At 74.1% G+C, this 57224-nt stretch carries 53 protein-coding genes and 1 pseudogene (1 of these 54 only partly in view); 27 read left to right on the top strand and 27 right to left on the bottom strand.

Features of this window, described 5'->3' with window-relative positions:
* Positions 1-267: 267 nt before the first annotated feature.
* From BMY04_RS12135 to BMY04_RS12145, 3 genes are all read left to right on the top strand, one after another.
* Positions 268-2475, top strand: coding sequence for a Stk1 family PASTA domain-containing Ser/Thr kinase (locus BMY04_RS12135; RefSeq protein ID WP_139209835.1), 2208 nt, complete (start codon positions 268-270; stop codon positions 2473-2475).
* A 69-nt stretch (positions 2476-2544) separates the two neighbouring features.
* Positions 2545-3534 carry a DMT family transporter gene (locus BMY04_RS12140; RefSeq protein ID WP_232506323.1) on the top strand — a complete coding sequence of 330 codons (990 nt, stop codon included), beginning with the start codon at positions 2545-2547 and terminating at the stop codon, positions 3532-3534.
* 61 nt (positions 3535-3595) lie between these two features.
* On the top strand, positions 3596-4309 hold the full coding sequence (locus BMY04_RS12145; protein ID WP_139209836.1) for a VOC family protein: 714 nt from the start codon (positions 3596-3598) through the stop codon (positions 4307-4309).
* 72 nt (positions 4310-4381) lie between these two features.
* On the opposite strand, the gene BMY04_RS12150 is transcribed toward BMY04_RS12145, so the two are convergent.
* Complete coding sequence (locus BMY04_RS12150) at positions 4382-6418, bottom strand: VWA domain-containing protein (protein ID WP_091180431.1); 2037 nt, start codon at positions 6416-6418, stop codon at positions 4382-4384.
* 133 nt (positions 6419-6551) lie between these two features.
* The gene (locus BMY04_RS12155) at positions 6552-7208 is read right to left on the bottom strand and encodes an MBL fold metallo-hydrolase (RefSeq protein WP_091180434.1); all 657 of its coding nucleotides are present in this window, start codon (positions 7206-7208) and stop codon (positions 6552-6554) included.
* 89 nt (positions 7209-7297) lie between these two features.
* Between BMY04_RS12155 and BMY04_RS12160 the strand changes: the two genes are divergently transcribed.
* Entirely contained in the window at positions 7298-7966 is a 669-nt protein-coding gene (locus tag BMY04_RS12160) for a GntR family transcriptional regulator (protein WP_091180436.1), read from the top strand.
* A 77-nt stretch (positions 7967-8043) separates the two neighbouring features.
* Here the strand turns inward: BMY04_RS12160 and BMY04_RS23540 are convergent, their stop codons facing one another.
* The 6 genes from BMY04_RS23540 to BMY04_RS12190 all read right to left on the bottom strand — a co-directional run bounded on the left by BMY04_RS23540 (position 8044) and on the right by BMY04_RS12190 (position 14608).
* Positions 8044-9606: a (2Fe-2S)-binding protein gene (locus BMY04_RS23540; protein ID WP_198410109.1), complete on the bottom strand. Its 1563-nt coding sequence runs from the start codon at positions 9604-9606 to the stop codon at positions 8044-8046.
* Positions 9603-9893 (bottom strand): (2Fe-2S)-binding protein, encoded by a 291-nt coding sequence (locus BMY04_RS12170; RefSeq protein WP_091180439.1) that lies wholly within the window; start codon positions 9891-9893, stop codon positions 9603-9605. Before BMY04_RS12170 ends, BMY04_RS23540 begins: the two co-directional genes overlap by 4 nt.
* Positions 9883-11085 carry an NAD(P)/FAD-dependent oxidoreductase gene (locus tag BMY04_RS12175; protein WP_232506326.1) on the bottom strand — a complete coding sequence of 401 codons (1203 nt, stop codon included), beginning with the start codon at positions 11083-11085 and terminating at the stop codon, positions 9883-9885. Before BMY04_RS12175 ends, BMY04_RS12170 begins: the two co-directional genes overlap by 11 nt.
* 73 nt (positions 11086-11158) lie before the next feature.
* Positions 11159-12160 carry a proline racemase family protein gene (locus BMY04_RS12180; protein ID WP_091180443.1) on the bottom strand — a complete coding sequence of 334 codons (1002 nt, stop codon included), beginning with the start codon at positions 12158-12160 and terminating at the stop codon, positions 11159-11161.
* A complete protein-coding gene (locus BMY04_RS12185) occupies positions 12157-13680 on the bottom strand; it encodes an aldehyde dehydrogenase family protein (protein WP_091180445.1) in 1524 nt (507 codons plus the stop codon). Before BMY04_RS12185 ends, BMY04_RS12180 begins: the two co-directional genes overlap by 4 nt.
* Positions 13681-13684: 4 nt before the next feature.
* On the bottom strand, positions 13685-14608 hold the full coding sequence (locus BMY04_RS12190) for a dihydrodipicolinate synthase family protein (RefSeq protein WP_091180448.1): 924 nt from the start codon (positions 14606-14608) through the stop codon (positions 13685-13687).
* A gap of 97 nt (positions 14609-14705) precedes the next feature.
* Here BMY04_RS12190 and BMY04_RS12195 point away from each other — a divergent pair, with 97 nt between their 5' ends.
* From BMY04_RS12195 to BMY04_RS12210, 4 genes are all read left to right on the top strand, one after another.
* A complete protein-coding gene (locus BMY04_RS12195; RefSeq protein WP_091180453.1) occupies positions 14706-16199 on the top strand; it encodes a glycosyltransferase family 39 protein in 1494 nt (497 codons plus the stop codon).
* Between the two features lie 86 nt (positions 16200-16285).
* Positions 16286-17563 (top strand): sensor histidine kinase, encoded by a 1278-nt coding sequence (locus BMY04_RS12200; RefSeq protein ID WP_170854100.1) that lies wholly within the window; start codon positions 16286-16288, stop codon positions 17561-17563.
* Between the two features lie 4 nt (positions 17564-17567).
* Positions 17568-18212, top strand: coding sequence for a response regulator transcription factor (locus tag BMY04_RS12205; protein WP_091180459.1), 645 nt, complete (start codon positions 17568-17570; stop codon positions 18210-18212).
* 83 nt (positions 18213-18295) lie between these two features.
* A complete protein-coding gene (locus tag BMY04_RS12210; protein ID WP_091074827.1) occupies positions 18296-18520 on the top strand; it encodes a DUF4332 domain-containing protein in 225 nt (74 codons plus the stop codon).
* A gap of 63 nt (positions 18521-18583) precedes the next feature.
* Here the strand turns inward: BMY04_RS12210 and BMY04_RS12215 are convergent, their stop codons facing one another.
* A complete protein-coding gene (locus BMY04_RS12215; RefSeq protein ID WP_091180462.1) occupies positions 18584-19624 on the bottom strand; it encodes a threonine aldolase family protein in 1041 nt (346 codons plus the stop codon).
* 148 nt (positions 19625-19772) lie between these two features.
* Positions 19773-21188 carry a class II 3-deoxy-7-phosphoheptulonate synthase gene (locus BMY04_RS12220; RefSeq protein ID WP_232506328.1) on the bottom strand — a complete coding sequence of 472 codons (1416 nt, stop codon included), beginning with the start codon at positions 21186-21188 and terminating at the stop codon, positions 19773-19775.
* Positions 21189-21373: 185 nt separating this feature from the next.
* On the opposite strand from BMY04_RS12220, the gene BMY04_RS12225 reads away from it, so the two are divergent.
* Entirely contained in the window at positions 21374-22051 is a 678-nt protein-coding gene (locus BMY04_RS12225) for an alpha/beta fold hydrolase (protein WP_091180465.1), read from the top strand.
* Between the two features lie 144 nt (positions 22052-22195).
* Here BMY04_RS12225 and BMY04_RS12230 read toward each other — a convergent pair whose 3' ends face one another.
* Both BMY04_RS12230 and BMY04_RS12235 read right to left on the bottom strand, forming a co-directional pair.
* Positions 22196-22906 carry a lysophospholipid acyltransferase family protein gene (locus BMY04_RS12230; RefSeq protein WP_198410120.1) on the bottom strand — a complete coding sequence of 237 codons (711 nt, stop codon included), beginning with the start codon at positions 22904-22906 and terminating at the stop codon, positions 22196-22198.
* A gap of 131 nt (positions 22907-23037) precedes the next feature.
* Positions 23038-23772 carry a lysophospholipid acyltransferase family protein gene (locus BMY04_RS12235; protein WP_091180473.1) on the bottom strand — a complete coding sequence of 245 codons (735 nt, stop codon included), beginning with the start codon at positions 23770-23772 and terminating at the stop codon, positions 23038-23040.
* Between the two features lie 91 nt (positions 23773-23863).
* Between BMY04_RS12235 and BMY04_RS12240 the strand changes: the two genes are divergently transcribed.
* A complete protein-coding gene (locus tag BMY04_RS12240) occupies positions 23864-24673 on the top strand; it encodes an alpha/beta hydrolase (protein ID WP_232506330.1) in 810 nt (269 codons plus the stop codon).
* A 27-nt stretch (positions 24674-24700) separates the two neighbouring features.
* Complete coding sequence (locus tag BMY04_RS12245) at positions 24701-25207, top strand: hypothetical protein (RefSeq protein ID WP_091180475.1); 507 nt, start codon at positions 24701-24703, stop codon at positions 25205-25207.
* Positions 25208-25456: 249 nt separating this feature from the next.
* On the opposite strand, the gene BMY04_RS12250 is transcribed toward BMY04_RS12245, so the two are convergent.
* The 6 genes from BMY04_RS12250 to BMY04_RS23075 form a co-directional block, all read right to left on the bottom strand.
* The gene (locus BMY04_RS12250; protein WP_232506351.1) at positions 25457-26494 is read right to left on the bottom strand and encodes an ROK family glucokinase; all 1038 of its coding nucleotides are present in this window, start codon (positions 26492-26494) and stop codon (positions 25457-25459) included.
* A gap of 92 nt (positions 26495-26586) precedes the next feature.
* Positions 26587-27012 (bottom strand): SRPBCC family protein, encoded by a 426-nt coding sequence (locus BMY04_RS12255; RefSeq protein ID WP_091180479.1) that lies wholly within the window; start codon positions 27010-27012, stop codon positions 26587-26589.
* 5 nt (positions 27013-27017) lie between these two features.
* Entirely contained in the window at positions 27018-28148 is a 1131-nt protein-coding gene (locus tag BMY04_RS12260; RefSeq protein ID WP_232506331.1) for a glycosyltransferase family 4 protein, read from the bottom strand.
* A 2-nt stretch (positions 28149-28150) separates the two neighbouring features.
* Positions 28151-29380: a basic secretory family protein gene (locus BMY04_RS23345; protein WP_232506332.1), complete on the bottom strand. Its 1230-nt coding sequence runs from the start codon at positions 29378-29380 to the stop codon at positions 28151-28153.
* Between the two features lie 88 nt (positions 29381-29468).
* Positions 29469-30533, bottom strand: a complete 1065-nt coding sequence (locus BMY04_RS12265; RefSeq protein ID WP_091180484.1) for a C40 family peptidase — start codon at positions 30531-30533, stop codon at positions 29469-29471.
* A gap of 268 nt (positions 30534-30801) precedes the next feature.
* Entirely contained in the window at positions 30802-31119 is a 318-nt protein-coding gene (locus BMY04_RS23075) for a hypothetical protein (RefSeq protein ID WP_198410126.1), read from the bottom strand.
* A 257-nt stretch (positions 31120-31376) separates the two neighbouring features.
* Between BMY04_RS23075 and BMY04_RS12275 the strand changes: the two genes are divergently transcribed.
* From BMY04_RS12275 to BMY04_RS12290, 4 genes are all read left to right on the top strand, one after another.
* Positions 31377-32195: a class I SAM-dependent methyltransferase gene (locus tag BMY04_RS12275; protein WP_091180487.1), complete on the top strand. Its 819-nt coding sequence runs from the start codon at positions 31377-31379 to the stop codon at positions 32193-32195.
* 189 nt (positions 32196-32384) lie between these two features.
* Positions 32385-34187 carry a DEDD exonuclease domain-containing protein gene (locus tag BMY04_RS12280; protein WP_091180490.1) on the top strand — a complete coding sequence of 601 codons (1803 nt, stop codon included), beginning with the start codon at positions 32385-32387 and terminating at the stop codon, positions 34185-34187.
* Between the two features lie 93 nt (positions 34188-34280).
* A complete protein-coding gene (locus BMY04_RS12285; RefSeq protein ID WP_091180493.1) occupies positions 34281-34559 on the top strand; it encodes an Lrp/AsnC family transcriptional regulator in 279 nt (92 codons plus the stop codon).
* On the top strand, positions 34546-34794 hold the full coding sequence (locus BMY04_RS12290) for a hypothetical protein (RefSeq protein ID WP_091180497.1): 249 nt from the start codon (positions 34546-34548) through the stop codon (positions 34792-34794). Before BMY04_RS12285 ends, BMY04_RS12290 begins: the two co-directional genes overlap by 14 nt.
* Positions 34795-34881: 87 nt before the next feature.
* Here BMY04_RS12290 and BMY04_RS12295 read toward each other — a convergent pair whose 3' ends face one another.
* Both BMY04_RS12295 and BMY04_RS12300 read right to left on the bottom strand, forming a co-directional pair.
* Positions 34882-35733: a rhomboid family intramembrane serine protease gene (locus BMY04_RS12295; protein WP_091180500.1), complete on the bottom strand. Its 852-nt coding sequence runs from the start codon at positions 35731-35733 to the stop codon at positions 34882-34884.
* A gap of 19 nt (positions 35734-35752) precedes the next feature.
* Positions 35753-36283, bottom strand: coding sequence for a peptidylprolyl isomerase (locus BMY04_RS12300; protein ID WP_232506333.1), 531 nt, complete (start codon positions 36281-36283; stop codon positions 35753-35755).
* A 1564-nt stretch (positions 36284-37847) separates the two neighbouring features.
* On the opposite strand from BMY04_RS12300, the pseudogene BMY04_RS23745 reads away from it, so the two are divergent.
* The 3 genes and pseudogenes from BMY04_RS23745 to BMY04_RS12315 all read left to right on the top strand — a co-directional run.
* Positions 37848-38006 (top strand): annotated as a pseudogene (locus BMY04_RS23745) (sunset domain-containing protein); the annotation flags it as partial.
* Between the two features lie 213 nt (positions 38007-38219).
* Positions 38220-38801 carry a hypothetical protein gene (locus tag BMY04_RS12310; protein WP_091180510.1) on the top strand — a complete coding sequence of 194 codons (582 nt, stop codon included), beginning with the start codon at positions 38220-38222 and terminating at the stop codon, positions 38799-38801.
* 27 nt (positions 38802-38828) lie between these two features.
* A complete protein-coding gene (locus tag BMY04_RS12315; RefSeq protein WP_091180513.1) occupies positions 38829-39572 on the top strand; it encodes a prepilin peptidase in 744 nt (247 codons plus the stop codon).
* On the opposite strand, the gene BMY04_RS12320 is transcribed toward BMY04_RS12315, so the two are convergent.
* From BMY04_RS12320 to BMY04_RS23080, 3 genes are all read right to left on the bottom strand, one after another.
* Positions 39562-39999, bottom strand: a complete 438-nt coding sequence (locus BMY04_RS12320) for a hypothetical protein (RefSeq protein ID WP_091180517.1) — start codon at positions 39997-39999, stop codon at positions 39562-39564. The genes BMY04_RS12315 and BMY04_RS12320 overlap by 11 nt on opposite strands.
* A gap of 122 nt (positions 40000-40121) precedes the next feature.
* Positions 40122-41183, bottom strand: coding sequence for an anthranilate phosphoribosyltransferase (gene trpD / locus BMY04_RS12325; protein WP_232506335.1), 1062 nt, complete (start codon positions 41181-41183; stop codon positions 40122-40124).
* 10 nt (positions 41184-41193) lie between these two features.
* On the bottom strand, positions 41194-41625 hold the full coding sequence (locus BMY04_RS23080) for a response regulator transcription factor (RefSeq protein WP_091180521.1): 432 nt from the start codon (positions 41623-41625) through the stop codon (positions 41194-41196).
* 300 nt (positions 41626-41925) lie between these two features.
* Between BMY04_RS23080 and ctaE the strand changes: the two genes are divergently transcribed.
* The 7 genes from ctaE (at position 41926) to BMY04_RS22770 (ending at position 49549) form a co-directional block, all read left to right on the top strand.
* Complete coding sequence (gene ctaE / locus BMY04_RS12335; protein ID WP_456299048.1) at positions 41926-42630, top strand: aa3-type cytochrome oxidase subunit III; 705 nt, start codon at positions 41926-41928, stop codon at positions 42628-42630.
* Between the two features lie 102 nt (positions 42631-42732).
* On the top strand, positions 42733-43551 hold the full coding sequence (gene qcrC, locus BMY04_RS12340) for a cytochrome bc1 complex diheme cytochrome c subunit (protein ID WP_091180523.1): 819 nt from the start codon (positions 42733-42735) through the stop codon (positions 43549-43551).
* A 62-nt stretch (positions 43552-43613) separates the two neighbouring features.
* Positions 43614-44654 carry a cytochrome bc1 complex Rieske iron-sulfur subunit gene (gene qcrA / locus BMY04_RS12345; protein ID WP_091180811.1) on the top strand — a complete coding sequence of 347 codons (1041 nt, stop codon included), beginning with the start codon at positions 43614-43616 and terminating at the stop codon, positions 44652-44654.
* Complete coding sequence (qcrB, locus tag BMY04_RS12350; RefSeq protein WP_091180527.1) at positions 44654-46444, top strand: cytochrome bc1 complex cytochrome b subunit; 1791 nt, start codon at positions 44654-44656, stop codon at positions 46442-46444. Before qcrA ends, qcrB begins: the two co-directional genes overlap by 1 nt.
* A gap of 439 nt (positions 46445-46883) precedes the next feature.
* Positions 46884-47768 (top strand): hypothetical protein, encoded by an 885-nt coding sequence (locus BMY04_RS12355; RefSeq protein WP_139209839.1) that lies wholly within the window; start codon positions 46884-46886, stop codon positions 47766-47768.
* A gap of 84 nt (positions 47769-47852) precedes the next feature.
* Positions 47853-48857, top strand: a complete 1005-nt coding sequence (locus BMY04_RS12360; RefSeq protein ID WP_091180534.1) for a LacI family DNA-binding transcriptional regulator — start codon at positions 47853-47855, stop codon at positions 48855-48857.
* Positions 48854-49549 (top strand): hypothetical protein, encoded by a 696-nt coding sequence (locus BMY04_RS22770; RefSeq protein ID WP_170854102.1) that lies wholly within the window; start codon positions 48854-48856, stop codon positions 49547-49549. Before BMY04_RS12360 ends, BMY04_RS22770 begins: the two co-directional genes overlap by 4 nt.
* Before the next feature lie 117 nt (positions 49550-49666).
* Here the strand turns inward: BMY04_RS22770 and BMY04_RS12370 are convergent, their stop codons facing one another.
* The 3 genes from BMY04_RS12370 to BMY04_RS12380 all read right to left on the bottom strand — a co-directional run bounded on the left by BMY04_RS12370 (position 49667) and on the right by BMY04_RS12380 (position 53083).
* Positions 49667-51070 carry an ABC transporter substrate-binding protein gene (locus BMY04_RS12370; RefSeq protein WP_198410110.1) on the bottom strand — a complete coding sequence of 468 codons (1404 nt, stop codon included), beginning with the start codon at positions 51068-51070 and terminating at the stop codon, positions 49667-49669.
* A gap of 100 nt (positions 51071-51170) precedes the next feature.
* Complete coding sequence (locus BMY04_RS12375) at positions 51171-52124, bottom strand: carbohydrate ABC transporter permease (protein WP_091180543.1); 954 nt, start codon at positions 52122-52124, stop codon at positions 51171-51173.
* Positions 52125-52135: 11 nt separating this feature from the next.
* Positions 52136-53083 (bottom strand): carbohydrate ABC transporter permease, encoded by a 948-nt coding sequence (locus BMY04_RS12380; RefSeq protein WP_091180548.1) that lies wholly within the window; start codon positions 53081-53083, stop codon positions 52136-52138.
* A gap of 399 nt (positions 53084-53482) precedes the next feature.
* Here BMY04_RS12380 and BMY04_RS12385 point away from each other — a divergent pair, with 399 nt between their 5' ends.
* Complete coding sequence (locus BMY04_RS12385; protein ID WP_091180551.1) at positions 53483-54502, top strand: LacI family DNA-binding transcriptional regulator; 1020 nt, start codon at positions 53483-53485, stop codon at positions 54500-54502.
* Positions 54503-54535: 33 nt separating this feature from the next.
* A complete protein-coding gene (locus tag BMY04_RS12390; protein WP_091180553.1) occupies positions 54536-56788 on the top strand; it encodes an alpha-galactosidase in 2253 nt (750 codons plus the stop codon).
* Here the strand turns inward: BMY04_RS12390 and BMY04_RS12395 are convergent.
* Positions 56764-57224, bottom strand: the 3' portion of a protein-coding gene (locus BMY04_RS12395; RefSeq protein WP_091180558.1) for a MarR family winged helix-turn-helix transcriptional regulator. 79 nt of this gene lie beyond the right edge of the window; the window shows 461 of its 540 coding nt (coding positions 80-540); the start codon falls outside the window, past its right edge; the stop codon is at positions 56764-56766. The two genes, BMY04_RS12390 and BMY04_RS12395, sit on opposite strands and share 25 nt — an antisense overlap.

Consider the following 57224-nt stretch of genomic DNA (forward strand, 5'->3'; position numbering starts at 1 on the left):
CGAAGGGCCCGGAACGGGTCGGCGTACCTCACCCAAGCAGCACGCGACCTCTTCGAGGCCCGTCGGCGAGCTCAGGGAGCGTTCCACGCCCCGCCGCGCCTGCGCGCACAGGTTCGCGGGCACCGGCGCGTCAGCAGGGGCCTCGCCCCCGGGCGCTCCTAGACTCGCGACTCAGCGCGACGGCGGCGGAGGCCGCGACGGAGCCGTGTCGGAGCAGCCCCGAGGCGACCTCCCGGCGTCCCGACCCTGGTGGGAGCAGGCGTGACGATGACCAGCACCTTCGGCTCGCGGGGCGCCCGCGGCCCGACGGGTGACCCGCTGGTCGGCCGCGTGCTCGACGGGCGCTACGAGATCACCCAGCGCCTCGCCCGCGGCGGCATGGCCACGGTCTACCGCGGCATCGACACCCGCCTGACGCGGACCGTCGCGGTCAAGATCATGCACGTCGGCCTGGGCGACGACGTCGAGTTCGCCCGCAAGTTCGACCGGGAGGCGCGCGCGGCGGCCCGGCTGTCGCACCCCAACGTCGTCTCCGTCTTCGACCAGGGCGCCGACGCCGTCGACGGAACGGTCGTGCGGCCGTACATCGTCATGGAGTACGTCGAGGGCGAGACCCTGCGCGACGTCATCAACGCGCACGCCCCGCTCGACCCGCTCGCGGCTCTCGACCTGCTCGAGCCGGTCGTCTCCGCGCTCGCCGCCGCCCACGACGCCGGGCTGGTGCACCGCGACGTCAAGCCCGAGAACGTCCTGCTCGGCACGCGGGGGCGGGTCAAGGTCGCCGACTTCGGCCTGGCCAAGGCCATCAGCTCGCAGACCCAGACCGCCACCCAGGGCCTGCTCATCGGGACCGTCTCCTACCTGCCGCCCGAGCTGGTGACGACGGGGCTGGCCGACGCGCGCAGCGACGTCTACAGCGCCGGCGTCGTGCTCTTCGAGCTGCTGACCGGGCGCAAGCCGCACAGCGGCGAGACCCCGATCCAGGTCGCGTACGCCCACGTCCACCGCGACGTCCCGTCGCCCTCGGCGTTCGCGCCGCCGGGGACCGTGCCGCCCTACCTCGACGCGCTGGTCGCCCGCGCCACCGCGCGCGAACCCGCGCTGCGTCCGCCCGACGGCCGCGTGCTGCTGACCCAGGTCCGCCGGGTCCGCGCGGCCCTGCGCGAGGGGCTGCGCGACGACCCCGAGCTGACGCAGGACCTGACGCCGACTGCGCCGCTCGTCGAGGACACGGTCGGCGAGGACCTCGCGTCGGCCCCCACCGAGGTGGTCGGCGACCGCGCCGACTTCGAGGCGACCCGGCACATCGCCACCGGCCCCCAGGGCGGTCGTCCGTCGTTCGACCCGCCGACCGAGGAGCTGGGAGGCACCCCGCGGCACGGGTCGACGGCGTACGGCTCGAGCGCGCACGGCTCGACCGCGTACGGCTCGACCGCGCACGGCTCGACCGCGCACGGCTCGACCGCGTACGGGGGCCACCCCACGTTCCGCGACGCGCCGCCGCCGGTCGTCCGGGGGCACGACCCGCGCGTGCGGCCGGCGCGCAGCGAGCACTCCGAGCGGATCGCGGCCCGCCGGGAGCACGAGGCCCGGCGCCGGCGGCGCGGCTGGCTCGCGCTGATCCTGGTGCTGCTGCTGACGACCGTCGCGGCGGTGACCGGCTGGTACCTGACCGAGGGCCGCTTCACCAGCGCCCCGGCGCTCACGACCCTGACCCGCGCGGACGCCGCGTCCGTGGCCGAGCGGGCCGACGTGGCCGTCGACTTCACGGACGGGTACAGCGAGACGGTCCCCGCCGGCGAGGTCGTCTCGACCGAACCGCCCGCCGGCGCCCGGGTGCGCAAGGGCAGCCACCTCGAGGCCGTCGTGTCGCGCGGGCCGGAGCGCTTCGCGATGCCGACCGTGGTCGGGATGAGCCAGGACGCCGCGACCACCGCCCTCGCCGCGGCGCACCTCAAGGTCGGCAAGGTCAGCAGCCGGTGGAGCGACACCGCCGCCAAGGGCGTCGTCCTCGCCGCCGCGCAGGACCCGGGCGCCTCGCTCAAGCGCGACACCGCGGTCGCCCTGACCGTCAGCGGAGGCCCGCAGCCGATCACGCTGGCCGACTGGACCGGCAAGGACGCCGACAAGGCCGCCGCCGCGCTGAAGAAGGCGGGCCTGCAGGTCAGCGTCACCCAGGAGAACTCCGACGACGTGGACGCCGGCGACGTCATCAGCCAGGACCCGCCGAAGGGCACGCTGCAGAAGGGCGACGCGGTCGCCCTCGTCGCCTCCAAGGGCCCGGTGCTCGTGACCGTGCCGAACGTGCGCGCCATGGGCATCCGCAAGGCCGAGGAGGCCATGCAGGCCGCCGGCTTCAAGACCAGGAACAAGAAGGCGACGAACTACCTCGGCCTCGGCTACGTCGTCACCTCCTCCCCCGGCGGCGGCGACCAGGCGCCCAAGGGCTCGACGATCACGCTCTTCCTGGTCTGACCGTCACCGGGGCGCCCGCGCCTCTGGGCACGGGAGGGCGTACGGGCTGGGCGTCCCTAGGCTGACGCGGTGTCCGGGACCCGCGCGGAGCGCCTCGCCTTCGTCGCGCTGCTGACGATGGCGGCGGTGTGGGGCTCGACGTTCTTCCTCATGAAGGACCTGCTCACCCGCCTGGGCGTCCTCGACATGCTCGCGCTGCGCTTCGCGATCGCCTCCCTCGCTCTCGCCGTCCTCGCCGCGCCCCGGCTGCGCATCGACGCGACCGTGCTGCGCCGGGGCCTGCTCCTCGGGCTGGTGTACGGCGCGGCGCAGATCGTGCAGACCGTCGGGCTCTCGCTGACCTCGGCGAGCACGTCGGGCTTCGTCACCGGCCTCTACGTGGTTCTCACGCCGCTGCTCGGCGCGCTGGTCTTCCGGGCGCGCGTCGGGGCCGCGACCTGGGCCGGCGCCGTCCTCGCCGCGGTCGGGCTGGGCGTCCTGTCGCTGCAGGGCTTCAGCGTCGGGACCGGCGAGGCGCTCACGCTCGCCTCGGCCGCCCTGTACGCCGTCCACATCCTGCTGCTGAGCCGGTTCAGCGACCCGGCGCGCGCGCTCGGTCTCAGCCTCGTCCAGCTCGTCGTCATCACGCTCGTCTGCGGCGTGGCCGCGCTGCTGCCCGACGCCTCGAGCCGCAGCGGCATCGCCCTACCCGCCACCGCCGGCGACTGGGTCTCGCTGCTCTACCTCGCCGTCGTCGCGGGCGCGCTCTGCATGGTGCTGCAGACCTGGGCGCAGGCCCACGTCGAGCCGTCGCGCGCCGCCGTCGTCATGGCCGCCGAACCCGTCTGGGCCGCCGCCTTCGCCGTCGCGCTCGGGGGCGAGCGGGTGACCGCGCGGATGGTGCTCGGCGGTCTCGCGATCGTCGGCGCGATGTACCTGGTCGAGCTCGCGCCCAGGCGCACGCCGCTCCCGCACGACCTCGCGGACGAGGAGCCGGGCGACGGGGCGCACGACCGGCTCGAGGCACCGCTGCCCGGTGCGCCCTCCGTGGTGCCGCCGCCCACGCTCCCGCACGCCTGACCGCCCGTACGCCGCGGGACGCCGACCTCCGGCGCAGCCGGCGGTGTGGTTCGATCCCGAGGTGGCCGCCACCTTCGCCCACGTGGTCCTCGACCCGCCGCCGAGCGCGACGGGCAGGACCTTCTGGGCCGCGGCGCTGGGCGGGACGTGGCGGGCCGCCGGGCCCGGTCCGGACCACGACGCGAGCCTCGTGCCCGAGGACGGCGACGCGTACGTCCACCACGGCCGGGAGGCTGCCCGGGTGCCGGCGCTGGTCCTCGAGGTCGACGACCTCACCGCGGCGATCCGGCAGGCGCTCGACCTCGGCGCGACCGAGGACGACGGGCTCCTCCGCTCCCCCGGCGGACTCGCCCTCCGGCTGAAGCCGGCCGAACCGGACCGACGCCGCGCGCCCGCCCGGCGCTGGCCCGACGGCACGTCCAGCCGGCTCGTGCAGGTCTGCCTCGACTGCCCCGCGGCTGGCGCCGAACGCGAGGCGCGCTTCTGGGCCGCCGTCACCGGGTGGGCCTGGCGGGACTGCGACAGCCCCGAGTTCGTCTGCCACCTGGTGCCGGACGAGGGTCCGCTGCAGCTGCTGGTCCAGCGGCGCGCGTCCGCCGAGCCGGACCGCGTGACCGTCCACCTGGACCTGGGAGCGAGCGACCGCGAGGCCGAGGCGGCCCGGCTGGTCGCGCTCGGTGCCGTCCGCGGCGCGACCGGGGATGGGTGGGTGGTCCTGCACGACCCGGACGGCCGCACATTCTGCGCGACGGGTCAGCCGCCGGAGGCGCCCTGAGCCCACGCGCACGGGCGTGCCCCGTCCTCGGCGCCGGCGGGTGCCGGCGACGTCGCCGGCACCCGGTCCGGATCACCGAGGCCGTCGGGTGGACCGGCGCGGCCGACGGGGCTCGGGCTCCTCCTCGCGCTCCTGCTCGGGCTCGACGACCTTCTCCTCGCCGACCACCACCGACAGGCTGAACCGGCGCGTGAACGCGGGGATCGCCCGGGTGTTCGTCGCGTCGCCCGGTACGAGCCGTTCCCCGGCGTCGGGGTAGAACGCGGAGCCCGCGTCCGCGGTGACCTGGACCTGGAAGGTGTAGACGCCCTCGAGGTCGTGGGTCTCGTCGAACAGCGCCGAGCTGGTCCCGTCGTCGACGACGGCGTCACCCGTGAGCACGTCGCCGTCGTCGCCGAACCGGAGCGGCGCCGTGGAGCCGTCGGGCAGGATCGCCCGTCCGCTCACCTGCAACCCACCGACCGGCTGGTCGACGTACGCCTGCAGGAACAGCGGGACGACGTCACCCCGGTCGTACCGGGTCGCCGGGGAGTAGAGGGCACCGTCGACGTGCGGGTTCTCGCTGAAGACGTACAGCTGCCCCCGACCGGAACCTCCGCCTCGGGTGCGGACCACCATCGTCCACTCCCCCGGCGTCGGACGCTCGACCTCGTAGCCCGTGTAGGGCAGGCCCGTGTCGATGGGGCGGACGTGGGGCGGGACCGAGCCCAGGTCGATCGACTCCCCGTCGGGCGACCGGAGCTCGAGCATCACCGTCTTCTGGTCGCCGTCCCACGTGACCGCGAAGGTCGCCGACTCGCTGCCCTCCTCGATGAGCACCCGTCGCTCGATGCGGTCGGCCTCGCCCAGGGCCTCGGGGCGTGTCGTGACGACGCCGCCGTTCTCCCGGGCGATCCCGGAGATCTCCTGGAGCACCGTGCGGATGCGGAACTCCTGGTCGGGCTGGGACAGGGTGGGGTCGATGCGGTAGTACGTGCCACCCGTGCCGGTCGCGACGGCCTGCAGGAGCGCGGAGTCGATCGACGGTCCGACACCGATGGTGTAGACCCGCACGCCGTTCGCGGCGAGGTCCGGCAGCACCGTGGCCGGCGCCTCGCCGCGGTTGTGCAGGCCGTCGGTCAGCAGCACCACGACCTGCGTCGCAGCCCGCTGGCCGGCCCCGAGGATCTCGTCGAGCGCCCGGCGGAGCCCTTCGCCGATCGCCGTCTCGCCGCCCGCGACGATCCCGTTCACGGCGTTCCGCACGTCCGTCCGGTCGCCGGCGCCCGTGATCGTGGTCAGCCCGATGTCGGTCCGCGCGGTCGTCGCGAAGGACACGACCCCGAGACGGTCGTTCGTCCGCGCGCTGTCCGCCCACCACGCCGAGCCCACGAGCGCCTGGGCCATCTTGTTGCCCTGCATGCTCCCCGAGCGGTCGACGACCAGCACGTAGCGCTGCTCGGGGGCCAGGACGACCCAGTTGATGTCACCCGCACCCGCGGGTGCGGCTACCGTGGGCGTCCCACCCGGGACCGCCAGGCCGGGGAAGGACGACGCCATCGTCTGCCAGCAGGCCACCGAACGTTGCTCGTCCTGGTAGGTGTCGCTGTCGGGGTCGTGGTTGCCCGCGACGCAGAACTCGCTGACCCGGCCGCTGACCAGCGCCCCGCCGGTGCCCGCGTTGCCGAAACGGTCGCCGTCGGACCAGGCCGACTCCATGATGCAGGCGTCGGACGTGGTGCCGCCGATGCACTCCGCGGGTCCAGCGCTCCCCTCGTACTCGTCGTAGACGCCGTAGCCGTAGTGCCCGAACTCGTGGACGACGACGAACGGCTTGAAGCGCTCGTCCCCGTACAGGGTCATGTGCGCGGTCTCCGACCCGAGACCGCTGACGGCCGACGCCGACCTGCCGTCGGGCTCGAGCAGCCAGGCGTCCGCGTTCCTCCCGCCCGTGGCGTTGTTGCAGACGTAGACGGTGCCGAGCCGGTGCTGCCCGTCCGTGGCGTCCCACAGCAGCCGCGACGCCTGGGCGAACGAGGCCTGCCACTCGTCGACCCGCGCCTGCGCCGCATCGTGACGGATCGAGACGACCAGGTCGAAGTGGTTGCCGACCAACCTGCCGATTCCCATCAGATTCCTCCAGCCACCGCCCGCGGGAGGTCCGCGGGCTCTTGGGGTGGAGGAGTCCTCGCGGCCCGGTCGGATACACGCGGCACGGCTGGACCAGGCCGGCGCACCGCTCGGCGGCGGAGGTGGGCCCGCGTCAGAAGGTGCGCAGCTCCCCGCCGCGGAGGTCGACGAGGTTGGTCGGCGTCATGTCGCGGACCCGGCCCTTGACGAGGCCGAGGCCGCGCTCGTTGAGGAGCTCGTCGTGGATGCCGAACCCCTCCGGCGCCGCCACGGCGCGTGCGAAGTCGATCGTCTCGCGCAGCGCGCCCCACGGCCCGTAGAGCGGGACGGCGACGACGTCGACCCCGCCCGGGGCGACCGCGTACGAGTCGCCCGGGTGGAAGAGCGTGGGCTCGCCCTCCGAGCGCAGCACGAAGCCGACGTTGCCGATGCGCGGGATGTCGGGGTGGATGACGGCGTGCGCGCCGCCCACCGCGGTGACCAGCACATCGCCGATCGCGGTCTGGTCGTCGGGGGCCAGGCCCGAACCGTTCGGCAGCTCGGGCAGCTCGCCCGCCTCGCTCGCCGCCAGGATCGAGGGCTCGACGACGACGCGGGCGCCCGGGTTGGCCCGCAGCAGGGCCGGGAGCGCCTCCGGGTCGAGGTGGTCGGGGTGGCGGTGGGTGACGAGGACGGCGTCGAGGTCGGTCAGGTCGTGCCAGACGTCGGTGAGGTTGCCCGGGTCGATCAGGATGCGGGCCCCGGGGGTCTGGACGAGGACGGCGGAGTGACCGAGGTGCGCGATCTGCATGGCCCTCACGCTAACGGGGCGTGCCTGCGGACGCGCTCCAGCCTCGCGCCGACCACGCCCCGTACGGTGTCGGGTGGCGAAGGAGGCCCATGACCGAGGCGCGCAGCATCACGACGCTGCCCAAGACGAGCCTGCGCGAGCGCGTCTCGCAGGCGCTCCGGGCCGCCATCGTCTCGGGCGAGATGGAGCCCGGCACCGTCTACTCCGCGCCGTCGCTCGCCGCACGGTTCGGGGTGTCGGCCACGCCCGTGCGCGAGGCGATGCTCGACCTGGTGCGCGAGGGCACGGTGACGATCGTGCCCAACAAGGGTTTCCGCGTCAGCGAGGTCGACGACGCCTCCCTCGACCAGCTGACCCAGATCCGCCAGCTCCTCGAACCGCCCGTCGTCGGTCGCGTCGCCCCGCACGTCCCGGTCGAGGACCTGCCCGGGCTGCGGGCGATGGCGCAGCGCATCGTCGACGAGGCGGGCGCCGGCGACCTCGTCGCGTACACCGAGGCCGACCGCGAGTTCCACCTGCGGCTGCTCGCGTACGACGGCAACCCGCGCCTGGTCGACCTCGTCGCCGAGCTGCGCGGCCAGACCCGGCTGCTCGGCCTGAGCGCGATGCTGGCCAGCGGCGCGCTCGCCGAGAACGCCCGCGAGCACCTGACCCTGGTCGACCTCCTCGAGGCCCGCGACGCCGCCGGCGCCGAGGCCCTCATGCACGCCCACATCGCCCGTACGCGGACGACCTGGGCGGGCCGCTCCGACGCCTGACCCCGGTCGGCGGCCTCCCCCATCTCTGCCGAGCGGTAGGTTGCCGCGCGCGACACGCCGAGGAGCAGCGCGGCAACCTACCGGTCGGCGGGGTCCGAGGGCTCGAGGTCGAGGGGGATCTGCCCCGCTGGGACTTCGGCGAGGTCGGCCAGGCGGCCGAGGCTGAGCGGCGTGCCGAGGGTGCGCTTGGACGTGGGCCGCAGGTCCTCGACGGTCAGGCCGCGCCCGGCGTCCTCGGCGGCGAGCAGCGCCGTCGCGAACCCGCACACGCGCCCCTGGCACCAGCCCATGCCCGTACGGGTCAGCAGCTTGGCCGTGCGGAAGTCGCCGCCGCCGAGCTCGTCGCGGGCCCGGCGCACGGTGGCGACGTCGACCTCCTCGCAGCGGCAGACCAGCGTCTCCGGCGTCAGCCAGCTCGTCCAGGTCGCCGGCACCGGGTGCGCCCGGTGCATCGCCCGGGCGAAGGCCCGACCGCGCCGGATGCCGCCGCGCAGGCGACGGGACCCGATCGGGGAGGTGTCACGACCGAGGTCGGCCGCGGCAGCGAGCCCCGCGAGCTCACCCTCGAGCAGGGCGAGCGCGGCCCCGCCCACGCCGGTCGCCTCGCCGGCCACGTAGACGCCGGGAACGGTGCTGCGCTGGTCGTCGTCCACGACCGCGACCAGGGAGTCGTCGACGTCGACCCGGGTGTCGGCCCCGACGGCGGTCACGAGCTCGAGGGAGGGCGTGAAGCCCCAGCCGAGCGCGACGAGGTCGACCGCCGCGGTCCGCTCGCTGCCCGGCACCACCGTGCCGTCGCGCCCCAGGCGGGCCGTGGTGACCGACTCGACCTGGTCGCGGCCGCCGATCGCGGTGACGACGGTGCGCTGCCGGTACGGGATGCGGTGCGCGAGCATCGTGCGCACGTAGCCGACGGCGTCGAGGCCCTTGCGCGGCGACTGCGCGGCCCCGCCGAGCTGGCGCGCCCAGCCGGTCACGGCGTTCGCCTCGCAGACGCCGAGCACCTCGGCCCCGGCCTCGGCCAGGCCCGCGGCCACGGGGAGCAGGAACGGTCCCGTCCCGGCGACCACCGCCCGTCGGCCCGCGAGCGAGCCGTGCCCCTTGAGCAGCGCCTGCACCCCGCCGGCGGCCATGACGCCGGGCAGGTCCCAGCCCGCGACGGGCAGCTGCCGGTCGTAGCCGCCGGGGCAGAGCACGAGGGCCGTGGCCGTGACCTCGGCCGGCACCCGGTCGTCGGGCTCGACGGTCGGGCTGGTCCGCAGCCGCCAGCCCTCCCGCTCCGCGCCGCCCGTCCGCTCGACGAACCACACCTGCGCACCGGGGACGTGCGCGATCGCGCCCGCGGACCGCAGGGCGTCGAAGCGCTCGCGGAGGCGGACGTAGACCTGCCAGTCGTGCTGCCCGACGGGGTGCGCGGGCAGCTCCTCGGCGTCCGCGTGCGGTCCCAGCCCGGCCTCGGCCTGCTCGTCGGGGTGGCGCCAGTACTGCCCGCCCGGCTGGGTGCCGGCGTCCACGACGACGACCGCCAGGCCCCGCTCGGCGGCGGCGACGGCCGCGGCCAGGCCGGCGGGTCCCGCGCCGACGACGGCCAGGTCGCCGTGCGGCGTACGCGGCGGGCCCGCGGTCTCGGTCGTGCTCACGTCCACTCCTCGGGGGCACCGGTCCGCAGGCGCATGCCCGGCTGCACGGGGGTCAGGCAGGCGCGCTGGTCGGGCCGCCCGTCGACCTCGATGAGGCAGTCGAAGCAGACGCCGATCCCGCAGAACAGGCCGCGCGGCTTCTCCCGGCGCCGGGTCGTGCGCCAGGACCGGACACCCGCGTCGGTGAGCGCCGCGCCGACGCTCTGGCCGGGGCGGGCGCTCAGCGGGCGGCCGTCCAGCGTGAAGGGCACGCGGGGACCGGGAGCGCCCCGACCGTCAGTGGGCACCGGCCAGCTCCTCGGTCGCGGGGGTGCCGGTCGGCTCGAACCGTTCCGGCCGGAACGGGTGCAGGTCGACCTCCGGCGTCACGCCGGTCAGCGCCTGGGCGAGCAGGTGCCCGGTGCCGACGCTCAGCCCGATGCCGGCGCCCTCGTGGCCGCACGCGTGCCACAGGCCGGGCGCGCGCGGGTCCGGGCCGAGGACGGGCAGGTGGTCGGGGCAGTAGGGGCGGAAGCCGGCGTACGCGCGGATCAGCGACGCGTCGCGCAGCACCGGGAACAGCGCCGCCGCCGCCGCGGCGAGCCGGGCCAGCACCGGCAGCGAGGGGGTGCGGTCGAAGCCGACGCGCTCGCGGGAGGCGCCGACGAGGATGGTTCCGCTGGGCGTGCCCTCGACGACGGGCGAGGTCTGCAGCGCCTCGTCGGAGCTGGCGACGTCGGCGACGTAGCCCGCGCCGTACACCTTGTGGCGCACCAGCGGCGGCAGCGGCTGCGTGACCAGCACGAACCCGCGCCGCGGCAGCACCGGCAGGTCGACCCCGGCCAGCCGCGCGACCTCGCCCGACCAGGTGCCGGAGGCGTTGATGACGGCGTCGGCGCTGACCTGCCCCGTACGGGTCCGGACGCCGGTGACGCGCTCGCCGTCGCGGAGGAACCCGGTGACCTCCGAGCCCGTGACGACCTGGGCGCCGAGCCCGCGGGCCAGCCGCAGCAGGTGCGCGGTCAGCAGCATCGGCTGGACCTGCGCGTCCTGGGCGTAGAAGACGCCGCCGGCGACGTCCCGGTTGAGGTGCGGCTCGTACGCGGGGAGGTCGTCGTGGGCGACCACCACGGCCTCGATGCCCGCCGCCCGCTGGTGCACCGCGAACGCCTCGAGCGCGGCCTGCCCGGCCGCGTCGTCGCCGACGACCAGCCCGCCCTTGGCCTCGTACTCCCAGTGGTGCCCGTGCTCGGCGAGGTCGGTCGTCCAGACGCGGCTCGAGAGCAGGGCGAGATCGAGCTCGGGCCCGGGTTCCTTGTCGGAGAGGAGGAGGTTCCCCTCCCCCGCGCTGCTCGTCCCGCCGGCCACCGGCCCGCGGTCGAGCACGACGACCCGCAGCCCGGCCCGCGCGGCGAAGTACGCGCACGCCGCACCGACCGCACCCGCGCCGACGACGACCACGTCGGCCGTCCGCAGCACGCTCCGCCCGACGACGGTCACGCCGCCGCCCTTCGCCGCGCGTCCTGACTGCGGCTGCGGCTGCGCGGCACCGCCAGTCCCAGGTTGGGGCCCGTCACAGCGTGAAGCCGGCGGGGAACGGGTCGGTCGGGTCGAGGAGGTACTGGCCCATGCCGGTCACCCAGGCGCGGCCGGTGATGCTCGGCAGGACGGCGGGCAGGCCGCCGACCGTGGTCTCGCCGAGCAGCCGTCCGCGGAACTGCGACCCGATGAACGACTCGTTGACCAGCTCGTCGCCGACCGCGAGCTCGCCGCGGGCGTGCAGCTGGGCCATCCGGCCGCAGGTGCCGGTGCCGCACGGCGACCGGTCGAACCATCCCGGGTAGATCGCCATCGCGTGCCGCGAGTGCTTCGCGTCCGAGCCCGGCGCCGCGAGGTAGACGTGGTGGCAGCCGCGGATGTCCTCGCGCTCGGGGTGCACGGGCAGGTCCTGCTCGTCGATCGCCGCCATGATCGCCAGGCCCGCGTCGAGGAGGCGGTTCTTGGCGGCGTGCTCGAAGGGCAGCCCGAGGGACTCGAGCTGCACGATCGCGTAGAAGTTGCCGCCGTACGCGATGTCGTACGTGACCTCGCCGTAGCCCGGCACGGAGACGGTCCGGTCCAGCCCGAGGCTGAACGACGGCACCATCTCCAGCGTCACCGAGGTGGCGTGCCCGTCGGTCACGGCGACCTGGGCGACGACGAGCCCGGCAGGCACCTCGAGGCGGATCGTGGTGACGGGCTCGACGACCGGCACCATCCCCGTCTCGACGAGCACGGTCGCCACACCCATGGTTCCGTGGCCGCACATCGGCAGCAGCCCGGACACCTCGATGAACAGCACGCCCCAGTCCGCGTCCGGCCTCGTGGGCGGCTGGAGGATCGCGCCGCTCATGGAACCGTGCCCGCGCGGCTCGCACATGAGCAGCGTGCGCAGGTGGTCCGCGTTCTCCATGAACCACACGCGCCGCTCGGCCATGCTCGCGCCCGGGATCACGCCGAACCCGCCGGTGATCACGCGGGTCGGCATGCCCTCCGTGTGCGAGTCGACCGCGGAGAAGACGCGGCTGGCTCTCACCGCTCGCGCCCGCTGAGCCGGAGCCTGCCGTCCTCGAGGCGGGGCGCGTCGGCGCCCTCGTCCAGCTCGTCGCGCAGCTCGCCCGGCAGCAGGCCCGAGGGGAAGCCCTGGTACGCGACGGGCCGCAGCCAGCGCGCGATCGCCCCGGTGCCCACCGAGGTGGTCGACGGCGCGGTGGTCGCGGGGTACGGACCGCCGTGCTCCTGCGCGTACGTGACGCTGACGCCGGTCGGCCAGGCGTTCCAGAGCAGGCGGCCGGCGCGGTTGGCGAGGACCGAGACGAGCTCGCGGACGCCCTCGACGTCGGAGGTCTCGCCGAACACCGACGCGGTCAGCTGCCCGTCGATCGCCTGCGCGAGCGCGACGAGGTCCTCGTTGCCCCCGGAGCCCTCGTAGGTGGCGACGAGCACGGTCGGGCCGAAGCACTCGCGGAAGAGGTCCTCGACGTCGGCCAGCAGCGTGGCCACGTCCGTGCGCAGGATCGTCGGGGCCGGCGTGCCGTCCTCGGCGTCGGTCCCACGGGCGAGCACCTCGACGCCGGCCACGCCCTCGAGCTCGTGGCGCACGCGGTTGTGGCCCTCGACCATCCGCTCCGACAGCATCGGCGCCGGCCCGGGCAGGTCGGCGGAGCTCAGCGCCTCGAGCAGCGGCGAGCCGTTCGGGACGACGAGCACGCCCGGCTTGGTGCAGAACTGGCCGGCGCCGAGCGTGAACGACCCGATCGCCTCCTTGGCGATCTCCGCGCCGCGCGCCTCCGCGGCCGCACGGGTCACGAAGACCGGGTTGACGCTGCCGAGCTCGCCGAAGAACGGGATCGGCACCGGCCGCGAGACCGCGAGGTCGAAGAGCGCACGGCCCCCGCCGGTCGAGCCCGTGAACCCGCCCGCGGTGACGCCTGGGTCGGTCAGCGCGGCGCGACCGGCCTCGTCACCCACGACCAGGGTGAACAGGCCCTCCGGTGCGCCGGCTTCGGCGAGCGCGCGCTGGACGACCTCGGCGGTCGCGAGCGACAGCCGCAGGTGGCCCGGGTGGGCCTTGAGCAGCACCGGGCAGCCGGCGGCCAGCGCGGAGGCCATGTCGTTGCCGGCGACGCTGAAGGCGAAGGGGAAGTTGCCCGCCGCGAAGACCACGACCGGCCCGAGCGGCACCATCGTGCGGCGCAGGTCGGGACGCGGGGCACCCATCGGCCACTCCGCGTCGGGGTGGTCGACCCGGACGTCGAGGTAGGAACCCTCGCGCAGCACCTCGCCGAACAGCCGGAGCTGGAAGGTCGTGCGCTGCAGCTCGCCCCGCAGCCGGCCCTCGGCCAGGTGGGAGTCCTCGACCGCCAGCGGCACGAGCGTGCCACCGGCGGCGTCGAGGGCGTCCGCGACCGCGTCGAGGACGGCGGCGCGGTCCTGGCGGCTCGTCGCCGCCCACACCACCCCGGCGCGCGTCGCGGCGGCGACGAGCTCGGGGACGGTGGTCGGGTCGGTCTCGGCCGGGGTGGGGGCGGAGGCTTCGGTCGTGGAGGAGGTCACGTCTCTACTTGTAGCCCTTCCCGAGCGCGGCCTCGGTGTCGGCCACCACCCGGTCACGGATCTCGGCGGCCAGCGGGCCGCGGGGCGGGCGGCAGATCCCGCCCTTGCGGCCGGCGACGTCCATCGACAGCTTGATCGCCTGCACGAACTCGGTCTTGGAGTCCCAGCGCAGCAGCGAGTGCAGGTCGCGGTAGATCGGCAGCGCGCGGGCGAGGTCGGCCGGGTCGCCGGAGGTGACGAGCTCGTAGAGCTCCATCGTCGACTGCGGAATGGCGTTCGGGTAGCCGGCGACCCAGCCCACCGCCCCGGCGACGCCGAGCTCGAGCAGGACGTCGTCGGACCCGACGACCAGGTCGAGGCCGGGCGCGAGCTCGGCGATCTCGTACGCGCGGCGCACGTCACCGGTGAACTCCTTCACCGCGACGATGAGGCCCTCGGCGTGCAGCTGCGCGAGGACGGCCGGGGTGAGGTCGACCTTGGTGTCGTACGGGTTGTTGTAGGCCACGATCGGCAAGCCCACCTTGGCGGCCTCGCGGTAGTGGCGCAGCACGGTGTCGGCGTCGGCGCGGTAGGTGTTCGGCGGCAGCAGCAGCACCGACGTCGCGCCGGCCTCGGCCGCCTGCTCGATCCAACGGACGCTCTGCAGCGTGCCGTACGCCCCGCAGCCGGCCATGACGCCGAAGCCCTCGGGCGACGCCTCGACGGCGGTCCGCACGACCTGGGCGCGCTCGTCGTCGCTCAGGGTCTGGTACTCCCCCAGCGAGCCGTTCGGCGCGACGCCGTGCGTGCCGTACGCGGCCAGCCACGCGACGTGCTCCGCGTAGCCGTCGAAGTCGACGGACAGGTCGTCGTGGAAGGGCAGCGCGGTCGCGGTGAAGACACCGCGCCAGGGGCGCTCGGGCGTGGGGGTCGCTGCGGACTCGGCCATGGGGACCATCCTCTCTCGATAGTCAGTACCATATGCAATTGCACTGAGCCGCGCAAGTCGTTCGCCTCCTCCGCACGGGGTGGCTAGCGTGACTCCCGTGCGGGTGCCGGTGGCGGCGGCTCCGGCCGCACCGGCGCCGCCCTTCGCGTGGCGCTGGGTGACGCCCGCCCTGGTCGCCCTCGCCGTCGCGCTGCTCGCGACCGCGGGCCGGTACGGCTACCACCGCGACGAGCTCTACTTCCGGATGCTGCCGCCGGCCTGGGGCTACGTGGACCAGCCGCCGCTCACCCCGCTCCTGGCCCGGACCATGGCGGCCCTGCACAACTCCGTCCTGGTGCTCCGGCTGCCGGCGGTGCTGCTGGCCGTCGCCTCGACCGTCGCCGTCACGCTGCTCGCCCGCGAGCTGGGCGGTGCCGCCCGGGCGCAGGGCCTGGCCGCGTGGGGCTTCGGCTTCGGGACCTTCACCCTGACGTTCGGGCACCTGCTGCTCACCAGCTCCGTCGACCTGCTGGTGTGGGAGGTGGTCGTGCTGGTGACCGTCCGCGCGGTCCGGCGCGGCCCCCGCTGGTGGTGGGTCGCCGGCGCCGTCGCGGGTCTCGGCACCACGAACAAGTGGCTCGTCGGCGTGCTGGTCGTCTCCCTGCTCGTCGGCCTGGTCGTGTCCGGGCCCCGGCGGGTGCTCGCGTCCCCCGCCCTGCTCGGCGCCGCCGCTCTCGCCGTCCTGCTCGCCCTGCCCGACGTGGTGTGGCAGCTGCGGCACGGCCTGCCCCAGCTCGCCATGGGCCGGGCCCTCGCCGCGGGCAACGCCACGGCCGTCCGCCTGACCACCGTGCCGTTCCTGGTGATCATGGTCGGGCCGCTGCTCTTCGTCGTCGTCGTGGCCGGGGCGGTCCGGCTCCTCCGTGCGCCGGCCTGGCGCGCGTACCGGTTCCTCCTCGTGGCCCTCGTCGTCGCGGTGGCGCTGACCGTGGTCGGCGGCGCGCAGGTCTACTACCCGTACGGCCTGCTGGCGCCGGTCTTCGCCGCCGGCTGCGTACCCGTCGCGGCATGGGCCGAGCGCGGGGCGGGCGGTGCGCGGCGAGCGGCCCTGGCGGTGCTCGTCGCCCTGCACGTCGTGACGAACGTGGTGATCGACCTCCCAGTCCTGCCCGTCGCGGTCCTGGCCCGGACGCCCGTGCCCGCGCTCAACCAGACGGTGCGCGACACCTTCGGGTGGCCGACGTACGTGGCGCAGGTCGACGCCGTCGTGGACACCGCGCTCGCCGCCGACCCGGGCACGGTGGTGCTCGCGAGCAACTACGGCGAGGCCGGGGCGCTCGTCCGGTTCGGCCGGCACCCCGACGTCCCCGTCGTGAGCGGCCACGCCGCCCTCTGGGACGCGGGCGGCCCACCGGCCGGCACCCGGACCGTCGTGGTGGTCGGCGGACAGCTCCCGCAGGTCGCGACCCTCTTCGCCGGGTGCCGCACGGTGACGCGGCTCGCGAACGGGACCGGGGTCGACAACGAGGAGGAGGGCGAGCCCGTGGCCGTCTGCACCGGGCCGACGGCGTCGTGGGCCGACCTCTGGCCGCGCCTGCGCCACCTCGGCTGACGCAGCAGAGGCGGGGGGGTAGCCCCCGCACGAAGAGGCCGGGCAGCACCGTCGTCCGGCGCCCCCGTACGCGCGACGGTGGAGCCATGACACTCACCACCGCCGTCGAGAACAATGAGCCCGTGGGACTCCTGCCGGACGCCGGGCGCCGCTTCGCGGCGCTGGTCGGCATCTTCGCGCTGCAGCTGACCGCGTTCGTGGTCTGCGTGACCCTGCTCAGCGCCGGGGTGGGGCTCGCGATCCTCGTCGTCGGCCTCGTCCTGCTGGTGGCCGGCCTGGCGGTCGCCGGGTGGGCGGCCCGCATGCAGCGGCTCCTGCTCGCCTCCACCGGCGTGGAGCTGCCGCCGACCTACCGTTCGGCGTCGTCGGGCTCCGGCCTGCGCGGGCTGCTCGGCCGGCTGGCCCGCCCGCAGGCGTGGCGCGACCTGCTGCACGTGCTGATCGCCTTCCCCGTGTCGGTCGTGACCTTCTCCCTGGCCGTCACCTGGGTCGTCGGCGGGCTCGGCGGCGTGACCTACTGGCTGTGGAGCACCTGGCTGCCGGACGACAACACCGGGCTGCCCGCCCTGCTCGGCTACCCCGGGCACTTCGCGGACGTCCTGTTCAACAGCGCGGTCGGCGTCGTCCTGCTGCTCACCGCACCGGCCGTGCTGCGCGGCCTCGTCGGGCTGCACGCCGCCCTCGCGACCGCGCTGCTGGTCGACGAGACCCCCGAGCTGCGCGAGCGGGTCAGCGCGCTGACCGAGAGCCGGACCGCTGCGGGCCAGGCCGAGGCGCACACGCTGCGCCGGCTCGAGCGCGACCTCCACGACGGCCCGCAGCAGCGCCTCGTCCGCCTCGGCATGGACATCGCGGCCGCCGAGCGGCGCCTCGACACCGACCCGGGCGCCGCCCGGGCCCTGCTCGGCGAGGCGCTGCAGCAGTCGCAGGACGCGCTCGCCGAGATCCGCAACCTGTCGCGCGGCATCGCCCCGCCGATCCTCGACGAGCAGGGCCTGTCCGCCGCGGTGACCGCGCTCGTCGCGCGGGGCAGCGTCCCGACCGTGGTCGACGTCGAACCCGTCCGGCTGGCCGTGCCGGTCCGCCACGCCGCCTACTTCGTGGTCGCCGAGGCCCTGACCAACGTGGAGAAGCACAGCGCCGCGACCCGCGCCGCCGTGGACGTGCGCCGGCTGGACGACGGTTCCGGGGTCGCGGTCACCGTGAGCGACGACGGGGTCGGCGGCGCCTCGACGGCCCGCGGCCACGGGCTCGCCGGTCTCGCCGACCGGTTGGCCGGCGTCGACGGCACCCTCGTGATCAGCTCCCCGGCCGGCGGCGGCACCCAGGTCACCGCCGTGCTGCCCGAGCAGCGGGAGGGCTGAGCCGGTGCGCGTGGTGCTCGCCGACGACTCCGTCCTCCTCCGGGAGGGGCTCGCGCGGCTGCTGGCCGAGGCCGGCTGCGACGTGGTGGAGGCCGTCGGCGACGCGCCCGCGCTCGTGGAGGCCGTGCGCCGGCAGCGGCCGGACGCCGCCGTGGTCGACGTGCGGATGCCGCCGGGCATGACCGACGACGGCCTCCGCGCCGCCGTCGAGGCGCGGGCCCTCCAGCCCGGCCTGGCGGTGCTGATGCTGTCGGCGTACGTCGAGCAGTCGTACGCCGACGTCCTGCTCTCCGACGGCCGGGGCGGGGTCGGCTACCTGCTGAAGGACCGGGTGACGTCGCTGGACGTGCTCGTCGACGCGCTGCGCACCATGGTCGCCGGGGGCAGCGTGCTCGACCCGGAGGTGGTGGCCCAGCTGCTCGTGGCCCGCCGCGCGGACCCGCTCGACCGGCTCACCCGCCGGGAGCGCGAGGTGCTCGCGCTGATGGCCGAGGGCCGCAGCAACGCGGCCGTCGCGGCCGCGCTGGTGGTGTCGCCGGGCTCGGTGGAGAAGCACATCTCGAGCATCTTCGCCAAGATCGACCTGCCCGAGCTCGACACCGACAACCGGCGGGTGCTCGCCGTGCTGGCCTGGCTGCGGGCGCGCTGACCCGGCTCGTGACACCGCTCCGCGCCGGGCTTATGTTTCCCCGCAGGGCCAGACGGGCTGGCCGACAAGGAGCGCGGACGACCATGGCGATGGAGAACGACCTCTACAAGCTCAAGGGCATCGGGCCGAAGCACACCGAGATGCTGGAGAGCATCGGCGTGGACTCGATCAAGGAGCTGAGCCACCGCAACCCGGCGTCGCTGACGCAGATGATCCTCGACCGGCACGGGCGCGTCATCGGCGTGTCCGAGAAGCAGGTCAGCGCCTGGATCGACGAGGCCAAGGGCCTGCAGCAGTCCGGGGCCTGAGCCTCGACCTCGGGCCCGCCCCGTCCCGGTGCGCCGGGGCGGGCGGGTTCCCGCAGGCGCCGCTCAGGCGGCCTGGGCCACCCGGGCCAGCACGTCGCCGAGCACCTCGCCCGCCTCGCGGGCCTGCTCAAGGGTGGCGTCGAGGTGCGTGACGGCGCGCACCGTCCGGTTGCCGACCGTCCCGACCCGGACGCCCTGCTCGGCCGCGGCAGCGACGACGTCCGACGCAGGCGTGGAGCCGGTGTCGAGGGCGACGATGTTCGTCTCGACCGCGTCCGGGTCGATCGCCTGCGGCGCCCGGGCGGCGACGGCCTCAGCGAGCGCGCGGGCGGCTGCGTGGTCCTCGGCCAGCCGCTCGACGTGGTGCTCGAGCGCGTACAGCCCCGCCGCGGCGATCACGCCGGCCTGCCGCCAGCCGCCGCCGAGCCGCTTGCGCTGGATCCGGGCCCGGTCCATCTGCTCGCGGGTCCCGACGAGGACCGAGCCGACCGGGGCGCCGAGGCCCTTGGAGAGGCAGAGGCTGACCGTGTCGAAGAGCCGGCCGTAGGTCTCGAGCGAGACGCCCGTCGCGACCGAGGCGTTCGCGAGGCGGGCGCCATCGAGGTGGAAGGCCAGGTCGAGGTCGCGGCAGAGCTGCGCGACCGCCTCGAGCTGGTCGAAGGGCTGGACGGTGCCGCCGCCGAAGTTGTGGGTGTTCTCCACCGCGACGCAGGCCGTCGAGACGAGGTACGGGCCGGCGTCCGGGGAGACGATCTTGGCGACCTCGGCCGCGTCGAGCCGTCCCGAGACCGAGGGCCAGGTCCGCATCGTGACGCCGGTCAGCGCCCCGTGCGCCCCCATCTCCGCGCGGGCGATGTGCGCCTGGACGTCGCAGAGGACCTCCGTGCCCGGCGTGACGTGGAGCCAGACGCCGAGGACGTTCGTCATCGAGCCCGTCGGGCAGTAGAGCCCGGCCTCGTGGCCCAGCAGCTCCGCCGCGCGCTCCTCGAGCGCGTGGATCGAGGGGTCCTCGTCGTAGACGTCGTCGCCGACGGGTGCGTTCGCCATCGCCTCGCGCATCGCGGGCGTAGGCCGGGTGACGGTGTCGGAGCGCAGGTCGATCACGTCACGACCCTATGCACTGCCCACCGTCGTCCCTCTGCGGTGACCACTTCCGGCGCTTGCGGAAAGTGGTCGCTCCCACCATGCGACATGCCGTCAGCGCACGCCCGGAGCGACCACTTCCCGGTGGGAGCAACCGGCCGAGGCCTGGCTACAGAGAAACCGGCGCGTACGCCTGGACCGGGTTCTGCCGCTTGATGCGGCCCGAGGTCAGGCGCTCGGCGACGAGGAACGCGAGCTCGAGGCTCTGGTTGCGGTTGAGGCGGGGGTCGCAGAGGGTCTCGTAGCGGTTCACGAGGTCGGCCTCGACGATCTCGTCGCTGCCGCCGACGCACTCGGTGACGTCGTCGCCGGTCAGCTCGACGTGCACCCCGCCCGGCCAGGTGCCGAGCTCCTCGTGGACGTCGAAGAAGCCGTTCAGCTCGTCCATGACGTCGGAGAAGGCCCGGGTCTTGAAGCCGTTGCGCGCCTCGAACGTGTTGCCGTGCATCGGGTCGCAGACCCACGCCACCTGGCGCCCGCTCGCGGTCACCTTGGCCACCAGCTCGGGCAGGACGTCGCGGATCTTGCCCGCGCCCATCCGGGTGATGAAGGTGATGCGCCCGTCGACGTGGTCGGGGTCGAGCCGGTCGGCGAGCTCCAGCGCGGTGTCCGCGGTCGTCGTCGGGCCGAGCTTGATGCCGATCGGGTTGTGCACGTGGCGCATGAGCTCGACGTGCGGACCCTCGAGCTGGCGGGTGCGCTCGCCGATCCAGAGGAAGTGGCCCGAGGTGCCGTACGGGTTGCCCGTGCGCGAGTCGACGCGGGTGAGCGCGTGCTCGTACTCGAGCAGCAGCGCCTCGTGGCTGGAGTAGAAGTCGACGACGCGGAACGTGTCGTCGTCGATCCCGCAGGCCACCATGAAGGCCAGCGCGCGGTCGATCTCGTCGGCCAGCTGCTGGTACTGCACCCCGGCGCCGGAGCTGGCGACGAAGTCGGCGTTCCAGCTGTGGACGCTGCGCAGGTGCGCGAACCCGCCCGTGACGAAGGCACGGGTGAGGTTCAGGGTGGCGGCGGAGGCGTTGTAGACGCCGACCAGCCGCTCGGGGTCGGGGATGCGCGCGGCCTCGGTGAAGTCGAAGCCGTTGACCGCGTCGCCGCGGTACGCCGGCAGCGTCACGCCGCCGCGGGTCTCGTTGTCGGAGCTGCGCGGCTTGGCGTACTGCCCGGCCATCCGCCCGACCTTGACGATCGGCACCTGGGCGGCGTACGTCAGCACGACAGCCATGGAGAGCAGGGTGCGGAGCTTGCCCTGGATGTTCTGCGCGGTGACGCCGGCGAAGGTCTCGGCGCAGTCGCCGCCCTGCAGGAAGAACGCCTCCCCCGCGGCGACGCTGGCCATCTTGGCTCGCAGCGCGTCGCACTCCGCCGCGAACACCAGCGGCGGCAGCACCCGCAGCCGGTCGACGACGTCGGCGAGCTGCGCGGGGTCGCGATAGGTCGGCTGCTGCTTCGCGTCGAGGGCGTGCAGCTCCTGCAGGGAGGGCACACCCGCCTCGCTCAGTCGGGCCTGGACCGTCTCGGACACCGGTCAAGGGTACGGGAGGCCGTCGGGACGACCTCCCGCTTTCCAGGCGGCGGGCCATCGTGCTGACGACCATCTGCTGAAAACGGGTCACTCGATGAGCCGGGGTCGTCGTCGCTGAGCGGGGACAACACCTCCGATGCGGATCGAGCGACCCGATCTCAGCAAGACGCTGCGAGACTCACCCGATGGCGGTGCTGACGTTCGTCCTCCTCCACGGCGCCGGCGGCACCGGCGCCTCCTGGGGCCTCGTGCGGCCGCGGCTCGAGGCCGCCGGCCACCGCGTGCTCGCCCCTGACCTCCCGAACCATCCCGGCGCGACCTTCGGCGACCAGGCCGACGCCGTGGTCGCGCTCGCCCGCGACGCCGACCCCCTCGTGCTCGTCGCCCAGTCCATGGGCGCGTACGCCGCCGTCCTCGCCGCCGAGCGGCTCGCCCCCGCGCACCTGGTCCTGCTGAACGCGATGGTCCCGGCGCCCGGCGAGAGCGCCGGCGACTGGTGGGACACGACCGGTCAGCCGGAGGCGCGGCGGGCGGCCGAGCGGACGGCCGGGCGGGACCCGGACGCGCCCTTCGACCCGGAGGCGGTGTTCCTCCACGACGTGCCGCCGGCGGCGCGGAGGTTTCTGGAGGGCGACGGCAGCCCGGCGGACTCGCTGTTCGAGGCGCCGCCGCCGTTCCCGGCCTGGCCCGACGTCCCCACCACGGTGGTCAGCACGAGCGGGGACCGGCTCTTTCCGCTCGCCTTCCAGCAGCGCGTCGCGCGGGAGCGGCTCGGGCTCGACCCGGTCGTCCTCCCCGGCGGGCACCTCGCCGCGCTGAGTCAGCCGGACGCGGTCGCCGACGTGCTGCTGCGGCTCGCCTGAACCGGAACGCCCCCTGAGCTCGTCGAAGGGCCCGGGACGGGTCGGCGGCTGCTGCTCCGGGGGACGAAGGACGCCGACCTCATCGAGGCCCTTCGACAGGCTCAGGGAGCGTCCTGCGCGTACGCCTTCAGCAGGCGGGCAGCGTCACGCTTGGGGGCTGACCTCGTCCAGCTCGGCGGCCTTGCGCTCCTTGGCGGCGAGCTCCTTGGCCACGGGCGCGTACAGGTCGACGTACTCCTGCCCGGAGAGCTCCATGATCGCGTACATGATCTCGTCGGTGATGGAGCGCAGCACGAAGCGGTCGCTCTCCATCCCCTCGTAGCGGGAGAAGTCGAGCGGCTCCCCGAACCGTACGGTCGGGCTCACCACGCGCTTGATGATCTTGCCGGGCGGGGCGATCACGTCGGTCCCGATCACCGCCGTCGGGATCACCGGGACCTTCGCCAGGAGGGCCAGGCGGGCCACCCCGGTGCGCCCCTTGTAGAGGCGGCCGTCGTGGCTGCGCGTCCCCTCCGGGTAGATGCCGAACAGCTCGCCGCGCTGCAGCACCTGCAGCCCGGCGCGGAGCGCGCCCTCGCTCGCCTTGCCCCCGCTGCGGTCGACGGGCACCTGCCCGGTGCCCGCGAAGAAGCGCTTCTGCGCCCAGCCCTTCACCCCGACGCCGGTGAAGTAGTCGGACTTGGCCACGAACGTGACCCGCCGGTTCAGCGCGAGCGGCGTGAAGAGCCAGTCGGCGTACGAGAGGTGGTTGCTGGCCAGGATCGCGCCGCCCTCGGCCGGGACGTGGTCGGCGCCCTCCTCGATGGGCTGGAACAGCTGGCTGACGACGGGGCCCAGGACCACGTGGCGCAGCATCCAGTAGATGCCGCGCCCGGGCCGGCGGCCGTCGGCGCTCGCAACGCGCAGCGTGCCGGTGGCCTCGACCGAGACGACGTCGGTCGCGCCGGCGGCGGGGTCCGCAGCGGAACCGTCACGCCGCCCGGCCCTCATGCCCTGCTGCCCGGCACGGGCGGGGCGACGCGGCCCTGCCCCGGTCGGTCGAGCTCGACGACGTCGAGGCTGCGGCCCTCCCGCAGCGCGGTCTTCACCCCCGTGGCGTACGCGTCGACGTAGCGCTGGCCACTGAGGTCCTGGATCGCCGCCATCACCGAGTCGGTGACGTGACGCAGGACGTCGCGGTCGTTGCCGGCGCCGGCGTACGCGGAGAAGTCCAGGGGCTCGCCGAACGTGACGACCGTGCGCCGCCACCCGGGCTGCGTGTTCCGCAGGCCCACCGGGATCACGGGTACGCCCGCGCTCAGGGCGAGCCGCGCGACCCCGGTACGGCCGCGGTAGAGCCGGCCGTCGGGCGAGCGGGTGCCCTCAGGGAAGATCCCGACGACCTTGCCCTCCCGCAGGGCGTCGAGCACCACGTCCATGCTCGAGGCGCTGGCCCGCCCACCGGCCCGGTCCATGGGGAGGATCCCCACGGCGGTCACGAACCGCGCGACGACCCAGGAGACCGGCCCCCGCGCCACGAACAGCTCCGCCTTGGCGGGGAAGGTCATCTGCCGCGGGAGCATCGCGGGCACGACGAGCGTGTCCCAGCCCGACAGGTGGTTGCCGGCCACGAGCGCGCCGCCGGTGGTGGGCACCCGCTCCCCGCCGATGACCCGCGGGCGCAGCAGGACGCGGATGAGCGGCTTGAACAGGCCGCGCTTGAACAGCCTGAAGTAGTTCATCCGACCTCCTCGTCGCCGCGCCACCACCGGGTTCCGGCACGGTCCCTGAACCCTAGAGCGCACGGGCTCGGACTGGTGCAAGCATGCCCGCGTGGACCTCGCCGAACGTCTTGCCCGCGCCCCGAGGGCCGCCGTGGTCGACCCGCAGGCGCAGCCGTACGCGGGTGGCCCGGACGACGGCGCGCCCGTCCTGGTGCTGCACGGCTTCACGGGGTCGCCGTACGCGATGCGGCCCTGGGGCGAGCACCTGGCGGCGCGCGGGTTCCGCGTCGTGCTGCCCCGCCTCCCCGGGCACGGCACGAGCTGGCGCGAGCTCAACGTCACCGGCTGGCAGGACTGGTACGCCTGCGTGGAGCGCGCGCTCCTCACGCTGACCGACGCGACGGGTCGCCCGGCGGGGGTGGCGGGCCTGTCGATGGGCGGCGCCCTCGCGCTGCGGCTCGCGCAGCAGCACCCGGACCGCGTCACGGGCCTGGCGCTGGTCAACCCGGTCATCAACATCACCGACCCGCGGATCCGGTTCCTGCGCTGGATCCGGCTGCTGACGCCGTCGCTGCCGGGCATCGCGGGCGACATCGCCAAGCCCGACGCTCCCGAGGGCGGCTACGACCGCAACCCCCTGCACGCGCTCTACTCGCAGAGCCGGCTGTGGGCCGCGGTGCGCCACGACCTGCCCCTCGTCACCGCGCCGCTGCTCGTCTACCGCTCGACGCAGGACCACGTCGCGGACGCGTCGTCGGTGGAGCTGATCCGGGCGCGCACGGCCTCAGTCGACCGGAGCTTCGAGGTCCTCCACCGCAGCTACCATGTAGCCACGCTCGACTTCGACGCGGAGACGATCTTCGACGGCAGCGTCGAGCTCTTCGCCCGCGTCGCCGCTCGAGCACCTGGGTGGACGTGAGCACGAACCTCCGGAGGGGTCGGGGAGATGGCGGAGCCGGACGACGACCGTGAGGCGGTCGACCGCGCCTTCGCCGAGCTGGTCGCCGGCTACCACCTGACCGCCGAACGCCCCGAGCCGCACGCCGCCGAGCTCACCACGGCCGAGGAGTCGCGCTCCGAGCGCAGCGATCCCCCGCCGTCCCCGGTCCCCCCGACGCCGCCCCTCGTCCTGCCGTTCGCCGACGCCACCCCGGTCGTACCGACCCCGCTGGTGTGGCGCGCCGCGCCCGACGTCCCGACCACGCCGCCCGCGGACGAGCGCTACGTCCCCGACCCGCTGCCCCCGCTGTCACGTCCGGGCGCGCCGGCCCTCGTCGGCTGGACCGGCGTGCTGTTCGCCGCGGTGCTCGTGCTCGCGGCCGGCTTCGGCCTGCACCTGCCGGCCTGGCTGGGCTGGCTCGCCGTGACGTCGTTCATCGTCGGCTGCGTCGTGCTGCTCACCCAGCTCCCCCGCCACCGCCCGCCCGACGCCGGGGACGGCGCGGTCCTCTGAGCTGAGGTTCCGAGCGGGAACGCTCCCTGAGCCTGTCGAAGGGCCTCGAAGAGGTCGGCCCGCCACGCGCTCCCCGCACGGTGGCTGCTTCGGCTCACCCCGCGAACCTCAGGTTTTCACGTTCACGTGAAACTCCGCCGGTGCACCCGGGAACCTCGCGCTTCCCGCAGCAGATCTGCTGGGTGAAGCACCGGAGTTTCACGTTCACGTGAAACCTGCGCCGCCGGAGCGTGGGTACGCGCTGCGGGATCAGGCGCTGAGCTCGCGGCGGCGGGCGCGGGTCTCGCCGAGCTGGCCGACGCCGCGCTTGCGGCGCTTGCGCCGGCGGGGCCAGAAGCCGAAGAGCGCCGAGTCCGGCGGCTCGCGCAGGGCGAGCCGGGCGAGGTCGGCGGCGCCGACGAGGCCGGCGTCGTTGCGGAACCCGGCCAGCTCGAGCCGCGCGTACGCCCGGAAGCCGCGGCCCGTGAGGGTCGACTCGAACGCCTGCCGCGCGGGGCCGAGGAGGAGCTCGCCGGCCGCGCTGACCCCGCCGCCGATGACGACGACCTCGGGGTCGAGACCGGCCACGACGTCGGCGATGCCGAGGCCCATCCAGGTGCCGACGTCGGCGAGCAGCTCGACCGCCTGCGGGTCGCCGGCCATCGCGGCGGCGGTGACGTGCGGGCCGGTGAGCGCGTCGGGGCCCACGCCGAGCGCCGCGGCGAGGGCGTCCGCCTGCGGGCCGCCGGCACGGAGCCGGGCGCGGGCCTCGCGGACGAGGGCGTTGCCCGAGGCGTACTGCTCCCAGCAGCCGCGGTTGCCGCACTCGCACTGGTGCCCGCCGGGCACCTTGACCATGTGGCCCCACTCGCCGGCCATGCCGTACGTCCCGCGGAACAGCTCGCCGTTGATGACGAGCCCGCCGCCGATGCCGGTGCCGAGGGTGAGGCAGACCATCACGGACGTGCCGGCGCCGGCGCCGAAGCGGTACTCGGCCCAGGCGGCCGCGTTCGCGTCGTTGTCGACGATGAGCGGCAGGTCGATGCGGCCGGCCAGGGCGGCGCGCAGGGGCTCGTCGCGCCAGGCGAGGTGCGGGCTGAACCGCACGATCGACTGCGTGTTGTCGACCCAGCCGGCGGCGCCGATGCCGACCGCCTCGACCGGGTGGCGCGCGCGCAGCCGGTTCACGGCGTCGACGATCGCGTCCTCGACGGCCTTGGGGTCGTGCGACGGCGTCGGGACCTGGGAACGTTCGAGCACACGCCCGGACTCGTCGACGACGCCGGCGGCGACCTTGGTGCCGCCGATGTCGACCCCGACGCTGAGCCGTTCGACGACGGGACGGGGACGGGCCGCGCGAGCCGGCCGCGGTGGGCGGGCCGGCGCCGGCCGGACGGTGCTCAGGCTTCGACCCGACGCTTGAGGCCGCGCAGGGCGCCGTCGACGATCGTCTTCTCCGCCTTGCGGCGCAGCATGCCGATCATCGGCAGGGAGGTGTCGACCGCGAGGGTGTAGGTGACCGTGGTGCCCGCACCCCGCGGCGTCAGCGCGTAGGAGCCGTTCATCGCCGTGAGGAGCTTGCCGCGCACCAGGTGCCAGGACACGCTGTCGGGCTGCCAGTCGTAAGCGAGGACGTAGGTGTCGGAGAAGAGCGGGTGCGCGAGGACCATCTCGACCTGGTCGGGACGTCCGTCGGTACGCGTGAGCACGGTCGCGCTCCGCATCGAGTCGACCCACGCGGGGTACGCCTCGAGGTCGGCGATGACCGCCATCACCTGCTCGGGCCCGGCGTCGATGTCGACGCTGGAGCTCGTCTGGCCTGGCACGGGCTTCAGGGTACGGGATCGGACCCGAGGCGCAGCGCGTCGCGGAGCGTCCGCCGGGCCTGGGCCTGGCCGAACCGTTCCTCGACCAGGCGCGTGCCGTGCTCCCCCATGGCTCGCGCCCGCACCGGGTCGCCGAGCAGGGCCAGGAGCGCGGCGCTCCAGGCGCCGACGTCGCGGCTGTCGAGGACGTGCCCGCTCAGCCCGTCGAGCACGGTCTCCGGTGCGCCGCCGGAGCGACCGACCAGCACCGGCAGGCCGCAGGCCGCCGCCTCGAGCGCCGCGAGCCCGAGGCCCTCGGGGTTCAGACCGGCCAGCCGTGTCCGGACCGGGAGCGCGAACACGTCGGCGGCCCGCAGGCGCTCGGAGACCTCCGCGGCCGGGAGCGCGCCGGCGAAGGTGACGGTCCCGGCGACGCCCGGTGCGTCCGCGAGCCCGCGCAGCCGTCGTTCGTCGGGGCCCGCACCCACGAGCACGAGCCGGGGCCGGCGTGCGGGCGGGAGGCCGTCCACCACCGCGGGCCAGGCCCGCAGCAGGACGTCGAAGCCCTTCTGCGCCACGAAGCGGCCGACGGCGACGACGGTGGGCGGGCGGTCCGGGCGGTCGTTGGGCCGAGCCGGCGGCCGGAAGGTCGCGGCGACGGGTGGGGGCAGCCGGAGCAGACGGGCACGGGCCGCGGGCGAGAGCGCAGGCGCGATCCGGCGGGCCGTGTAGCCCGAGATCGTCGTCAGGTGGTCGCACGCGTCGCCGACCCGGCGCAGGGCGGCACGGGCGCCGGGCAGCGTGGCCCACCAGACCTCGTGGCCGTGGGTCAGCGCGACGACGACCTCCGCACCGGCGCGGCGCAGGCCCGGGGCGAGGAGCCCGAGCGGCATGGCGGCGCCGACCACGACGCGGGAGGCGCCGGACGCGCGCAGCAGGTCCGCCGCACGCCGGGCCACGTCGGGCGTGGGCAGCAGCAGGCCGCGGTGGCGGACCACCCGGTAGGGGCGCCCGGCGTCGCTCGCCGAGGCACCGGGCGGCCCGGACGCGAGCACCACGACGTCGTCGTCGAGCAGGCGGCAGACCTCGGCCACGAACGACTCGATGCCGCCGATGCGCGGCGGGAAGTCGTTCGTCACCACGAGCGTGGTGGGCACGCTCAGCCCTGCCCGTCGCGCAGGGCGCGGCGCACGGCGTCGTCGGCCCAGCGCGCCACCGTCCCTCCGCGCACTCCCAGCGTGGAGCGGGCGGCACGGTCGAGCGAGGAGCCGGCGTCGAGCGCGGCGTAGAAGCGACCGAGGGCCGCCTCCCCGCGGTGGTCGGCGACCGCGCGGCAGGCGAGCCATGCCCGGGCGTACGCCGCCGTGACGTCGTGCGCGCCGGCGGCGAAGGCGGCGTCGGGGGGCAGCGCGGGTCCACCGGGCGCGGCGCGCAGCGCGGCCACCTCGGCGGCGCGCTGGTCCGGGTGGGCCTGGAGGGCCACGTGCTCGGCCAGGCCCTCGACGACCCACAGCGGCGCGGGCGAGCGGCCCGAGCGGGTCGCGACGTGCACCGTCTCGTGGGTGAGCAGGGTGCCGAGCTCGTCGGCCGGGTCGTCCGCCGTCGACGGGTTCACGACGACGCGCACCGCGGCCTCGGTCGTCGGACCCTCGGGGCGGGTGACCGCGGCCGTACGCGCGTACGCCGCGGGGTCGGCCCCCAGCACGCGCGCGAAGTCGGCGGTGCTCGCGGGCACCTCCACCACGGCACGGCCGTCCCAGCGCCGTGCGAGCGGAGCGGGCAGGTCGGCGCGGACGGCGGCCGCGGCGCGGGCGGCGAGGCCGGCCCAGCGGTCGGCGTCCTGACCGGCGCCGACGAGCACGGTCACCGGACCGCGGTCGACCCGCACGGTCGGCCCGAGCCACCACAGCGGCTGCGGGGACGAGTCGAGGTCGGGACCGTCGCCGGTCCCGGCGAGCCGGGGGCCGTCAGCGCCCGGCACGAGGGTCAGCCAGACGGTCGCGGAGGCGTCGGCGCTCTCCCCCGGCAGGCGCCAGGTCAGCTGCGCCTGCACGACGCCGGCCCCGCTCCCGAGCGCGGCCTGCCGGGCGGCGGGCAGCTGGAGCCGGGCGCCGGTGAGCCGTGCGTGGAGGCGGGCCAGGCGCAGGGTGCGCAGGTTGTCGAAGAGGACGCGGGCGTGGTCGGCCGCCGCGGCGTCGGCCGGCGCGACGCGGGCGTCCCAGGCGGCCCGGTCACCGGCCGCGCCGGCGGCGAGGAGCTGGTCGACCGCGTGCTGCTGCGGCTGGGCCACCGTCGCGGGGACGGGCTCTCCGGTCGACGGGGTCGGGTCAGCGGCGGACGGCGCGGCCGAGGAGATCGTGATCGACGGCGCCGCCGGTCCGGCCGGCACGGGAACGGGTCCCGAGCAGGCCGCGAGCGGCAGGAGGAGGAGCCCGACCAGCGACCGGGCGCGGGCGGGGCTCAGGTGAGCGGGAGGCTCAGGCGGGGCGGCGTGCGCCCGCGAACGGCATCGTCGACAGCTTGGCGTAGCGCACGCTCGCGCCGGGGTGCGGCGCGTGGATGATCGTGCCGTCGCCGACGTAGAGCGCGACGTGGCTCAGGCCGCCGTAGAAGAAGACGAGGTCGCCGGGCTGCAGGTCGGACTTGGAGACCGCGCGCCCGTTGCGGAACTGCGCCTGCGAGGTGCGGTTGAGGCTGACGCCTGCGGCCTTCCAGGCGCCGAGCGTGAGGCCCGAGCAGTCGAAGGAGTTCGGGCCGGTGGCGCCGAAGACGTACGGCTTGCCGAGCTGCTTCTTGGCCCAGGCGAGGGCGGTGAGGCCCTTGCTGCTGCCGGTGGCGCTGTCGGCGGCCGGGTCGGGCGTGGTGCCGAGCGCGCTCTCCGCGACGGTCTGCGCGTCCTGGCTCTCCTTGTTGGCCTGGTCGGCCAGCGCCTTCTGCTGCTCGGCGTTCAGCTTGTCGAGCACGCCCTTGGCGTCCGCGAGCTTCTTGTCCGACCGCTCCTTGAGGGAGGCGAGGTCGGACTCCTTCTTCTCGAGGGCGGCGAGCTCGGTCTGGCGGGACTTCTGCAGGTCGGCGAGGCTGGCGCGCTGCTGCTGGTAGTCCTGCAGCACCGTGTTCTGGTTGGCGCCGACCTTCTCGATCGTCGACACCTGGGACAGGAAGCCCTCGGTGTCGGAGTTGAGGAAGAGCTGGGCCGCGGTGTCGACGTTGCGGTCCTGGAACTGCGCCAGCGCGGCCTGGCCGACCTGCTTGCGCAGGGCGTCGACCTTCTGGGCCTGCAGCTGGGCGTCCGACTGCTTCTGGGCGATGTCGGCCTTGGAGGCGCTCACCTGCTGCTGGATCGCGAGGTAGTCCTGGTCCAGCGCCTCGGCGTCGACCTGCAGCTGCTCGATCTGCGCCTTCGCCTCGGCGACGGTCACGGCGGGGTCGGCGGAGGCGGTGGTCGACGCGCCGATGAACAGCGTGCTGCCGAGCGCCAGGCTCGTGAGGCCGAGCGCCGCCGCACGGGCGACGCCTCTGGTCTCGCGGAGGCGTGAGAACACGCTGACTGACCCCTTACGTTGTGTGCGCCCGTGACCACCGACGCTCACGTCGACGGTCCGGACCAGCCCTTGACTTCCAGGACTCGTCCTGGACCCCGAGCCTCCAGTGTGCCCCGCGCTGGGCCGGGCTGCTCTGTGGAGCGAGGATTTGCTCTGTCGCCGCCGGCTGATGACACGGTTGTCAACGTCGTCCGACGAGTCGTCAACCGTTCAAGTGCCCTTGGCTCGCCTCAGGCTAGGTCACGATTTGGTCACTGGCAAACGGCCCTCATCCTTCTGCACCTGTCACGTACGACGAAGTAATCGGCCGTCCGGCCCCGGACGTTTCGTCGCCCTCGTCGAGGTCGTCCCACCCGCCCCACACGGGCGCCGGCGTGCTGCGGACCGGCCTGGCCCGGGGCACGAGCCGCAGCGGGGGCACCAGGCCGGAGCCGGCGAGCGCCGACAGGGCCTGCTGCTCGTCGGAGTCGAGGTCGACGCGCGGCCCCGGCATCCCCAGCAGCACGCTCACGACGCAGTCGCCGCAGGCCGGTCCCCGCGCCGAGCAGCTGTCGCAGTCCACGTGCAGGGTGCTCCGCTCGCTCATGGCGGTCCTCTCGTCGGGGCCGGCCTCGCCGGCGGTGCTTCTGGTTGGTCGCGGGTCGGTGGCGTCCCCTCTCGCCACCGACCCGCGCAGGCACCACTGTGGGGACGCCCTCTGACAGTTCCTGGGCGGCGAGGGCCGGACGGTCCTGGCCGAGGGATGGCCGCCGCCCGGCACGGGGCTCACCACGACCCTCTTCCGACCGCTTCGCAGTGTGGAAGGTCACAGCCCGGTCACGTCGCGAGGACGACACTGCCGGGGTGAGCACCGCCGACGCACCCGCCCCGACCGCGACGTACTCCCACGGCCACCACCGCTCGGTCCTCGCCTCGCACGGCCGGCGCACGGCCGAGAGCTCGGCCGCGTACCTCCTGCCCCACCTGCGCCCCGACGACGTCCTGCTGGACGTCGGGTGCGGCCCGGGCAGCATCACCGCCGACCTGGCCGTCCGGGTCGCGCGGGTCGTCGGGATGGACAGCGCCGACGCGGCGGTCGAGGCGGCCCGGGCGCTGGTCGCGCAGCGCGGCCTGACGAACGTCGACCTCGCGGTCGGCGACGTCTACGCGATCGACGCGCCCGACGACACGTACGACGTCGTGCACGCCCACCAGGTGCTCCAGCACCTGGCCGACCCGGTGGCCGCGCTGCGCGAGATGCGCCGCGTGTGCCGGCCCGGCGGCCTGGTCGCCGTGCGCGACGCCGACTACGCGACCATGACCTGGTTCCCGCAGACGGAGGCGCTGCAGCGCTGGCTCGACCTCTACGAGTCCCTGGCGCGGGCGAACGGCGGCGAGCCCGACGCCGGGCGGCGGCTCAAGGCGTGGGCGCTGGAGGCGGGCTTCGCGGAGGTGACGGCGACGGGCTCGGTCTGGTGCTTCGCCAACGACGAGGACGTCGCCTGGTGGACCGGGACCTGGGCGGAGCGGCTGACCGAGTCCAGCTTCGCGACCTCGGCGCTGCAGCACGGCCTCGCCGACCGCGCCGAGCTCGAGGGTCTCGCCGACGGCTGGCGCACCTTCGGCGCAGACCCCCGGGCGTGGTTCCTGGTCCCGCACGGCGAGGTCCTCGCGACCGCCTGAGGGACCGGACCCGGACGAGGGCGATTCCTCCACGAACCGCTGACTCCCGACACCGTCCTAGCCAGATCCGCTGCCGGGAGTCAGCGGTTCGTGGGGGTCCGGGGTGCGCGCGAAGGGCGCGCTCCCAACACGCCGAAGCGAACACGTGTGCGACGGAACTGTCACCACCACGCCGTACGGTCTCGCGCCATGACGACGGCTCCGGCGCAGGCCAGCTTCGACGACCTGGGCACGCTGCTGGCCGACCTCACCTACGTCGTGGTCGACCTCGAGACCACGGGCGGCGCCGAGACGGACCGGATCACCGAGATCGGCGCGGTCAAGGTGCGCGGGGGCGAGGTGCTCGGCGAGTTCCAGACGCTCGTCAACCCGCGCACCGACGTGCCCCCGCTGATCGCCGTCCTCACCGGCATCACCAACGCCATGGTCGCCGCGGCGCCCCCGCTGCGCGAGGTCCTGCCCGCCTTCCTCGCCTTCGCGCAGGGCTGCGTGGTCGTCGCGCACAACGCGCCCTTCGACACCGGCTTCCTGCGCCGGGCCTGCGAGGGCCTCGGGTACGCCTACCCGCGCTGGCCGGTCCTCGACACGGCGACCCTGGCCCGGGTCATCCTGCTGCGCGACGAGGTGCCCAACTGCAAGCTCGGCACGCTCGCGCGCCACTTCCGCACGGCCGTCACGCCCAACCACCGCGCGCTGACCGACGCCCAGGCGACCGTCGACGTCCTGCACGGGCTGATGGAGCGCGTCGGCAACCTCGGGGTGCACACGCTGGAGGACCTGCAGGAGTTCAGCCGGCAGGTGTCGCCGCAGCGCCGGGCGCGCCGCACGTGGGCCAAGGACGTGCCCGAGACGGCCGGCGTCTACCTGTTCGTCGCCGAGCACGAGGCCGGGACGGGCACGCCCGGCGGGGAGGCGCAGCGCCACGTCCTCTACGTCGGCAAGTCCAAGAACCTGCGGGCCCGGGTGCGCACGTACTTCACCGCCGCCGAGAAGCGCCGGCGGATGGACGAGATGGTCCGCCTCGCCACGGGCGTCGAGACGATCCCGTGCCTCACCCAGCTGCAGGCCGACGTGCTCGAGCTGCGCCTCATCGCCGCGCACGCGCCCCGCTACAACCGCCGCTCCAAGTTCCCCGAGCGGGTCAGCTGGGTCAAGATCACCGACGAGGCGTTCCCGCGGCTGTCGATCGTCGCCGGCGTCCGTGACGACGGGGCGACGTACTTCGGTCCGTTCGGGCGCCGCCAGGCCGCCGAGGACGTCGTGCTCGCCGTCTACGACGGCTTCCCGCTGCGCCAGTGCACCGCGCGGCTGAGCCCCACCAAGCCGTCCGCGGCGTGCGCCCTCGCCGGGATGCGGCGCTGCTGCGCGCCCTGCGACGGTTCCGTGGACCGCGAGACGTACGCCGACCTGGTCGAGCAGGTGCGTGGCGCCCTGTGCTCCGACCCCCGCCCGGCCGTCCGGGCGGTCTCGGCCCGCCTGACCCGCCTGGTCGGCGAGCGCCGCTTCGAGGAGGCCGAGACCATCCGGCGCCGCCTCGAGACCCTCGCCCGCACCGCGCGGCGGTTCCACCGGGTGTCCAGCCTGGCGGCCTGCCCGGAGATCGTCGCCGCGCGGCGGGAGGGCGACGGCTGGGACATCCACGTGATCCGGCACGGGCGGCTGGCCAGCACCGGCGTCGCGTCGCGCCACGACGTCCCGCAGGCCGTGGCCAGGAGCACGGTGGCGACCGCCGAGACGGTGCGGCCGGCGCCCGGCCCGCTGCCCGCCGCGAGCATCGAGGAGACCGAGCAGATCGCTGACTGGCTGGAGCAGCCGGGCGTGCGGATCATGCAGATCGAGGGCGACTGGGCCTGGCCGCTGAACGCCGTGCTCGACCACGAGACGTTCGTCCACCACGCGCTCGGCGGCGACGCGGGTCCTGGCGCCCACCTGGACGCGGGCTCCGACCCGAGCCCCGACGCGCCGCCGGCGTACGCCTCTCTCGGCGCCTGACGCCATGCCGTGCGCGTCCAGGGCACCGGGAACGACCGCCGCCACCCGAGGAGGACCGGCCACGACGGACCGGTGCGCCTCTAGGATGACGCCGTGGTGACCGCGATCGTCTTCATCAACGCCGAGGTGGCGCGGATCCCCGAGGTGGCCGAGGCCGTGGCCGCGCTGCCCGGGGTCTCGGAGGTCTACTCCGTCACCGGAGCGCTCGACCTCGTCGCGATGGTGCGCGTCGCCGACCACGAGCAGGTGGCCGAGGTCGTGGCCGACCGCCTCAACAAGGTGCCCGGGATCCTGCGCACGGAGACCCACATCGCGTTCCGCGCCTACTCGGCGCACGACCTCGAGGCGGCCTTCTCCCTTGGCGCCGACTGAACGTCCCCCGGCTCCGGACCACGCGCCGCAGCAGGCCGATGTTGTCGCGCCCGGCCAGGAACCGCTGACAGCCGACCTCGACACCCGCACGCCCCGGGTCTCGACGCGCGCCCTGGTCTACGCCGTCGGCGTCCTGGCGCTGCTCGTCGTGGTCGCGGGGGTGGTCGCTTTCGTGATGCTCCACCAGCCGAGGCTGACCCCGCTGCCGCTGCCGTCGGTCAGCTCCATCGCCTGAGCCCCTGTCCTCGCTGCGCTGGACGCGTCCCGTGCTCTGATCCGACGCTCTCGTCGTCCCACCATCAGCGCCCGGCGGACACCGCTCCTACCCGACGAAGGTCGGCACCACCACGGCGACGAGGCAGACGCCGACGACGGCCAGCAGCCCGAACACCTGGATGGCCGCGCGGTTGGTGCGCGGGGCGTACGCGAGCACCCAGCCGGCGAGCGCCCCCACCACGATGCCGCCGATCATCGTCAGCCAGCCGAAGCTGTTGAAGCCGATGAGCAGGCTGTAGAGCACGAGGATGACGAACAGCGCGACGTCGCCGCGCACGTCCTCCCCGCTCTTGCGCTTGCCGATGGCGTTCGCGGCCAGGAGGCCGACGACGGCGGAGGCGCCGCCGATCGTGGCCCCGCCCGCGGGGCCGAGCAGGTAGAACAGCGTCGAGCCGCCGAGCGCGCCGGCGAGGTACAGCGCGACGAACCGCGCCGACCCGACCTCCGACTCGATGGCCCGACCGGCCAGGTAGAGCACGAGCAGGTTCATGGCGAGCCCGAGGAGGCTGCCCGAGACGAACCCGCTGGTCACGAGGCGCCACAGCTGGCCGCCGGCCACGGCGGGGTTCCACATGAGCAACGGGCCCTGGACCAGGCCGCGGGTCACGAGGTCGAGGACGTAGACCGCGGCCAGGACGACCATGAGCGTCTTGGTCGCCGCGCCGCCGCTCCCCCGCCCCACGCGGGCGCCGAAGCGGGTGCGCGGCTCGCGCACGGCGCCGCGCCCGAGACCGACGCAGCGCGGGCACTGGAAGCCGACCGAGGCCGGGTTCATGCACTCGCCGCAGATCGGGCGGCCGCACCGCTGGCAGGCGATCCCGGTCTCGCGGTCGGGGTGCTTGTAGCAGGCTCCGAAGCCGGGCGCCGCGAACTCCGGCCCCGAGGGTGACGAGGTCATCGCTGCGCCCGGCCCGACGTCAGGAGGCGGAGCCGTCGGAGACGGTCACCGACTCGATCACGACCGGCTCGACCGGGCGGTCGCCGCGGCCGGTCTGGACGTTGGCGATGGTGTTGACGACCTGACGGCTCGAGGCGTCGGCGACCTCGCCGAAGATGGTGTGGCGACGGTTCAGGTGCGGGGTGTTCGCCACGGTGATGAAGAACTGCGAGCCGTTGGTGCCGGGCCCGGCGTTGGCCATGGCCAGCAGGTAGGGCCGGTTGAACGACAGGTCGGGGTGGAACTCGTCGGCGAAGGTGTAGCCGGGGCCACCGGTGCCGGTGCCGAGGCGGTCGCCGCCCTGGATCATGAAGCCGTCGATGATCCGGTGGAACACCACGCCGTCGTAGAACGGCTCGTGGCTGGTCGCGCCGGTCTGCGGGTCGCGGTACTCCTGCGTGCCGGTGGCGAGGCCGACGAAGTTGGCCACCGTCTTCGGCGCCTGGTCGGCGAAGAGGTTGATGACGATGTCGCCGTGGTTGGTGTGCAGGGTTGCCGTTTGCTGGGCCACGAGCAGGGGCGCCTTTCTGTCTGGGTCCGGGCGTCGCGGACGGACGCCCGACGCGCGGGACGGACCGAGAGGTCCGCGCGGCTGGCCCTCCATCCTGGCAGACCACCCCAACGCAACCCGCCGCTCCGGGCGGCGGACCGGCGGACGATACGGTTGAAGACCTTGGCCGGCGGATGCCGGTCGACGTCGCCCGAGGAGGACAGACGTGAGCAAGACCCCCGACCCCATCGAGGTCGTCCGCGACAAGGTCGTGCCGGCCGCGGAGGAGCTCGTCGCGTCCGTGGCCGAGCGCGTGTCGCCCCTGGCCAAGGAGGCCGTCGACCAGCTGACGCCCGTCGTGCACGCCGCCGCCGAGAGGGCGAGCGCCCTCGCGCACGTGGCCGCCGACAAGGTCGCCCCGCTGACCGAGCAGGCCCGCGACGCGGTGGCCCCCTACGCGCAGCAGGCGGTCGACGCCGTCAGCCCGTACGCCGACAAGGTCGGACCGGCTGCGCAGTCGGCGGCGGACCGCGTCGGCCCCCTCGCCCAGCAGGCCGCGGTGGCCGTCGCCCCGTACGCCGCGCTGGTGAAGGAGCAGGGCCTCAAGACCGGTCACGACCTGGCCGACCGGCTCGAGCCGGCGTACGAGGCGGCCCTCGGCGCGCTGTCCGGCGCCAAGGACAAGGTCTCCGACCGGCTGCCGGACACGAGCGCCGTGCTGCCCGCGGTCGGTGCCGCCGCCACGAGCGTCGCCGCGACCGCCGCACCTCTCGTGAGCGCCGCGTCCGACCGGGGCAAGGCCCTCGTCAAGGGCGTCCGCAAGGAACCCGTCGTCGTCACGCCCCCGAAGAAGCGGGGCCGCTGGCTGCGGACCTTCGCGGTCGTCGCCGCGGCGGCCGGGGCGACCTACGTCGTGGTGCGCAAGCTCACCGGCGACAAGGGCTCGCAGTGGCAGACCGCACGCCCGAGCACGCCCTACGTCCCGCCCACCGCGAGCCAGGACGCCCCGGCGTCGGCGGTGCCGACGGTCGCCGAGGCGGGCAGCGACCAGCAGTCGTCGGAGGCGGGAACCACGTTCGGCAGCACCCAGGGCGGCGCGGCGGAGCCGAGCACGATCTCCTACTACGGCACCGGGGTGGCCGCCGAGCCCGACGCGCAGGCGACGGGCACGGACGAGGACGCCGCCGCGGTGGCCGCGAACGTGACCACGACCGACGAGGTCGCGGACGCCGACGAGGCCACGCCGCCGGTCCCGACCGGCCCCGACGCCGATGCCGATGCCGATGCCTCGAGCAGTTCGAGCGGCTCGAGCAGCTCGAGCAGCACTGACGGCTCCGACGGCTCCGGCACCACGGCCGGCTCCGAGGGTTCCGACAGCGCGTACCAGTCCGTCGAGGGTGGCGGCGCCGACGACGAGCCCACCTCCCCCTACGCCGAGGGCCGGATCGAGACCGAGCTCGAGACCGTCGAGGAGCGCGCCTACGAGGAGCCGGAGGACGCGGTGCTGGCCGAGCAGGACCAGGCCGCGGGCGTGGGGCCCGACGCGCACCCCGAGCGCTACCTCTCCATCCCCGGCGTCTACGTGGGCGTCGAGCCGCCCGAGGGCTTCCACATCAAGGGCAACGAGCGTTCGATGAAGTACCACCTGCCCGACTCGAACAGCTACGGCCGCACGATCGCCGAGGTCTGGTTCCTGGACGAGGAGGCGGCCCAGAAGGCCGGCTTCAGCAAGGCCGAGCACTAGGGCCCAAGCACTGACGCTCAGCACGAGGGCCGTGACCAGGCCCCACCGCACCACCGCCGCCCCGGCACCCATGAGGGTGCCGGGGCGACGTGCGTCCACGGACAACACCGACGGCCGAGGTGACAACACCTCACGTGACACATCGGCGCTGCCGACCAGGCCTTCTCCTCGTGAGGGCCCTGGTGCGCAGGGTCCCTGACGAACGGGGACGACGTGGTGGGCAGCAGCACGAGGCAGCGGGTCCCGGTCACGGGCCAGGACGGGTCGGTGGACCGGGGCGGCGTGAAGGCGGACGAGGTCCGGCCCGGCGACCTCACGCGGACGCTGACCACGGAGGGGCCGGACCCCGCCTGGGTGGACGCGCGGCCGTTCCGGGCGCACCTGCGCCTCCTGATGGCGGCCGGGTCGCTCGACCCGGGCGAGCTGGCGGTGGTGCTGGGGCTGTCGACCGTCGGGGTGCGGCACCTGCTCGAGGGCCGCGCCGGCCGCCCGCCACGCCGGATCAGCCCGTCCACCGCGCGCCGGTTGCTGCTCGTCCGACCGGACGACGTCCGCGGCCTGAGGTGCGCGCTGACCCCGACCGGTGCGGTGTGGGAGGCGCTCCGCCGGTTGCAGGCCGCCGGCTGGTCGACGGCCGAGGTCGCGACGGCGGTGGGGTTCGGGCTGCCCGCGCTGGCCGCGCTGGAGGTCGACGAGCGCTGCAGCCGGCTGCTCGCGGTGCGGCTGCTCGGCCTCGCCCGCAGGCTTCCCGGGGCCGTCGACGACGACCTCGGGCCGATCCGCACGGCGGCGTGACCGGGCCGGCGTCCGTACGATCGCCCGGTGCCGACCCCGGAGCCGCCCGCCGTGTGGCAGGTCGTCGCGCTCGTGCTCCTCGCGGCCCTGCCCGTGCTCCTCGGCACCCGTCCCGTGCTGCGCCGGCTGCCCGAGCCGTCCCTGACGTCCGAGCCGTCCGGGCCGTCCGAGGCGTCCGGGCCGTCCGAGGCGTCCGGGCCGTCCGAGGCGTCCGAGCCCAAGACCGCGTACGCGGACCTGCCGACGCGACGCTTCGTCGTCGGGTGCGCCGTGCTGGCGGCGGGGGCGGCGGCCCTCGTGGCCCTGACGCTGCCCGTGGCGGTCTGGCCCCTGTGGTGGGTGCTCGCCGCGCCGGCCCTGGTGCTCGTCGCCGTCGACGCCCGGACGACCTGGTTGCCCCTGCCCCTCACCCGCTGGGTGCAGGGGGCGGCGACGGGTGCCGGCCTGCTCGCGGGGGCGCTCGGCGGGCTCGACCTGCTGCTGCGCGCCACGGTCGGCGCGGCGGCGGCCGGGCTGCTCTACCTGCTCGTCTGGCGGCTCTCGGGGCGGACGCTCGGCTTCGGCGACGTCCGCCTGGCCCCGGTCCTCGGGGCTGGCGCCGCAGCCGTGGGCTGGTCCAGCCTGCTGGCGGCGCTGCTGCTCGGCAGCCTCGTCGGGGCTGCGGTCGGGGTGCTGCTGGTCGTGCGGCGCCGGCCCGGGGGCTTCGCCTACGCGCCGTCGATGCTGCTCGGCGCCTTCGGGGCGGCCGCGCTGCGTCTCGTCAGCGGGTGAGCGCATCCGCCGTACGAGCGCTGGACGCGACGCCCGGCAGCACGACGAGCAGCGCCTCGGCGTAGGCGTCGCACGCGTCGCCGCGCGGGTCGGTGTGGAACGCCCCGTCCGGCCCTGTCGCGCTAACCACGAACCCGCCCCCGACGCGGTCGAGGGAGAGGAAGGCGTCCCCGAGCAGCCCGCGCAGCTGCTCCTCGCGCGGCATCCAGACCACGACGTCGGACTCGACCGAGTCGAGAGCCCACTCGACCGTGCCGTTGAAGTGGAAGCGGGAGTCGCCGTTCTTGACGATCAGCTCCACGACCATGTCGGCGATGGTGAAGGTCGACTCCGAGATCTCCGGCCGCGGGATGTAGAACTGGTCGCCGTTCGCCGGGGTCCAGTCCAGCAGCGGCGCGAGCCGGGCGGCGAGGTCACGGGAGATCACCCGCCCAGGGTACGGACCGCCGCGCGAGCCGACGGGCCGCTCGCACCGACCGGCCGCAGACCGGCCACCGTCCTGCTCCCGCCGGCTCCGGGACGTGGCCGGTGCTCAGCCGCGGCCGGTGCTCAGGGGCGGGTGCGCCGTGCGGACCGGGTCGCCTCGACCCAGGTCTCCAGGGTGCGGGCGGCCGCGCCCCCGTCGACAGCCTCGCGGGCGACGTCCAGCTTGGCCGCCAGCTGCTCGTGCAGCCCCGACGCCTGCGGCCCCTCGTACGCCGCCAGCGCGGCGGCGGCGTTGAGCAGGACGATGTCGCGCACCGGGCCGGGCCGGCCGGCGAGCAGGTCTCGCACGACCTGCGCGTTGTGCTCGGGACCGGCGCCGACCAGGTCGGCGGGGTCGGCGCGCGGGATGCCGAGCTCCTGCGGGTCGAGGCTCGTCCGGACGACCTCGCCGTCGCGGTGCACCCAGACGGTGGAGTCGGTCGTCGTCGTCAGCTCGTCGAGCCCGTCGCCGCCGTGGACGACCAGGCCCTGGTGCCCCCGCCGGGCGAGGACGCCCGCCATCAGCTCCGCCAGCCGCGCGTCGGCGACGCCGACGGCCTGGGAGCCCGGCTGCGCCGGGTTGGCCAGCGGGCCGAGGAAGTTGAACACGGTGGCGATGCCGAGCTCCTTGCGCACCAGACCGGCGTGGCGCAGGGCCGGGTGGTAGAGCGGCGCGAACAGGAAGGCGATGCCGGCGGCGTCGACGACCTGCTGCTGCTCCTCGGGAGCCACGTCGAGCACGACGCCCAGCGCCTCGAGGACGTCGGCGGCCCCGCACGCGGAGGACGCGGCGCGGTTGCCGTGCTTGACGACCTTCGCGCCGGCCCCGGCGGCGACGACCGCGGCCATCGTGGAGATGTTGACGGTGTTGGCCCGGTCACCACCGGACCCGACCACGTCGACGGCCGCGGAGCCGATCTCGATCGGCGTCGCGAAGTCGAGCATCGTCTCGGCGAGCCCGGCGAGCTCCTCGACCGTCTCGCCCTTGGTCCGCAGCGCCACGACGAAGCCGGCGATCTGCGCCGGGGTGGCGGCACCGCCGAGGATCTCGCGCATCGCCCAGGCGGTCGTCGGCCGGTCGGCGTCGCGCCCGGCCACGAGGCCCGAGAGCACCGACGCCCAGGACCGCGGGCCGTCCTCCTGCACGCGTCGGCCCTCAGGCACGCTCGGCCGACGACGGCTGGGCGTCGCGCAGCAGCTGGGCCACGACCGCGGGCAGCCGGACCGGGTCGACCGGGTGCCCGACCACGCCGTCGGCCCGCGACCAGGTCGCGAGCCAGGCGTCGTCGGGACGGCCGGTGAGCACGAGCACCGGCGGGCAGCGCCGGATCTCGTCCTTGAGCTGGCGGCAGAGCCCCATCCCGCCCGGCACGGCCTCGCCGTCGAGGATCGCGAGGTCGACGCCGCCACGGTCCATAGCGGTGAGCACCGCCGGCTGGGTCGCGACCTCCTCGACCCGTACGGGGGGCAGGTCCCGGGCGACGCGCCGGCCGAGGGCCAGGCGGACGTCCTCGCGGGTGCGCCGGTTGGACGAGTAGAGCAGCACGGTCAGGGCGCCGGGCGCGTCTGGTCCGGGGTGGCTGCTCATCTGGGCTCTCCTGCATCGGCTCGGGGTGCTACGGGTCTGGGTGCGGTGGGTGCGGCCCGCGGGCGCGACGAGCCGCGTGCAGCCTAGTGCCCGTCGCCGCGCTGGAGTCCGCGCCGGACACGCGCCACGCCAGCGGGTCCGTCCGGGCCCCGCCCGGCGCCGATCCACGATCCGTCCGCGTTCTTCCCGACCGGTCATGCCCGACTCCGGGGTCGTGCGCACAGTTGGGTCACAGCCGTCTCCACGGACACGCCCAGCCGTGACCCCTGTGGCATCTGTGGACATAATGACCCCGTGGCCATGCACACCCACAGCGTCACCGGCTCCATGACGAAGCCGGCCAGTGCGCTGCACCCCATCCCCCAGTCGCGTCTCTACGGGCGCGCCGGCAGGCCGGACGCCGTCGCCGTGGGCACGATCATCTGGCTGGCCTCGGAGCTCATGTTCTTCGCGGCCCTGTTCGCCGCGTACTTCACCATCCGCAACGTGACCTTCGCCCAGGCGGCGCAGGCGAACGTCCCGGCGCTGTGGGACGTCGAGACGGCCCGGCTGAACATCCCGTTCGCCATCGCGAACACCGCGGTGCTGGTGTCGAGCTCGTTCACCTGCCAGATGGGCGTCTTCGCCGCCGAGCGCGGCCAGGTCGGCCGCACCGGGTCGGCGCTCGACTTCACCAGGTGGGGCCTGCGCGAGTGGTACTACCTGACGTTCGGCCTCGGCGCCTTCTTCATCGCCGGCCAGACCTTCGAGTACGCGACGCTCTTCCACGAGAACCTGACGCTGGCCACGAACGCGTACGGCTCGGTCTTCTTCCTGGCCACGGGCTTCCACGGCCTCCACGTGACCGGCGGGCTCATCGCCTTCCTCTTCGTCCTCGGGCGTACGTTCCTGGCCCGCACCTTCACCCACGAGCAGGCGGTCACGGCGGTCGTCGTGTCGTACTACTGGCACTTCGTCGACATCGTGTGGATCGCGCTGTTCGGCGTGATCTACCTCCTGCGCTGAACCACCCCGACGGGTGACTCGGGGGTCACACGAGAAGCTCGCATCCACCCCCGGACCCACAACTGAATCCATGACGTAGCACCGACAGAGGGGTTCGATCCAGTGGCATTCCTGGCAGCACGACGGCGGCACCCAGCAGCGCGGGTGCTGCTCCTGCTGCTCGCCCTGTTCGTCATGGGGGCTCTGTCGACCCTCCTGGCGCCCAGCCAGCAGTCGTCGGCCGACACCGGCACCAGCCAGCAGGTCACCGAGGGCAAGGCGCTCTTCACCGTGCAGTGCGCCTCCTGCCACGGCCTCAACGGCGAGGGCCAGACGACGGCCGTCATCCAGGGCCCGCCGCTGGCCGGCGTCGGCGCCGCCTCGGTCGACTTCCAGGTGGGCACCGGCCGCATGCCGATGGCCCAGGGCGGCGTCGAGCAGGCCCCGGTCCACCCGGTCCGCTTCACCCCCGAGGAGATCGCGGCCCTCGCCGCGTACGTGGCGACGCTCGGCCCCGGCCCGGCGATCCCCAACCCCGAGGAGTACGACACCGCGGGTGTCAGCCAGGAAGACATCGCCCGCGGCGGCGAGCTCTTCCGCACCAACTGCTCCGCGTGCCACAACTTCGAGGGCGCCGGCGGCGCGCTGCCGGGCGGCAAGTACGCGCCCTCGCTGCTGGACACGCAGAACGTGCACATCTACGAGGCCATGGTCACCGGCCCGCAGCAGATGCCCGTCTTCAACGACGACGTGCTGCGTCCCGAGGACAAGAAGGCGATCATCGCCTACCTGAACGACCTGCACTCGCGTCCCAACCAGGGCGGCCTGAACCTCGGCGGCCTGGGCCCGGTCAGCGAGGGCCTGTGGGGCTGGATCATCGGCCTCGGTTCGCTCATGTTCTTCGCGATCTGGATCGCGGCCAAGGGGGTCAAGGCGAAGTGACGGATCTCGAGCGCAGCTCCTCGGCCGGCGACGGCCGCAGCAGCAACGGTGCGGAGCTCGACCTGCACCCGGAGCCGCAGTACCCGGTGAACGACCCGGGCCACCCCGAGCACCTGCCGCGGCTCACCGACGTCGACGAGAAGGCCGCCGACCGGGCCACCCGTCAGGTCGCGACGATGTTCGGCATCGTCCCTGTCCTGGCGATCGGCTTCGCGGTCGTCTACTTCGCGATGCCGCGGACGATGTACATCGACTTCGGCTTCCTGCACGTCAACCTGCAGCACGTGCTGCTCGGCGTGACCGCGGGCATGTCGCTCCTCCTCATCGGCGTCGGCGCCGTGCAGTGGGCGCGCCAGCTGATGGACGACCACGAGATGGTCGACTACCGCCACAGCGCCGCCTCGGACCGCGACGACCGCGAGTACGTCATCACCGAGCTCCAGAAGGGCACCGAGGAGTCGAAGATCACCCGGCGCAAGGTGCTCGGCCGCAGCCTCGTCGGCGCACTGGCCGCCATGGGGATCCCGCTGGTCGTCAGCTTCGCCGACCTCGGCCCCTGGCCGACCAAGAAGCGTCGCGCCGCGACCATCGAGACCACGATCTGGGCCGAGGGCGTCCGGCTCGTCAACGACGTCACGTACCTCCCGATCAAGGCCTCCGACATCGAGATCGGCCAGCTGGTCAACGGCCAGCCCGAGAACCTCAAGGACCTCGAGGGCACCGCGTTCCTCCAGGCCAAAGCCAAGTCCTCGATCATCGTGGTCCGGATGGACCCCAACACGATCAGCATCCCGGCCTCGCGCCAGGACTGGCAGGTCGGCGGGATCCTGTGCTACTCGAAGATCTGCACCCACGTCGGCTGCCCGATCAGCCTGTGGGAGCAGCAGACGCACCACCTCCTGTGCCCCTGCCACCAGTCGACCTTCGACCTCGGCAACTCGGGCCTGGTGGTCTTCGGCCCGGCGGCGCGCGCGCTGCCGCAGCTGCCCATCACGGTGGACGGCGAGGGTTACCTCGTCGCCCGCAGTGGATTCACCGTCCCGGTCGGCCCGAGCTACTTCGAGCGGGACTCGCGTCACGACTTCCAGGAAGGTGACAGCTGATGGCTCGTCCTGCGGCCACAGTCTCCAACGCACCGATCGTCCAGGCCGAGACGCCGAAGAAGGAGCTCGGCCCCGTCTTCAAGCGGGCCGCTCCCCCGGCCGAGTACCTGGACGAGCGCCTCGGCATCGCCAAGCTGAGCCGCCCCTTCATCCGCAAGGTGTTCCCCGACCACTGGTCGTTCCTGCTGGGTGAGGTCGCGCTCTACTCCTTCATCGTCCTGCTGCTCACGGGCGTCTTCCTCACCATCTGGTACAAGCCCTCGATGGCCGAGGTCGAGTACGAGGGCAGCTACCAGCTGCTGCGCGGCCTCACGATGTCGCAGAGCTACGAGTCGGCCCTGCACCTGTCGTTCGACATCCGCGGCGGCCTGCTCGTCCGGCAGATCCACCACTGGGCCGCGGCGCTCTTCCTGGCCGCGATGCTCGCGCACAGCCTCCGCGTCTTCTTCACGGGCGCGTTCCGCAAGCCCCGCGAGCTCAACTGGCTCCTCGGTGTGGCGCTGATCGCGACCGGCCTGATCGAGGGCTTCGCGGGCTACTCGCTGCCCGACGACCTGCTCTCCGGGACCGGCCTGCGGTTCGTCGACGGTCTGATCCGCTCGATCCCGCTGATCGGCACCTGGGCGGAGTTCTTCGTCTTCGGCGGGGAGTTCCCCGGCGACATCATCGTGGCCCGCCTGTACATGGTCCACATCCTGCTGCTGCCGGCGATCATCCTCGGCCTGATCGCGGCCCACCTGGCGCTCGTGGTGTACCTCAAGCACACCCAGTTCCCCGGCCCGGGCCGCAACGAGACGAACGTGGTCGGCTACCCGATCTTCCCGGTCTACATGGCCAAGGCCGGCGGCTTCTTCTTCATCGTCTTCGGCGTCCTGGTCCTCATGGGCGGCCTGATGCAGATCAACCCGGTGTGGGAGTTCGGCCCGTACAATCCGGCCCAGGTCACCGCGGGCTCGCAGCCCGACTGGTACATGGGTTTCGTCGAGGGCGCGATCCGGATCATGCCCAACTGGGAGTCGCACATCGGCGGTACGACCTGGTCGTGGAACGTCGCGATCCCGGGTCTCGGCACCATGGGTCTCTTCTTCGGCCTGATGGCCCTCTACCCCTTCATCGAGGCGTGGGTCACCAAGGACAAGACCGAGCACCACATCCTCGACCGGCCGCGCAACGCCCCGACCCGGACGGCCTTCGGCATCGCGGCGATGACCTGCTACGCGATGCTCTGGATCGGCGGCGGCAACGACCTCGTGGCCACGCAGTTCCACGTGTCGCTGAACGCGGTGACCTACTTCCTGCGGGTCGCGGTGTTCGTCGCCCCGGTCCTGGCCTTCATGCTCACGAAGCGGATCTGCATCGGTCTGCAGCGCTCCGACGAGGAGCGGCTGCTGCACGGTGCCGAGTCCGGCATCATCGAGCGCGACCCGTCCGGCTCGTACGCCGAGCGGCACCGCCCGATCAGCCAGGGCGAGGCCTACACGCTGACCCAGCACCGCCAGAACGCGGCGCTGATGCCGGCCGAGTCCGACGAGGACCTGTCCGACGGTCAGCTGCGCCGGGAGAACCTGCGCCGTCGCGCCGGCCGGTTCTACTTCATCGACGACCTGCGCAAGCCGACCCGCGCCGAGCTCGAGGCCGCCGCGCACCACGGTGACGGCGACGGGCACGACGCCATCGGCGACGGGCACGACGGTCACAACGGGAACGGCCACAACGGCAACGGGAACGGCCACCACTCGATCGAGGCCGGGGCCACCACCTCGGGTGCGATCCCGAGCCAGACCCAGTAGGCACCCCCTCGTACGACGAACCGCCCCGCCTCCCTCCTGGAGGCGGGGCGTTTCCTTTTGTCCTCGCTCCGCTCGGACGCGGATCCTGCTCGAACCCTCCGCCTTCCTCTGTCGCGGTGACGACGAGAAGCGTGTCGCCACCCCTCCGTCGTCCAGGCGGAGGCGCAGGATCCGGCTCCAGCCGGTGCCCGCAGGTTCCTCGCACTTCCCGCAGCAGATGTCCTGCGGGGAGTGCCGGAGTTTCACGTGAACGTGAGAAACCTGGGGTGCGAGCCGACGGGCGGGTAGGACTGGTGGACCGCTGACGGCAAGCAGCGCGGCCCTGTGCGGTTCGTCACCCCTGGTAACGAACCGCCGGGGCCGCCCGTTGGCGGACCTGGACGAGGGCCGCGGCGAGGACGCGCGCGCCCACCACGCCCGCACCGGAACCGACGGAGACATGAGCACCGACCTGCGCGACCCTGCCAGCAAGCCCCCCGGCGACGGGCCCTCCCCCGAGGAGAAGCCCAAGCCGGCCCTGTCCATCACCCAGGTGGTCGGGGGCGCCCTCGCCGCGATGACGGCGGCCGCCCTCGGCTCCCGGCTGAGCGTCGCCGGGACCGTCGTCGGCGCCGCCCTCGCCAGCGTCGTCGCCGCCGTGGCGAGCGCGTTCTACACCTCCTCGCTGCGGCGTACGAGCAAGACCGTCAGCACGGTCTGGAAGACGCGGGTGCGCCCGGACGGGCACGGCGGCACCGAGACCGTGGTCGAGGAGGTCACCGAGGACGGGACGGTCATCTCCCCCGCCACCGCGGACGACCGCACGGGCACTGCCGACCGGACCGCTCCGCTGCCCGCGACCCCGGCCGCGGGGACCGACCCGGGCCGCCTCCGGCGCACGTTCGGCTGGAAGAAGGTCGTCCTCGCCGCGGTGCTGATGTTCGCGGTCGCGGCCGCGGCCCTGACCGGCCTCGAGCTCGCGACCGGCCGCTCGCTGTCGGGCGGCACCGGAACGACGGTCGGGCAGGTGGCCGACGGCGAGAACAAGCCGGCGCCGAAGGCGAGGTCCACGCCGACCCGGACCCGTACGCCGAGCGCGACCCCGAGCGCGAGCGCGTCGGCGAGCGCGGAGCCCACCGCCGCGCCCAGCGCCTCGGCGTCGTCGACCCCGTCGGCCCCCTCGAGCACGCCGCCGACCCCGCAGCCGAGCCCGACGAGCAGCGTGGCCCCGAGCGCGACGGCCAGCGCCGCCCCGTCCGCGACGCCGGGCACGTCGGCCGGCGCGGGCAGCGGCGTGAGCGGCGCAGGCGGCGCACGCGCGGCGGGCGGCTCAGCGACGCCCTGAGCCAGGCGGGTCCGCTAGCATCGGGCGCGGACCGCGGCCGGCGGAGCCGTCGGACGGCGAGGTGGGACCGATGCAGGGGGACGCGTGAGCGCCGAGAGGCGCAGCGTGACGCGCGACGACGTGGCCCGCCAGGCCGGCGTCAGCACCGCCGTGGTGAGCTACGTCGTCAACAACGGTCCGAAGACGGTCGCGCCGGAGACCGCCGCGAAGGTCCGGCGGGCCATCGAGCTGCTGGACTACCGCCCGAACCCCAGCGCCAAGGCCCTGCGCAAGGGCTCGACCGACATCATCGGGCTCGTCCTGTCCGACGCCGACAACCCGTTCTACAGCGAGTTCGCCTCGGCCATCGGCGCCGAGGCCTTCCGCCGCGGCCGCGCCCTGATGATCGCGTCCGCACGCCACGACCTCGCGACCGAGAACCGGCTCGTCGACGACCTGCTCGCCCGCCAGGTCGACGGGGTCATCGCGGCGAGCATCTCCCCGCACCCCGAGGAGACGTACCGGCGCTCCTTCCGCACCCCGCCGGTGGTGCTGCTCGACGCGTCGGCGCGCATCCCCGGCTTCGCCGCGGTCGGCAACGACGGCAACCACGGGGCGCGGCTGGCCGTCGACCACCTCGTGCAGGTGCACGGCCACCGGCGGGTGGGGATCGCGCTCGGCGACTGGAACGGCGTCGACCCCCGCGAGGCGGGCTGGCGCCAGGCGCTGCGCGAGGCCGGTCTCGCCGAGGGCCCGCTCGCCCGGGTGCCGTGGACCCGCGACGGCGGCTACGAGGCGGGCCGGCTGCTGCTGGACACCGACGAGCCGCCCACGGCCGTCTTCGCCTGCTCCGACCTCCTCGCGGTCGGCATCCTGCGCGCCGCGCACGAGCGGGGGGTCGACGTCCCCGGCCAGCTCGCCGTCGTCAGCTTCGACGGGACGATGGAGGCCGAGTACTCCTGGCCGCCGCTGACCGTGGTCACGCAGCCCGTCGCCGAGATGGCCGCGGCCGCCGTCTCCTTCGCCCTCGACCCGCAGCGCCCGGCGCCCTACGCCCAGTTCCGCGGGGAGCTCGTCGTCCGCCGATCCTGCGGCTGCGCCGTCCCGTGACCCGCGAGGGCGACACCTGGTCCGGGCGCCGGCTGGTGGCCGCCCTCGTCCTCGGGGGCCTGCTCGTGAACGGCCTCCAGGTCGGTGGGCTCCTCGCGCTGCGCAGCGCCCTCGACCGTCGCCAGGCGGTGAGCGACCTGCGCCTGGACGCCGCGCTCCAGACCTTCCGGCCCGCCGACCGTCCGGGCCTCGCGCAGCCGCTCGACGCGGGGACGTTCGCAGCCGACCGCAACCCGCGGACCGACCCGGCGGCGTGCGTCCCGCTCACGGCGCTGGCCGTGCCCGGCGGGGCTCCCCCGCTCGACGGCCGCTCCTGGACCGGGGTCAACGGCCGGCCGGCGCAGCCGGTCACCCTGCTCGTCGTGCGCTACGCCGACGCGGGCGAGGCGCGCAGGGAGCTGGACCGCAAGCGCTGGGCGATGCTCCGCTGCACGACGGTGGACGTGACGTTCCCGCCGTACGACGCGCCCGCCACCGCCTACAGCGTGCGGGAGCGGCACTGGCTGACGAGCGCGCTCGGCGGGACCGTGCGCTGGAGCCTGGTCAGCGGCGGCAAGCGCTTCGACTTCTACGTGCGCCGCCACGGGAACCTGCTCATGTGGACCTACGCCGACGACGTCAGCACCCCGGCTGTCCGCCAGCAGGTGGCCGACAGCCTGGTCGACCGGCTCGACGAGCTGGCGCACGGCTGAGCCGGCACCTGGGACGCGGACCGCGGCCGACCGGCACACGCCGAGGGGCGCCGTCCGACGGTGCGGACGGCGCCCCTGGCTACGAGCTGGCGCGGACGGGGCAGGGCCCCGGACGGGCTACTGGAACAGCTGGTTGATCTGGTTGTTCACCTCGGTCAGCGAGGACACGTCCGCCTTGCCGGACAGGACGTTGTCGAGCGCCGGCAGCATCAGGTTGTAGATCTCCGAGGCGTGGTCGGTGATCGGGAAGAGGAACGTCGTCTTGTCCGTCACCTGGTTGGTGAAGGGCGTGACGTCGATGCCCTTGGCCTTCCACGCCGCGATGGCCTTGTCGGTGGCCGACGGGATCGCCGGGAAGACGATCGCCGCGTCGCCGACGATGTTCTGGCAGTCCGGGGACGCCAGGTACTCGACCCACTTCGCCGCGGCCGGCTTGTTCTTCGAGCCGATCCAGATGGAGTCGGCCAGGCCGTTGTACATGCTGGAGCGCTTGCCGGACGGGCCGATCGGGGTGGGCGCGAGGCCGGTCTCGATGCCCTTGGTGTCGAAGAGCGCGTTGGTGCTCCACGAGCCGTTGGTGACCATGGCGTACTTGCCGGCGCCGAAGATCGTCGACTCGGTCTGGCCGGTCACGGCCGCGACGCTGGGCATGTAGCCCTTGTCGATCAGGCTCTTGAACCAGGTGATCGTGGTCTGGAACTGCGGCTGGTCGAAGTTGTAGTGGGTGCCCCACGGGTTCTTGTCCGTCGCCGTCCAGGCCGGCGAGGTGGAGCCGGTGTACATGCTCCACTGCGTCTGCCCGTTCGGGCCGCCCGAGTTGCCGTCGAGCCCGAGCCCGTAGACCTTGACCTTGGACTTGTCGAAGCCGGGCTCGTCACCGCGACGGCCGCTGGTGTCCATCGTCAGGTGCGCGATGACCTTCTCGTACGTGCCGCCGTCCTGCGGGTTCCAGGCGAGGTTGGCGAGGTCGGACTCCTTGATGCCGGCGTCGTCCACGTACTTCTTGTTGTAGAACAGCCCGATCGTGTCGAAGTCCTTGGGCAGGCCGTAGCGCTTGCCGTCCTGGCTCTTCCACAGGTCGGCCAGGCCCGGCTGGTACTGGTTGACGTTGATCCCGTCCTTGGCCAGGGTCGGGTCGAGGTCGACCAGCTGGTCCTGGTTGGCGAACTCGCCGAACTTGGACAGGTGGTCGGTGAAGACGTCGGGGGCGTCGCCGGCGACGAAGCCGTTCGTCAGCTTGTTCCAGTAGTCGTCCCACGCGAACTGGCTGATCTTGACGGTCACGTTCGGGTTGGCGGTGTGGAAGGCGTCGGCGCACTTCTGGTACGCCGGCAGCTGGTTGGAGTCCCAGAGCCAGTAGTTGACCTCGCCGGTCGCGGTGCTCGTGTCGATCGCGTCGCCGTCCGAGCCGCCGCCACCACCGCTCGAGTCGGAGCCGCCCCCGCCGCACGCGGTGAGGGTGAGGCTCATCGTCGCGAGGCCGATGACGACGGCCCCCAGCTTCTTGCGCATTCCAGCCATCGTTGGCAGGTCCTTTCGGTGTGACGGTCTTGTGGAGGTGGTGTCCTCGTCGGTCGACGGGGACCTTGCGGGTGGTGCTGCGACGCGGCGGTTCAGCCGTTCACTTGACGCCGGAGAAGCCGATCGAGTTGACGACGCGCTTGGCGAAGAGCAGGAAGACGATCAGCAGCGGCAGCGCGGCGATGAGGACCGCCGCCATCAGCCCCGCCCAGTCGGGCCCGGTGTTCGGCGTCTGCTGCTTGAAGACGCCGAGCGCGACGGTGAGCACCCGGCTGTCGTCGTTCGTGCCGACCAGGAGCGGCCACAGGTACTCGTTCCACATGTTGATGAGGGTGAGGATGGCCAGGGTCGTGATCGGCGCCGCGCTCATCGGCAGCACGATGCCGAAGAACAGCCGCAGGTGGCCGGCACCGTCGAGCTTGGCGGCCTCCTCGATCTCGCGGCTGATGCCCAGGAAGAACTGCCGCAGGAAGAAGATCGCGAAGGGCGTCATGAAGAAGTACGGCGCGATGAGCCCGGGGAAGGTCCCGAGCAGGCCGAGGTTCTTGATGAGGATGAAGTTCGGCAGCGCCGTGAAGATCTGCGGGACCATCAGCGCGGTCAGGAAGACGAAGAAGACGAGGTCGCGGCCGGGCCAGCGCAGGCGGGCGAAGGCGTACGCGGCGAGCGCGCTGAAGAAGACCTGCCCCGCCGTCGCCACCACGGCGAAGATCACCGAGTTGCGCAGGTAGAGCAGGAAGTTGACCGACGCCCCCGACCCGCCCTGGGCCTGGGCCTCCGCCGTCGTGGCCAGGCCCAGCACGCGCTTGTACGCGCCGAGGGTGGCGTCGACCGGACCGAGGTCGCCGGGGTGGAGGAACAGCGAGGTCGACGTCGACAGCGACGTCCGCAGCATCCAGTAGAACGGGAACAGCGTGACGAGCATGATGACGACCAGGCAGGCCCAGGCGACGACCCGCCCGGGGTTGATCGGCTTGCGCCCGCGGGTGCCCTCGGCGGTCTGGGCGGCGAGGCTCGTCTGCGTCGGCGAGGCCGGCGTGGCGATGGTGGCCATGTCTCCTCCTCTCAGGACAGGTCGGACTCGCCGGCGCGGAGCAGGCGTAGCTGGACGACGGCGATGATCGCCAGGATGATGAACAAGATCATCGAGACGGCGCTCGCGTAGCCGAACTGGCCCTCCTGGAAGCCCTTCTGGATGATGTAGTACTGGATCACCCGCGTCGCGCTGCCGGGTCCGCCGCGGGTCGTGACGCTCACGGTGTCGAAGATCTGGAACGACCCCGTCACCGTGATCACGAGCACCAGCGCGAGGATCGGGCGCAGCAGCGGCAGCGTGATGCGCCAGAAGGAGCGCCACTCGGTGCTGCCGTCGACCGCCGCGGCCTCGTACACGTAGTCGGGGATGGTCTGCAGGCCGGCGAAGACGAGCAGCGCGGTGTATCCCATGTGGCGCCACACGTTGACCGCCGCGATGGTCGGGATGGCGGTCGCGTCGCCGCCGAAGAACGTCACGCGGTCCAGGCCGAGCCCGGCGAGCATCTCGTTGATGATGCCGACCTGGAAGTCGAGCATCAGGAACCACAGCAGCGCGGCGATGACGTTGGAGATCAGGAACGGCAGCAGGATCACGGCCCGCACGGCGGTCGACTTCGTCAGCCGCTGCATCAGCACGCCGATGGCCACCGCGAGGATGGTCTGGAAGACGATGTTGAGGACGACGTACTCGACGGTCACCTTCATCGCGTTCCAGAACAGCGGGTCGGCGAAGAGCTTGGTGTAGTTGCCGAACCCGATGAAGTGCGGCTTGCCGAGCACGTTGTAGCGGGTCAGGCTGAAGTAGATGCCGCGGAACGTCGGGTAGAGGTAGAAGACGACGAAGCCGAAGAGCGCCGGCAGGATGAACAGCAGCGCCACCCCCAGGTCGGAGCGGCGGGGCCGCCGGCCGGCACCCTGCGTGGCGCCGGCGCCGGAGGCGTTCGTCCCGGTCGCGACGTCGGCCGTCGCCGCGCTCATGGACGCGCTCCCCGCAGCGGGGCCTGCCCCGCGGAGCGGAGCTCCCTCGTGCACGACGTCATCGTCATTCCCTCCCGAGCGAAGAGCTGTCCAGCGGCCTGCTCGAGGTGAGCGCACCACTGCGTTGCGTCGGAAGTTACAGCAGTAGATGCACGACGGCAAGACCCTCCGCACAAGCGATTCTGAACCGCGACCTGAGAGCTTGAATCGTCACAAGTTCCCCAGAAGTGGTGCTCGTCACCAGAATTCGCCGATCTCGGGCGGCTTCAGGGCCCGATCGGCCTGCTCCTGAGAACTGGCACCGTTGACGGACGACGCGCACGCCCTCCCCCTTCCCGAGGTCGCTCTACCGCAGTAGATTGACCGCCCGACGGTAGGGACGAGCCAAGGAGGTGCCTCGTGAACGCTCCACCGGACACCGCCGAGGCGGTCCGGGCCGCCACCCGCGCCGACGTCGCCCGGCAGGCCGGCGTCAGCACCGCGGTCGTCAGCTACGTGGTCAACGAGGGTCCCCGCCGCGTCGCGCCCGAGACCGCCGCCCGGGTCCGGGCCGCCATCGAGGCGCTCGACTACTCCCCCAACCTGGCCGCCCGGGCCCTGCGCAAGGGCACCAGCGAGATGCTCGGCCTCGTCGTCCCCGACGTCACCAACCCCTTCTTCGCCGAGCTCGCGCAGGCCGTGCAGCGCGCCGCGGCCCAGCGCGGGTTCCTGGTGACCCTGAGCAGCTCGGGCTCCCGGGTCGACCTCGAGCGCGAGCTCGTCGCCGACCTGACCACGCGGAACGTCGACGGCCTGCTGGTCTCGACGGTGCTGACGCCGGAGACGCTGCACCTGCTGCCGCGCCCGCGGCGCCCGACCGTGCTGATCAACGTCTCCGCCCCGTTCGCCGGCTACGCCGCGGTCGGCTCCGACGCCCGCCAGGGCGCGTACGACCTCGTCGACCACCTGCTCGGCGTGCACGGCCACACCAGCGTCGCGCTCGTCATCGGCGAGTCGGCCGAACGCCTGCCCGAGCCGCGCGAGCGGGGCTTCGCCGAGGCGTTCGCGGCTTACGGGCTGCCGCCCGGACCGGTGGTGCGCACGGAGTTCAGCAGGATCGGCGGGTACGAGGCCATCCGGCAGGTGCTCGGCTGGCGCCACCGCCCCACCGCGGTCCTGCTCTCCTCCGACCAGCAGGCGTCCGGTGCCTACCGTGCGGTCCGCGAGGCCGGCCTGGAGTGCCCCGCCGACGTCGCGCTCGTCGCCTACGACGGCACGTCGGAGTCCGAGTTCTGCTGGCCGCCCATGACGGTGTCGCGCCAGCAGGTCGACCGCATGGCCCAGACCGCCCTCGAGGCCGTGCTCGACCCCCGCAACACCCCCGCCCACCAGCAGCTGCCCACCGAGCTCGTCGTCCGACGCTCCTGCGGCTGCGCCTGAACCCTGCCACCCCCCTTGAACAGGAGCCCCACCGTGCCCTCCACCGACGGACCGACCTGCATCGCCCTGGGCGCGGCCGGCGTCAGCCTCGTGCTCGACCTCAGCGACGGGCGGCTGCCGACCGTCGTGCACTGGGGTGCCGAGCTGGGAGCGCTCGACGCCGGCGAGGCGGCCGCCCTCGTCGAGGCCGTCGCGCCGGTTCCGACGAACAGCGCCCCCGACCACCCGCTGGCCGTGGCCCTGCTGCCCGAGCACTGGACCGGGTGGACGGGCCGACCCGGGCTGAGCGGCTCGCGCGGCGGGGCGGCCTGGTCGCCGCGCTTCACCGTCGGGCGCGTCAGCGTGGACGGCGCGGACGTGCCCCTCGGGCCGGGCCTGACGGACGCCGGCGCCGCGACGGTCGAGGTGCACGCGTCCGACCCCGACGCCGCGCTCGACCTGGTGCTGACCGTCCAGCTGACGCCCGAGGGCCTGGTGCGGCTGCGCGCCCGCGTGACCAACGCCGCGGCCGAGGACTACACGCTGCAGGACCTGGTGCTCGCGCTCCCGGTCCCCGCCCGTGCGCGGGAGGTGCTCGACCTCGCCGGCCGCTGGGGCAAGGAGCGGACGCCGCAGCGCTCGCCGCTGCAGGTGGGCACCCACCTGCGCGAGGGGCGCCGCGGGCGCACCGGCCCGGACGCCGCGACGGTCCTGCACGTCGGGACCCCGGGCTTCGACTTCGGCCACGGCGAGGTCTGGGGCGTCCACACCGCGTGGAGCGGCAACCACACGCACTACGCCGAGCGGCTCGCCAGCGGTGAGCAGGTGATGGGCGGCGGCGAGCTGCTGCTCCCCGGCGAGGTCGTGCTGGCCGCGGACGAGTCGTACGAGTCGCCCTGGGTGTACGCGTCGTACGGGGCCGGCCTCGACGAGGTCGCCCGGCGCTTCCACCGCTTCCTGCGGGCCCGCCCGAACCACCCTGGCCCGGACCGGCCGGTGACCATCAACGTGTGGGAGGCGGTCTACTTCGACCACGCCAACCACGACAAGCTGCTCGAGCTGGCGCGCCTCGCCGCCTCGGTCGGCGTGGAGCGCTACGTGCTCGACGACGGGTGGTTCGGGGCGCGTCGCGACGACTCCGCGGGCCTCGGCGACTGGACCGTCTCCCCCGACGTGTGGCCCGAGGGGCTGCACCCGCTGGTCGACGCGGTCACCGGGCTGGGCATGCAGTTCGGGCTGTGGTTCGAGCCGGAGATGGTCAACGAGGACTCCGACGTCGCCCGAGCCCACCCCGAGTGGATCATGGCCACCGGCGGGCGGCTGCCGGTCGAGGCCCGGCGCCAGCAGGTCATCAACCTGGGCATCCCCGAGGCCTACGCCCACGTCCGGGACCAGATCTTCGCGATCCTCGCCGAGTACGACATCGCCTACATCAAGTGGGACCACAACCGTGACCTCGTCGACGCCGGCACGCAGCCCGGCGGCCGGCCGGGCGTGCACGAGCAGACGCTGGCCTTCTACTCACTCGTCGACGAGATCAAGGCGGCCCACCCCGGCCTCGAGATCGAGTCGTGCTCCTCCGGCGGCTCCCGGGTGGACCTCGGTGTGCTCGAGCGGACCGAGCGCGTGTGGGTGTCGGACTGCATCGACCCGCTCGACCGGCAGCAGATGAACCGCTGGACGACGCAGCTGATCCCGCCGGAGATGATGGGCTCGCACATCGCCTCGGGGCAGTCGCACACCACCGGGCGCCACCACGACCTGCGCTTCCGCGCGGCCACCGCGGTCTGGGGCCACCTCGGCGTCGAGTGGGACCTCACCCGGGCCACCGAGGCCGAGCTGGCCGAGCTCGCCGACTGGATCGCCTTCTACAAGCAGCAGCGCGGGCTGCTGCTGCGCGGCGACGTCGTCCGGATCGACTTCCCCGACGACGCGCTGATGGCGGGCGGGGTCGTGGCGCCGGACCGGCGCAGCGCGCTCTACTCCTTCGCCTCGATGACGCGCAGCGAGGTCGCGGTCCTCGGCACCGTTCCGCTGCCCGGGCTCGACCCGGACCTGCGCTACACCGTCACCCCGGTGCTGCTCGACCACGCGCCGGGCGGCGCGGTCCCCCCGCCGTGGTGGCACGTGCAGGCCACCGGCACCCACGACCACGCCCTGGCCGAGGTGCTCGGGCGGCACCGGCTCGTCGTCGCCGAGCGCGGTCCCCTCGTCCTGAGCGGCGCCGCCCTCGGGCGCACCGGCCTCTCGGTCGCGCCGACGAACCCCGAGCAGGCCGCGATCTACCTCGTCGAGGCCGTCGGCTGACCCGCGGGCGGGCCGGGCTCGCCCCGGCCCGCCGAGCCGGCGAACAGCCGCACCAGCGTCTGCTCGAGCTGCTCCCGCGCGGCCGGGTCGAGCCCGGCCACCAGCGAGTCGTCGACGACCCGCAGGGCGGCCTCGGCCTCGGCCAGCACCGCCGCGCCGCGCTCGGTGACCTGCAGGTCGGCGCGCCGGCCCTGGCTCGTCGCCGCGCCGCGGTCGACGAGCCCGCGCCGCTCGAGGTGGGCCACCGTCGTCTGCATGCTCTGCGTGGTGACCGAGGCCCGGCGCGCGAGCTCGCTGTAGGAGAGCCCCGCCTGGCGTCGGAGGTGCCCGAGCGCCGACAGGTGGTGGTAGGCGAGGCCCAGCTCGGCCAGCCGGGCCTCGACGCCCTCCCGGGCGCGCCGCCCCAGGCCGATCAGCAGCACCGACACGCTCGGCG

Source organism: Microlunatus flavus (assembly GCF_900110855.1).
GTDB classification, from domain to species: domain Bacteria; phylum Actinomycetota; class Actinomycetes; order Propionibacteriales; family Propionibacteriaceae; genus Microlunatus; species Microlunatus flavus.

What these genes read in the sequence shown, in the direction of transcription:
- BMY04_RS12355 (WP_139209839.1), top strand. Translation starts at nt 46,884, where the DNA reads ATGAGCACCGACCTGCGCGACCCTGCCAGCAAGCCCCCCGGCGACGGG.
- ctaE (WP_456299048.1), top strand. Translation starts at nt 41,926, where the DNA reads ATGCACACCCACAGCGTCACCGGCTCCATGACGAAGCCGGCCAGTGCG.
- BMY04_RS12375 (WP_091180543.1), bottom strand. Translation starts at nt 52,124, where the DNA reads ATGGCCACCATCGCCACGCCGGCCTCGCCGACGCAGACGAGCCTCGCC.
- BMY04_RS12155 (WP_091180434.1), bottom strand. Translation starts at nt 7,208, where the DNA reads ATGCAGATCGCGCACCTCGGTCACTCCGCCGTCCTCGTCCAGACCCCC.
- BMY04_RS12160 (WP_091180436.1), top strand. Translation starts at nt 7,298, where the DNA reads ATGACCGAGGCGCGCAGCATCACGACGCTGCCCAAGACGAGCCTGCGC.
- BMY04_RS12235 (WP_091180473.1), bottom strand. Translation starts at nt 23,772, where the DNA reads ATGAACTACTTCAGGCTGTTCAAGCGCGGCCTGTTCAAGCCGCTCATC.
- BMY04_RS12370 (WP_198410110.1), bottom strand. Translation starts at nt 51,070, where the DNA reads ATGGCTGGAATGCGCAAGAAGCTGGGGGCCGTCGTCATCGGCCTCGCG.
- qcrB (WP_091180527.1), top strand. Translation starts at nt 44,654, where the DNA reads ATGGCTCGTCCTGCGGCCACAGTCTCCAACGCACCGATCGTCCAGGCC.
- BMY04_RS12200 (WP_170854100.1), top strand. Translation starts at nt 16,286, where the DNA reads ATGACACTCACCACCGCCGTCGAGAACAATGAGCCCGTGGGACTCCTG.
- BMY04_RS12280 (WP_091180490.1), top strand. Translation starts at nt 32,385, where the DNA reads ATGACGACGGCTCCGGCGCAGGCCAGCTTCGACGACCTGGGCACGCTG.
- BMY04_RS12210 (WP_091074827.1), top strand. Translation starts at nt 18,296, where the DNA reads ATGGCGATGGAGAACGACCTCTACAAGCTCAAGGGCATCGGGCCGAAG.
- BMY04_RS12295 (WP_091180500.1), bottom strand. Translation starts at nt 35,733, where the DNA reads ATGACCTCGTCACCCTCGGGGCCGGAGTTCGCGGCGCCCGGCTTCGGA.
- BMY04_RS23080 (WP_091180521.1), bottom strand. Translation starts at nt 41,625, where the DNA reads ATGAGCAGCCACCCCGGACCAGACGCGCCCGGCGCCCTGACCGTGCTG.
- BMY04_RS12245 (WP_091180475.1), top strand. Translation starts at nt 24,701, where the DNA reads ATGGCGGAGCCGGACGACGACCGTGAGGCGGTCGACCGCGCCTTCGCC.
- BMY04_RS23075 (WP_198410126.1), bottom strand. Translation starts at nt 31,119, where the DNA reads ATGAGCGAGCGGAGCACCCTGCACGTGGACTGCGACAGCTGCTCGGCG.
- BMY04_RS12150 (WP_091180431.1), bottom strand. Translation starts at nt 6,418, where the DNA reads ATGGGAATCGGCAGGTTGGTCGGCAACCACTTCGACCTGGTCGTCTCG.
- BMY04_RS12225 (WP_091180465.1), top strand. Translation starts at nt 21,374, where the DNA reads ATGGCGGTGCTGACGTTCGTCCTCCTCCACGGCGCCGGCGGCACCGGC.
- BMY04_RS12135 (WP_139209835.1), top strand. Translation starts at nt 268, where the DNA reads ATGACCAGCACCTTCGGCTCGCGGGGCGCCCGCGGCCCGACGGGTGAC.
- BMY04_RS12230 (WP_198410120.1), bottom strand. Translation starts at nt 22,906, where the DNA reads ATGCTGCGCCACGTGGTCCTGGGCCCCGTCGTCAGCCAGCTGTTCCAG.
- BMY04_RS12190 (WP_091180448.1), bottom strand. Translation starts at nt 14,608, where the DNA reads ATGGCCGAGTCCGCAGCGACCCCCACGCCCGAGCGCCCCTGGCGCGGT.
- BMY04_RS12380 (WP_091180548.1), bottom strand. Translation starts at nt 53,083, where the DNA reads ATGAGCGCGGCGACGGCCGACGTCGCGACCGGGACGAACGCCTCCGGC.